Origin of the sequence: Clostridium algifaecis (genome assembly GCF_017874415.1) — a bacterium.
Classification (GTDB): domain Bacteria; phylum Bacillota; class Clostridia; order Clostridiales; family Clostridiaceae; genus Clostridium_B; species Clostridium_B algifaecis.
Genome location: NZ_JAGGLM010000009.1, coordinates 1 through 57,671, shown reverse-complemented (window position 1 = coordinate 57,671; position 57,671 = coordinate 1). Strand labels below are relative to the sequence as shown.

58 protein-coding genes, 2 tRNA genes, 1 other RNA gene and 1 pseudogene (1 of these 62 running past the window's edge) are annotated in these 57,671 nt (G+C 30.7%); 13 read left to right on the top strand and 49 right to left on the bottom strand.

Annotated elements, in window-relative coordinates:
- Window positions 1–1,447, bottom strand: partial view of a cation-translocating P-type ATPase gene (locus tag J2Z42_RS08250; protein WP_209702174.1) — the 5' portion only. It extends 1,154 nt beyond the left edge of the window; only the first 1,447 of its 2,601 coding nucleotides appear in the window; it begins with the start codon at window positions 1,445–1,447; its stop codon lies off the left edge, out of view.
- A 225-nt stretch (window positions 1,448–1,672) separates the two neighbouring features.
- Here J2Z42_RS08250 and J2Z42_RS08245 point away from each other — a divergent pair, with 225 nt between their 5' ends.
- From J2Z42_RS08245 to J2Z42_RS08225, 5 genes are read left to right on the top strand one after another with little or no spacing between them, the layout of a single operon-like run.
- Complete coding sequence (locus J2Z42_RS08245; RefSeq protein WP_209702173.1) at window positions 1,673–2,593, top strand: ABC transporter permease; 921 nt, start codon at window positions 1,673–1,675, stop codon at window positions 2,591–2,593.
- Between the two features lie 12 nt (window positions 2,594–2,605).
- Window positions 2,606–3,520, top strand: a complete 915-nt coding sequence (locus J2Z42_RS08240) for an ABC transporter permease (protein WP_209702172.1) — start codon at window positions 2,606–2,608, stop codon at window positions 3,518–3,520.
- A gap of 14 nt (window positions 3,521–3,534) precedes the next feature.
- Complete coding sequence (locus J2Z42_RS08235) at window positions 3,535–4,542, top strand: ABC transporter ATP-binding protein (RefSeq protein ID WP_209702171.1); 1,008 nt, start codon at window positions 3,535–3,537, stop codon at window positions 4,540–4,542.
- A gap of 3 nt (window positions 4,543–4,545) precedes the next feature.
- Window positions 4,546–5,529 (top strand): ABC transporter ATP-binding protein, encoded by a 984-nt coding sequence (locus J2Z42_RS08230; protein WP_209702170.1) that lies wholly within the window; start codon window positions 4,546–4,548, stop codon window positions 5,527–5,529.
- Between the two features lie 43 nt (window positions 5,530–5,572).
- On the top strand, window positions 5,573–7,222 hold the full coding sequence (locus tag J2Z42_RS08225) for a peptide ABC transporter substrate-binding protein (RefSeq protein WP_209702169.1): 1,650 nt from the start codon (window positions 5,573–5,575) through the stop codon (window positions 7,220–7,222).
- A gap of 97 nt (window positions 7,223–7,319) precedes the next feature.
- Here the strand turns inward: J2Z42_RS08225 and J2Z42_RS08220 are convergent, their stop codons facing one another.
- A complete protein-coding gene (locus J2Z42_RS08220) occupies window positions 7,320–7,880 on the bottom strand; it encodes a helix-hairpin-helix domain-containing protein (RefSeq protein ID WP_209702211.1) in 561 nt (186 codons plus the stop codon).
- Between the two features lie 212 nt (window positions 7,881–8,092).
- On the opposite strand from J2Z42_RS08220, the gene J2Z42_RS08215 reads away from it, so the two are divergent.
- Window positions 8,093–9,322 (top strand): D-alanyl-D-alanine carboxypeptidase family protein, encoded by a 1,230-nt coding sequence (locus J2Z42_RS08215; RefSeq protein ID WP_209702168.1) that lies wholly within the window; start codon window positions 8,093–8,095, stop codon window positions 9,320–9,322.
- A gap of 33 nt (window positions 9,323–9,355) precedes the next feature.
- On the opposite strand, the gene J2Z42_RS08210 is transcribed toward J2Z42_RS08215, so the two are convergent.
- The 30 genes from J2Z42_RS08210 to J2Z42_RS08065 form a co-directional block, all read right to left on the bottom strand.
- Entirely contained in the window at window positions 9,356–10,258 is a 903-nt protein-coding gene (locus J2Z42_RS08210) for an RluA family pseudouridine synthase (protein ID WP_209702167.1), read from the bottom strand.
- A gap of 110 nt (window positions 10,259–10,368) precedes the next feature.
- Complete coding sequence (locus tag J2Z42_RS08205; protein WP_209702166.1) at window positions 10,369–10,749, bottom strand: RidA family protein; 381 nt, start codon at window positions 10,747–10,749, stop codon at window positions 10,369–10,371.
- A gap of 29 nt (window positions 10,750–10,778) precedes the next feature.
- On the bottom strand, window positions 10,779–11,348 hold the full coding sequence (gene yqeK / locus J2Z42_RS08200) for a bis(5'-nucleosyl)-tetraphosphatase (symmetrical) YqeK (protein ID WP_209702165.1): 570 nt from the start codon (window positions 11,346–11,348) through the stop codon (window positions 10,779–10,781).
- A gap of 32 nt (window positions 11,349–11,380) precedes the next feature.
- The gene (nadD, locus tag J2Z42_RS08195; protein ID WP_209702164.1) at window positions 11,381–11,983 is read right to left on the bottom strand and encodes a nicotinate-nucleotide adenylyltransferase; all 603 of its coding nucleotides are present in this window, start codon (window positions 11,981–11,983) and stop codon (window positions 11,381–11,383) included.
- 20 nt (window positions 11,984–12,003) lie between these two features.
- Window positions 12,004–13,278 carry a GTPase ObgE gene (obgE, locus tag J2Z42_RS08190; RefSeq protein ID WP_209702163.1) on the bottom strand — a complete coding sequence of 425 codons (1,275 nt, stop codon included), beginning with the start codon at window positions 13,276–13,278 and terminating at the stop codon, window positions 12,004–12,006.
- A gap of 64 nt (window positions 13,279–13,342) precedes the next feature.
- Window positions 13,343–13,645, bottom strand: coding sequence for a 50S ribosomal protein L27 (gene rpmA, locus J2Z42_RS08185; protein ID WP_209702162.1), 303 nt, complete (start codon window positions 13,643–13,645; stop codon window positions 13,343–13,345).
- A gap of 2 nt (window positions 13,646–13,647) precedes the next feature.
- Complete coding sequence (locus J2Z42_RS08180; RefSeq protein WP_209702161.1) at window positions 13,648–13,974, bottom strand: ribosomal-processing cysteine protease Prp; 327 nt, start codon at window positions 13,972–13,974, stop codon at window positions 13,648–13,650.
- Window positions 13,975–13,976: 2 nt separating this feature from the next.
- Window positions 13,977–14,291, bottom strand: coding sequence for a 50S ribosomal protein L21 (rplU, locus tag J2Z42_RS08175; protein ID WP_209702160.1), 315 nt, complete (start codon window positions 14,289–14,291; stop codon window positions 13,977–13,979).
- Between the two features lie 128 nt (window positions 14,292–14,419).
- The gene (locus J2Z42_RS08170) at window positions 14,420–15,850 is read right to left on the bottom strand and encodes an Rne/Rng family ribonuclease (protein WP_209702159.1); all 1,431 of its coding nucleotides are present in this window, start codon (window positions 15,848–15,850) and stop codon (window positions 14,420–14,422) included.
- Between the two features lie 33 nt (window positions 15,851–15,883).
- Window positions 15,884–16,591 carry a TIGR03936 family radical SAM-associated protein gene (locus tag J2Z42_RS08165; protein ID WP_209702158.1) on the bottom strand — a complete coding sequence of 236 codons (708 nt, stop codon included), beginning with the start codon at window positions 16,589–16,591 and terminating at the stop codon, window positions 15,884–15,886.
- Window positions 16,566–18,431 carry a TIGR03960 family B12-binding radical SAM protein gene (locus J2Z42_RS08160; RefSeq protein ID WP_209702157.1) on the bottom strand — a complete coding sequence of 622 codons (1,866 nt, stop codon included), beginning with the start codon at window positions 18,429–18,431 and terminating at the stop codon, window positions 16,566–16,568. Before J2Z42_RS08160 ends, J2Z42_RS08165 begins: the two co-directional genes overlap by 26 nt.
- An 81-nt stretch (window positions 18,432–18,512) precedes the next feature.
- Window positions 18,513–19,364, bottom strand: coding sequence for a M50 family metallopeptidase (locus tag J2Z42_RS08155; RefSeq protein WP_209702156.1), 852 nt, complete (start codon window positions 19,362–19,364; stop codon window positions 18,513–18,515).
- A 16-nt stretch (window positions 19,365–19,380) separates the two neighbouring features.
- The gene (locus J2Z42_RS08150) at window positions 19,381–19,740 is read right to left on the bottom strand and encodes an endopeptidase (protein ID WP_209702155.1); all 360 of its coding nucleotides are present in this window, start codon (window positions 19,738–19,740) and stop codon (window positions 19,381–19,383) included.
- A 142-nt stretch (window positions 19,741–19,882) separates the two neighbouring features.
- Window positions 19,883–20,263: a methylglyoxal synthase gene (mgsA, locus tag J2Z42_RS08145; protein WP_209702154.1), complete on the bottom strand. Its 381-nt coding sequence runs from the start codon at window positions 20,261–20,263 to the stop codon at window positions 19,883–19,885.
- A 79-nt stretch (window positions 20,264–20,342) separates the two neighbouring features.
- Complete coding sequence (rodA, locus tag J2Z42_RS08140; RefSeq protein WP_209702153.1) at window positions 20,343–21,464, bottom strand: rod shape-determining protein RodA; 1,122 nt, start codon at window positions 21,462–21,464, stop codon at window positions 20,343–20,345.
- A 69-nt stretch (window positions 21,465–21,533) separates the two neighbouring features.
- Window positions 21,534–21,800: a cell division topological specificity factor MinE gene (gene minE, locus J2Z42_RS08135; RefSeq protein ID WP_209702152.1), complete on the bottom strand. Its 267-nt coding sequence runs from the start codon at window positions 21,798–21,800 to the stop codon at window positions 21,534–21,536.
- A gap of 4 nt (window positions 21,801–21,804) precedes the next feature.
- Complete coding sequence (gene minD / locus J2Z42_RS08130) at window positions 21,805–22,608, bottom strand: septum site-determining protein MinD (protein ID WP_209702151.1); 804 nt, start codon at window positions 22,606–22,608, stop codon at window positions 21,805–21,807.
- A gap of 261 nt (window positions 22,609–22,869) precedes the next feature.
- Window positions 22,870–23,502, bottom strand: coding sequence for a septum site-determining protein MinC (gene minC / locus J2Z42_RS08125; protein ID WP_209702150.1), 633 nt, complete (start codon window positions 23,500–23,502; stop codon window positions 22,870–22,872).
- Window positions 23,503–23,663: 161 nt separating this feature from the next.
- Window positions 23,664–26,333 carry a penicillin-binding transpeptidase domain-containing protein gene (locus tag J2Z42_RS08120; RefSeq protein WP_209702149.1) on the bottom strand — a complete coding sequence of 890 codons (2,670 nt, stop codon included), beginning with the start codon at window positions 26,331–26,333 and terminating at the stop codon, window positions 23,664–23,666.
- Between the two features lie 15 nt (window positions 26,334–26,348).
- Window positions 26,349–26,840 (bottom strand): rod shape-determining protein MreD, encoded by a 492-nt coding sequence (gene mreD / locus J2Z42_RS08115; protein WP_209702148.1) that lies wholly within the window; start codon window positions 26,838–26,840, stop codon window positions 26,349–26,351.
- Between the two features lie 10 nt (window positions 26,841–26,850).
- Entirely contained in the window at window positions 26,851–27,711 is an 861-nt protein-coding gene (mreC, locus tag J2Z42_RS08110) for a rod shape-determining protein MreC (RefSeq protein ID WP_209702147.1), read from the bottom strand.
- Window positions 27,712–27,722: 11 nt separating this feature from the next.
- The gene (locus J2Z42_RS08105; protein ID WP_209702146.1) at window positions 27,723–28,733 is read right to left on the bottom strand and encodes a rod shape-determining protein; all 1,011 of its coding nucleotides are present in this window, start codon (window positions 28,731–28,733) and stop codon (window positions 27,723–27,725) included.
- A 19-nt stretch (window positions 28,734–28,752) separates the two neighbouring features.
- Window positions 28,753–29,439: a RadC family protein gene (gene radC / locus J2Z42_RS08100; RefSeq protein WP_209702145.1), complete on the bottom strand. Its 687-nt coding sequence runs from the start codon at window positions 29,437–29,439 to the stop codon at window positions 28,753–28,755.
- Between the two features lie 14 nt (window positions 29,440–29,453).
- On the bottom strand, window positions 29,454–30,032 hold the full coding sequence (locus J2Z42_RS08095) for a Maf-like protein (protein ID WP_209702144.1): 579 nt from the start codon (window positions 30,030–30,032) through the stop codon (window positions 29,454–29,456).
- An 11-nt stretch (window positions 30,033–30,043) separates the two neighbouring features.
- Window positions 30,044–30,304 (bottom strand): DUF4321 domain-containing protein, encoded by a 261-nt coding sequence (locus J2Z42_RS08090; RefSeq protein WP_209702143.1) that lies wholly within the window; start codon window positions 30,302–30,304, stop codon window positions 30,044–30,046.
- A 173-nt stretch (window positions 30,305–30,477) separates the two neighbouring features.
- Window positions 30,478–31,182 carry a hypothetical protein gene (locus J2Z42_RS08085; protein ID WP_209702142.1) on the bottom strand — a complete coding sequence of 235 codons (705 nt, stop codon included), beginning with the start codon at window positions 31,180–31,182 and terminating at the stop codon, window positions 30,478–30,480.
- An 84-nt stretch (window positions 31,183–31,266) separates the two neighbouring features.
- Window positions 31,267–32,169, bottom strand: coding sequence for a homoserine kinase (thrB, locus tag J2Z42_RS08080; RefSeq protein WP_209702141.1), 903 nt, complete (start codon window positions 32,167–32,169; stop codon window positions 31,267–31,269).
- Between the two features lie 54 nt (window positions 32,170–32,223).
- Complete coding sequence (locus J2Z42_RS08075) at window positions 32,224–33,468, bottom strand: homoserine dehydrogenase (protein ID WP_209702140.1); 1,245 nt, start codon at window positions 33,466–33,468, stop codon at window positions 32,224–32,226.
- Window positions 33,469–33,537: 69 nt separating this feature from the next.
- Complete coding sequence (locus J2Z42_RS08070) at window positions 33,538–33,975, bottom strand: ACT domain-containing protein (RefSeq protein ID WP_209702139.1); 438 nt, start codon at window positions 33,973–33,975, stop codon at window positions 33,538–33,540.
- Window positions 33,976–34,270: 295 nt separating this feature from the next.
- A complete protein-coding gene (locus tag J2Z42_RS08065; RefSeq protein ID WP_209702138.1) occupies window positions 34,271–36,112 on the bottom strand; it encodes an APC family permease in 1,842 nt (613 codons plus the stop codon).
- Between the two features lie 330 nt (window positions 36,113–36,442).
- Between J2Z42_RS08065 and J2Z42_RS08060 the strand changes: the two genes are divergently transcribed.
- The 3 genes from J2Z42_RS08060 to ssrS all read left to right on the top strand — a co-directional run bounded on the left by J2Z42_RS08060 (window position 36,443) and on the right by ssrS (window position 38,228).
- On the top strand, window positions 36,443–37,807 hold the full coding sequence (locus J2Z42_RS08060) for a sigma-54 interaction domain-containing protein (protein WP_245331546.1): 1,365 nt from the start codon (window positions 36,443–36,445) through the stop codon (window positions 37,805–37,807).
- A gap of 65 nt (window positions 37,808–37,872) precedes the next feature.
- Window positions 37,873–37,957 (top strand) — tRNA-Leu (locus J2Z42_RS08055).
- Window positions 37,958–38,051: 94 nt separating this feature from the next.
- A non-coding RNA gene (gene ssrS, locus J2Z42_RS08050) (6S RNA) lies at window positions 38,052–38,228 on the top strand.
- 118 nt (window positions 38,229–38,346) lie between these two features.
- On the opposite strand, the gene J2Z42_RS08045 is transcribed toward ssrS, so the two are convergent.
- The 3 genes from J2Z42_RS08045 to polA are packed head-to-tail and all read right to left on the bottom strand — an operon-like array spanning window position 38,347 to window position 42,218.
- A complete protein-coding gene (locus J2Z42_RS08045; protein ID WP_209702136.1) occupies window positions 38,347–38,889 on the bottom strand; it encodes a lytic transglycosylase domain-containing protein in 543 nt (180 codons plus the stop codon).
- Window positions 38,886–39,533 carry a dephospho-CoA kinase gene (gene coaE / locus J2Z42_RS08040; RefSeq protein ID WP_209702135.1) on the bottom strand — a complete coding sequence of 216 codons (648 nt, stop codon included), beginning with the start codon at window positions 39,531–39,533 and terminating at the stop codon, window positions 38,886–38,888. The genes J2Z42_RS08045 and coaE overlap by 4 nt, the downstream gene beginning before the upstream one ends.
- Window positions 39,534–39,578: 45 nt before the next feature.
- Entirely contained in the window at window positions 39,579–42,218 is a 2,640-nt protein-coding gene (polA, locus tag J2Z42_RS08035; RefSeq protein ID WP_209702134.1) for a DNA polymerase I, read from the bottom strand.
- Window positions 42,219–42,400: 182 nt separating this feature from the next.
- Here polA and J2Z42_RS08030 point away from each other — a divergent pair, with 182 nt between their 5' ends.
- The 3 genes from J2Z42_RS08030 (at window position 42,401) to J2Z42_RS08020 (ending at window position 44,927) form a co-directional block, all read left to right on the top strand.
- Window positions 42,401–43,054 carry a hypothetical protein gene (locus J2Z42_RS08030; RefSeq protein ID WP_209702133.1) on the top strand — a complete coding sequence of 218 codons (654 nt, stop codon included), beginning with the start codon at window positions 42,401–42,403 and terminating at the stop codon, window positions 43,052–43,054.
- 156 nt (window positions 43,055–43,210) lie between these two features.
- Window positions 43,211–43,903 carry an iron-sulfur cluster assembly scaffold protein gene (locus J2Z42_RS08025; protein ID WP_209702132.1) on the top strand — a complete coding sequence of 231 codons (693 nt, stop codon included), beginning with the start codon at window positions 43,211–43,213 and terminating at the stop codon, window positions 43,901–43,903.
- Between the two features lie 22 nt (window positions 43,904–43,925).
- A complete protein-coding gene (locus tag J2Z42_RS08020; RefSeq protein ID WP_209702131.1) occupies window positions 43,926–44,927 on the top strand; it encodes a GGGtGRT protein in 1,002 nt (333 codons plus the stop codon).
- A 184-nt stretch (window positions 44,928–45,111) separates the two neighbouring features.
- Here the strand turns inward: J2Z42_RS08020 and J2Z42_RS08015 are convergent, their stop codons facing one another.
- From J2Z42_RS08015 to J2Z42_RS14475, 7 genes are all read right to left on the bottom strand, one after another.
- The gene (locus tag J2Z42_RS08015) at window positions 45,112–45,564 is read right to left on the bottom strand and encodes a zinc-ribbon domain-containing protein (RefSeq protein ID WP_209702130.1); all 453 of its coding nucleotides are present in this window, start codon (window positions 45,562–45,564) and stop codon (window positions 45,112–45,114) included.
- A gap of 254 nt (window positions 45,565–45,818) precedes the next feature.
- Complete coding sequence (locus tag J2Z42_RS08010; RefSeq protein ID WP_209702129.1) at window positions 45,819–46,373, bottom strand: MEDS domain-containing protein; 555 nt, start codon at window positions 46,371–46,373, stop codon at window positions 45,819–45,821.
- A gap of 232 nt (window positions 46,374–46,605) precedes the next feature.
- The gene (locus J2Z42_RS08005; RefSeq protein ID WP_209702128.1) at window positions 46,606–46,770 is read right to left on the bottom strand and encodes a YvrJ family protein; all 165 of its coding nucleotides are present in this window, start codon (window positions 46,768–46,770) and stop codon (window positions 46,606–46,608) included.
- A 674-nt stretch (window positions 46,771–47,444) separates the two neighbouring features.
- Entirely contained in the window at window positions 47,445–47,903 is a 459-nt protein-coding gene (locus tag J2Z42_RS08000; RefSeq protein WP_209702127.1) for a hypothetical protein, read from the bottom strand.
- A gap of 365 nt (window positions 47,904–48,268) precedes the next feature.
- Window positions 48,269–49,084, bottom strand: coding sequence for an MBL fold metallo-hydrolase (locus J2Z42_RS07995; RefSeq protein WP_209702126.1), 816 nt, complete (start codon window positions 49,082–49,084; stop codon window positions 48,269–48,271).
- A gap of 174 nt (window positions 49,085–49,258) precedes the next feature.
- On the bottom strand, window positions 49,259–49,534 hold the full coding sequence (locus J2Z42_RS14485; RefSeq protein WP_245331545.1) for a hypothetical protein: 276 nt from the start codon (window positions 49,532–49,534) through the stop codon (window positions 49,259–49,261).
- Between the two features lie 70 nt (window positions 49,535–49,604).
- Window positions 49,605–49,760: a hypothetical protein gene (locus tag J2Z42_RS14475; protein WP_245331544.1), complete on the bottom strand. Its 156-nt coding sequence runs from the start codon at window positions 49,758–49,760 to the stop codon at window positions 49,605–49,607.
- Between the two features lie 73 nt (window positions 49,761–49,833).
- On the opposite strand from J2Z42_RS14475, the pseudogene J2Z42_RS07985 reads away from it, so the two are divergent.
- Window positions 49,834–49,977: pseudogene (locus J2Z42_RS07985) on the top strand (tyrosine-type recombinase/integrase); the annotation flags it as partial.
- Between the two features lie 85 nt (window positions 49,978–50,062).
- On the opposite strand, the gene J2Z42_RS07980 reads toward J2Z42_RS07985, so the two are convergent.
- The 7 genes from J2Z42_RS07980 to J2Z42_RS07950 all read right to left on the bottom strand — a co-directional run bounded on the left by J2Z42_RS07980 (window position 50,063) and on the right by J2Z42_RS07950 (window position 57,591).
- Window positions 50,063–50,138 (bottom strand) — tRNA-Trp (locus tag J2Z42_RS07980).
- A gap of 87 nt (window positions 50,139–50,225) precedes the next feature.
- Window positions 50,226–51,464, bottom strand: coding sequence for a [FeFe] hydrogenase H-cluster maturation GTPase HydF (hydF, locus tag J2Z42_RS07975; RefSeq protein WP_209702125.1), 1,239 nt, complete (start codon window positions 51,462–51,464; stop codon window positions 50,226–50,228).
- A gap of 17 nt (window positions 51,465–51,481) precedes the next feature.
- Window positions 51,482–52,879, bottom strand: a complete 1,398-nt coding sequence (locus J2Z42_RS07970; RefSeq protein ID WP_209702124.1) for an aspartate ammonia-lyase — start codon at window positions 52,877–52,879, stop codon at window positions 51,482–51,484.
- 83 nt (window positions 52,880–52,962) lie between these two features.
- Entirely contained in the window at window positions 52,963–53,718 is a 756-nt protein-coding gene (gene map, locus J2Z42_RS07965; protein WP_209702123.1) for a type I methionyl aminopeptidase, read from the bottom strand.
- Between the two features lie 131 nt (window positions 53,719–53,849).
- On the bottom strand, window positions 53,850–54,965 hold the full coding sequence (locus J2Z42_RS07960) for a GerAB/ArcD/ProY family transporter (protein ID WP_209702122.1): 1,116 nt from the start codon (window positions 54,963–54,965) through the stop codon (window positions 53,850–53,852).
- Between the two features lie 19 nt (window positions 54,966–54,984).
- Window positions 54,985–56,148 (bottom strand): Ger(x)C family spore germination protein, encoded by a 1,164-nt coding sequence (locus J2Z42_RS07955; RefSeq protein ID WP_209702121.1) that lies wholly within the window; start codon window positions 56,146–56,148, stop codon window positions 54,985–54,987.
- Window positions 56,149–56,151: 3 nt separating this feature from the next.
- Window positions 56,152–57,591, bottom strand: a complete 1,440-nt coding sequence (locus J2Z42_RS07950; RefSeq protein WP_209702120.1) for a spore germination protein — start codon at window positions 57,589–57,591, stop codon at window positions 56,152–56,154.
- Window positions 57,592–57,671 lie beyond the last annotated feature (80 nt).

Here is a 57,671-nt window from a genome sequence, read left to right as displayed (position 1 = left end):
ACATAGATATATCTGCATCACGTATATCCTTTATATCATCTTCCGTTATCTTGACTTCTACTCCATTTTTCATTATATGAGTACATCTTTCAATAATGGAATCTACTGCTCCTTTTACATTAGCTCTATAGTTCTTGTCCTTTTTGTTTACAGTAGTCATTATATGTCTTTCAGTATCAAATGAGATTTGAAATATTCTTTCATGGTTTCTTTCAACTTCTTTTTTACTAATTCCAATCTGCTGTGCAAATTTAGTAATAGAAATCTCTACTAAATCATCTTTTGAATTCTCAATTTTACCATCAATAGATTTTGTATCATTACATAAAAGGCCAATATTTAACATTCTAAATAAACTGCTATCGATGCTTTCTTTTAAAGATTCCCCGTCTAATTTAATAAAGCCACTGTTTCCATAAGCTTTAGCTACATCCATTCTATCTGTGGAAAATCCACCAACTTTATCAGTACATACAACAGATACATTAGAGAACTTTTCAATACTTAATAAATTTTTAAAATTTACATTATTATTTTTTTTCAATTCTTTAATTATTATCATACTTATAAGCCATACTATGAAACAAAAGCCTACAGGAAATGCACTTGATCCTATAACAAAAATTTGTTTTATCAAATAAAATAAATCTTTATTCCATTGATAAATCAATACACTTACAACTAAAATTCCTACTAATGACATTCTGGCAAAATCGTTTAATATACTATTTAGAATGGATTTAAAGGAAATTCTCTTTTCATTATGCTCCAAAAGTAATTTCATTATATTTGCAATCTGCGTTTCCATACCTACTGCTACAACTATGCCTGTAACATCACCACTAATAACTGTAGAAGATTTGAATAATATATTTTTCATATCCGATAGAGAAATTTCTTTATCAGATATTTTAGGTTCATATTTATCAGATAAAAATTTTTCACCCGTAACTGAGCACTCATCCACCTTTAAATCGTTCGCTTCTATAACTCTTACATCAGCTAGTACTGACTCGCCTTCACCAATTATTACTATATCTCCAACCACCAGCTCATCAGCTGGAATTTTCATAGTTCTTCCATTTCTTATAACTCTGGCATAACCATAATTTAATCGCTGCAATTCTTTTATATTTTTTTCATTCTTATATTCCTCTAACGATATACATATATTATTTAAAAAAATTACAATAAAAACTATACCAGCTGCTAAAAGCAACTTAAAATATATTAACGCTATAAAACATAAAATCAAAAATAAAACCCATATTTCCTTAAATTGCATTAATATATGATATAAAAAACTCCTAGTACTTGGTATAATTATTCTATTTTCTCCATATTTTTTTCTATGAACTCCAACTTGCTCATCATAAAGCCCATAATAACTATCGCTATCTAATTCTTTTATAACTTCACTCCAGGATTTTTTGTACCATTCAAACATAAGTTCACCTCTCAAATATAAAAAAGGACATTATATACTACTTTAAAATATCGTATCCAATTATTTTAACTTTACAAATTATATTATAATACTTTATTAATATTTTTCTCAAATTCTAAATAATTTAATAGTTTTAAAATTTTATTAATTGTATTTTACCACATAAAATATCTAATAATTATGCATACTATATATTATTTTAAGATTTTAAATGGGGGCTAGAATATGTCAAAGTATATTTTAAAAAGACTAATTTATAGTGTCATCACAATATGGATTGTATTATCAGTAACATTTTTATTAATGCACTTGATTCCAGGTGGTCCTTTTGACGAAGAAAAAAAACTTCCACCTCAAATTAAGGCTAATCTGGAACAAAAATTTGGATTGGATAAACCACTTATTAATCAGTATACTACCTATTTAAACAGTATATTACATGGTGAACTCGGACCATCCATGAGATATGAGGGTAAAACAGTAAATGAAGTAATATCCTATTCTTTTCCGGTATCTGCCAGGGTAGGAGTATTAGCTGTAATATTTGCATTAATTCTAGGTTTGTTTATGGGCACAGTAGCTGCTCTTAATCAGGGTAAATGGCAGGACAGTACATCAATGATTATAGCTACCCTTGGAGTAACAGTTCCAAATTTCGTTATGGCAACTTTTTTCATTTACCTTTTTGCAGTAAAATTGCGCTGGTTTCCCGCTGTTGGGCTTGACAGTCCGTCAGGCTATGTGCTTCCATCTGTTGCCCTTGGAGCATATTCAATGTCATTTATAGCTAGATTATCTAGATCCAGCCTGTTAGAAGTAATAAGACAGGATTATATAAAAGTGGCAAAAGCCAAGGGTCTATCTGAAAGAAAAATCATATATAAACATGCCTTGAAAAATTCACTTATACCTATAATTACGTATATAGGTCCTCTTTTTGCAGCTATACTTACAGGAAGTTTTGTTATAGAAAATTTGTTTGGAATACCAGGTTTAGGTAGAGAATTCGTTCAGAGTATATACAACAGAGATTATACGACCATATTAGGTGTAACAATATTCTACAGTACATTTTTAATAATATGCAACCTTATCGTGGATATATTGTATGTAATTATTGATCCAAGAATAAAGCTGGAATCTTAGGAGGATAATAATATGGAACTACATGATGACTCATTTGAAAAAGTTTCAAATAAGGAAAAAAAATCAGAAATCATAGTAAGACCAAATATTTCTTACTGGCAAGATGTATGGAGAAGACTAAAAAGTAACAAACTAGCTATGACTGGTTTGATATTTGTAATCTTTATTACTTTGCTAGCTATATTTGGACCGTTAATGTCAAAATACAATTATTATAGTCAAAATTTAACCATGTCAAACTTGCCACCAAGTGCTTCACATTGGTTTGGAACAGATAAATTTGGAAGAGATGTGTTTATAAGAATACTTTATGGAGCTAGAATTTCTCTCACTGTAGGCTATTCAGCAAGTATTTTAAATATATTAATTGGTATATTATATGGAGGTATATCAGGATATTTTGGTGGAAAAATAGACAACATAATGATGAGGATTGTGGATATTCTATATTCAATACCAATGACAATTTATGTAATACTCTTTATGGTAGTATTTGGTGCAGGACTTAAAAGTATAATAATAGCTTTGGCTGTTGCTTTCTGGCTTACCATGGCCAGGATAGTAAGAGGAGAGATTATGTCGCTTAAACAGCAGGAATTTGTTTTAGCCGCAAAAACTCTTGGTGCATCATCATTCAGAATAATATTAAAACATTTAATTCCAAACTGCATGGGACCAATAATAGTAACTTTGACCCTTTCAGTTCCAGATGCCATATTCACAGAATCATTTTTAAGTTTCATAGGACTTGGCGTATCTGCTCCAATGGCGTCCTGGGGAACTCTTGCATCAGATGCGCTAGATGGATTTCAACTATATCCATTACAGCTGTTTTTTCCATCTCTGGCAATATGTCTAACTATGCTTGCATTTAATTTATTAGGTGATGGACTAAGGGATTCTCTAGATCCTAAAATGAAAAAATAATAGGAGGACTTATAATGGCGAAATTGCTTGAAATAAACAATCTGCGTACATCTTTTCATACCTATCTTGGCGATATAAAAGCAGTTCGTGGAGTGTCCCTATATCTTTATAAAGGTGAAGCTCTCGGAATAGTGGGAGAATCTGGAAGTGGAAAAAGTATTACCATGATGTCTATAATGAGACTTCTTCCAGAAAATGCAGAAATAAAAGCAGACAGTATAAAATTCAACAACAAAGATTTAAATAAATTAAGTGATAGAGATATGGAGAATATACGAGGTAACGAAATTGGAATGATATTTCAAGATCCTATGACATCTTTGAATCCTGTTTTCAAAATAGGATATCAATTGGCAGAGCCACTCATAAAACACAAACACATGAGTAAAAAAGAGGCTAATAAAAAAGTTATCGAAATTCTAAGACTGGTTGGAATACCAGGTGCTGAAAAGAGAATAAATCAATATCCACATGAGTTTTCTGGTGGAATGAGACAGAGAGCTCTTATTGCCATGGCACTTGTCTGCAATCCAAAGCTTTTAATTGCAGATGAGCCAACTACAGCTCTTGATGTAACTATACAGGCACAAATACTGGAACTCATGAAAAACTTAAAATCTAAAATAGATATGTCTATAATTTTAATAACACATGACCTTGGTGTAGTTGCCGATCTTTGCAACAGGATAAATGTAATGTACGGCGGAATGATTATTGAAAGCGGCAGCACAAGAGACATTTTTTATAATCCAAGACATCCTTATACATGGGGTCTTTTAAAAAGCATCCCTAATCCAAAAGAGAAAATAAAAGGAAAACTCACGCCAATAGAAGGTACTCCACCTGATTTACTTAAACCACCAACTGGATGTCCTTTTGCTCCTAGATGTGACTACACTATGAAAATATGTTTAAACAATATGCCTGAAGCATTTAAAATAGATAAAGGCCATTTTGCATCCTGCTGGCTAAATCATAAAAATGCACCAAATATAGAAAAAACTAACGCAGGAGGTAAATAAAAAATGGCAGATATTAATCCATTTATTGAAATTAAAAATCTTAAAAAATACTTTCCAGCAAAAAAAGATTTTTTTGGGAAAACAATCAGCAATGTTAAAGCTGTAGATAATGTATCTTTTACAATTAACAAAGGAGAAACTCTTGGATTAGTTGGAGAATCAGGCTGTGGAAAAACTACTACAGGTAGAACCATAATTAAGTTATATGAACCAACACAAGGACAAATCATATACAACGGTGTTAATATATCTAAATTTTCTCCAGCTAAAATGCTCCCCTACAGGAGAAAAATGCAAATGATATTTCAAGATCCATATGCATCTCTTGATTCAAGAATGACAGTAGGAGATATAATAGGTGAATCCATTGATATACACAATCTCATGAACAAAAAAGAAAAACAAAAAAGAATTCAATATCTCTTAAATAAAGTTGGCTTAAACAAGGATCATTCAAACAGATATCCTCATGAATTTTCCGGAGGTCAAAGGCAAAGGATAGGAATAGCGAGAGCTCTTGCAGTACAACCTGAGTTTATAGTTTGCGATGAACCTATATCTGCCCTTGATGTATCAATCCAGGCCCAGGTTGTAAATATGCTTGAGGATCTTCAAAATGACTTCGGCCTCACTTACTTATTTATAGCACACGATTTGTCAATGGTAAAACATATATCTACTAAAATTGGAGTGATGTATCTTGGTAAAATTGTAGAACTTGCTGAAAGTAATGAGCTTTATGATAATCCACTGCATCCTTATACTAAAGCACTATTATCTGCAATACCTATACCTGATCCTGACATGGCAGCTAAAAATAAGAGAATAACGCTGGAGGGTGAAACTCCTTCTCCAATAGACCCTGCACCAGGATGCAGATTTAAAGATAGATGCAAATATGCTAATAAAGTATGTTCCAGTCAGGAACCGAATTTAAAAGATATTGGTAACAATCATTATGTTGCCTGTCATTTATGCATTAAATAATATAAATTATTTAAATAAATTAAATTTTAATAGGAGGGACATTATGTTAAAGAACAAATTTAAAATTCTTGCAGTTACAATGTCACTTACACTTATGGGTTCATTGTTTACTGGATGCGGCACTTCCAAAACCGGCGGTAATACTACCGGTAAAAGTACAATAAAAGTAAATATTGCTGCCGATCCAAAAACTATTGATCCTGGTCTAAACAATTCAGTTGAAGGTGGTCATGTAATTACTAATGCCTTTGAAGGATTGACAAATCTAGATAAAAATGAAAAGTCTGTACCTGGTGTTGCTGAAAAATGGGACGTTTCAAGTGATGGTCTTACTTATACTTTCCATTTAAGAAAAAAAGCAAAATGGTCTGATGGAAAAACAGTTAAAGCATCAGATTTTGAATATGCATGGAAAAGAGCACTTGATCCAAAAACAGCTTCCCAATACGCTTACCAGTTATTCTATTTAAAAAATGGTGAAGCTTATAATACAGGAAAATCTACTGCAGCAAATGTAGGTGTTAAAGCAACAGATGATTACACATTAGTTGCTACACTTGAAAGTCCTACACCTTATTTTATATCTCTAACAGCTTTTCCTACCTATGCTCCTGTGAGAAAAGACATTGTTGAGAAAAATCCAACTACCTGGGCAACAAAGGCAGAAACATATATATCTAATGGTCCATTCAAAATGGTGGAATATAAGCAAAAAGACAGTTTAAACTTCGAAAAAAATTCCAACTACTGGAATGCTAAAAATGTAAAGATTGATAGAATCGAATTTAAAACTTTAGAGAATGAAAGCAGTTATTACTCAGCTTTTAAAACAGGACAGCTTGATTTAATAGATAAACCTCCTGCTGCTGAAATTCCTGGTTTATTAAAAGATGGAACTGCAAAGTCATACCCTTATTTAGGAACTTACTTTTATGATATAAATGTGTCACCTCAGGCAAAAGGCGTCAATTCACAGGCTGCTAAGGTTCTAAGTGATGCAAGAGTTCGAAAAGCTCTTAATCTTGCTATAGACAGAACCTCTATAGTAGAAAAGATTTCAAAAGGCGGTGAAAAACCTGCTACTTCATTCGTACCTTTAGGCACAAGTGATTCAAATGGGAATGAATTTACCAATAAAGAATACCTTCCCAAAACTGCTGATGTATCACAGGCCAAAAAACTTTTAGCTGAAGCTGGATATCCTGATGGTAAAGGTTTCCCTCAATTAGAAATTCTATACAATACAATGCAAAATCATCAGAATATAGCTCAAGCAGTTCAAGATATGTGGAAAAAGAACCTTGGAATAAATATTACTTTAAGAAATGTTGAAAGAAAAGTACATTTAACTGACCTGCAAAAACATAACTTCTTATTAGGAAGAGATGGATGGATAGCTGACTACAATGATGCCATGACTTTTCTTGATATGTTTACAACCGGTAATGGCAACAACAATACAGGATATTCAAATACTAAATACGATCAATTGATTGCTCAAGCAAAAGCTGAACCTGACAAAGCAAAAAGAGCAGTTTTACTTCACTCTGCAGAAGATCAATTAATGACAGATCTTCCTATCATACCTATTTATTACTATACTGAAGTTGTTTGTATGAATAAGAAACTTAAAAATGTTCACATATCAAACTTAGGTTTCTTTATATTCAGAGATGCCAGTCTCCAAAAATAACTTTTAATAAAAAGTTTATAAAATGAAAAACACATAAAAGCCATATTTAATTGAAAACTAAATATGGCTTTTATTTACATATTTCAAAAGAATATAATTATCTAACATCAATTTTATCCTTTATTTTTTCAAATGTCTTATCTCCTATTCTTCCTACTTTTTTTATATCTTCTATAGACGAAAACTCTCCATTCTTCTCCCTATAGTCTATTATTTTCTGTGCGGTCACATCTCCTACTCCAGGAATCTCCTTCAATTCTTCTTTAGACGCTTTATTTATATTTACCTTTCCATCCTGGCTTATGCCAGAACTAGAATTCTGAGGCACATTACTGCCGGAATTTTGTTTTTTATCTACGGATATATAATCTTCATCCTTCAATTTCTTTGCTAAATTTAATTTATAAGTATCTGCATCATCTAAAAATCCTCCAGAAGTTTTAACCAGATCTTCAATTCTGCTATCATTTTTCAAAACATATACTCCTGGTTTCTTAACCTCACCATTTATATAAACAGTTATGTTTCCTTCACTTTTACCGGAATTTTTATTATTTGATTTATTTTCTACATCATAACTTTTCTGTTTAAATACATCTTCACTATTCTTGCTGCTGACAGGTCTTGAATTGAAATACCCAACAATTAGAAATACCATGAATATGACCAGGATAATAATAGATCCTATTATCTTCTTATTATTTGACTTGCACTTCCTTATAATATAATCAGTTATTTTATTTATTATATTCAAAATTAAATCCTCCAGTAATTCTTAATATCTTTATTATTGACAAATATTAAAAATTATGTCGCACATATTGTATTTTTTTGATATAATGTTGTTGTATATAATTTAAGGAGGAAAATATGAAAAAATCAGTAATTTTTATTGTACTATGGTTATTTTTAATTAGCTGTAGCACATCTTTTAAAGCTTATGCAAAAGATCCGCCTCCTTCTGTTTCAGCCGACAGCGCTGTATTACTAGATGCTACTACTGGTGAAATTCTATTTTCAAAGAATCCGGATACAGCTTATCCTCCAGCTTCTACTACTAAAATAATGACTGCTCTATTGGTACTGGAAAAAACAAATTTAGATAATGAAGTTACAATAGGAAGTAATCCGCCAAAAATTGATGGAACCAGGCTTGGCCTTATTGAAGGTGAAAAATTAAAAGTAAGAGATTTATTATATGGTTTGTTGCTCGCTTCAGATAATGATTGTGCAATGGCACTTGCAGAATATGTTGGTAATGGTTCTGTAAATAAGTTTGTTGATGAAATGAATAAAAAAGCTTTAGAATTAGGTGCACTACATACTCATTTTGTTAATCCAAGTGGTTTATTTGATAAAAATCATAATATTTCTGCAAAGGATTTATCATTAATTATGAAGGAACTATCTAAAAATTCAAATTATTCCAAGATAGCAAGTACAGTTTCTTACACAATTAAACCTACTAATAAATCCAAGAATGAAAGAGTTGTTTGGAATGAAAATAGATTGATTCAAAAACAGTCTCATTATTACTATGAAGGCTGTATAGGTGGTAAAACAGGCTATACAATTCAATCTCTACATTCATATGTAGCAACAGCCATTAGAGGAAATCACCAATTAATTGTGGCTTTAGTCCATGATAAAAATAAAACTTTCTTTCCAGATGCTATATCATTATTCAACTATGGTTATAATAACTTCAAATTTGAAAAACTTTATTCTAAAGGAGATATTATAGCTAATTATAATAAAAATAATTTATCTGTGCCATTAATTGCTGCATCAGATTTTTACTATGATAGAGAAATTGGAGATAATTCTACTCCTACTTTTAAATTAAAAGACAATAATTTAAATTTAAAATCTTTTAAAAAGGGTGATACAGTTGATGAAGCAGAGTTTTCTTTAAATGGTAAAAACGTAGGAAATTTGCAGCTTTTAAGTGGTGTAAATAATTCATCCAGTAGTATTTATACTGGAAATCAAAATAAGATATCACATTTAAATATGCAGTATCTCGTTTTAGCTTCAATAATTATTTTGATAATAATATCCGCGTTTTTAATAAAAAAAAATAAAATTTCAAATGAATAGTATTAAGCTGAAGATTTATTATTAAGTACATCTTCAGCTTATTTTATCTATTAATCTTTTCATATCATCTGGTAAATCTGTTTCAAGTTCTACTACCTTACCTGTTCTTGGATGAGGAAATTTTAACCTATATGCATGAAGTGCCTGTCTATTTATGTATTTAGAATCATCATATTCACAATAAAGAGAATCTCCATAAATAGGATATCCAATACTGCTCAAATGGACTCTTATTTGATGTGTTCTACCTGTTTCCAGTGTAAGTTTGACAATATCTCCGCCCTTCATACTCTCTAAAACATTATAGTGGGTTATACTTTTTTGACCTCTGTCATCAATTATTCTCTTTATTCCCATAACATTTTCAGGTCTATATATAGGTAAATCTATAGTTCCTCTCTTATTTTCCATATTACCATGCACAATTGCAATATAACTTTTTTCAAAATCTTCACTTTTCATATCCCTAGCCAAACACATATGGGCAAATTGATTTTTACCAACTATAACGAGTCCTGAAGTATCCATATCCAATCTACTGACTAACCTTACTATACAGCTTTCTCCCTCTTCTCTGAAATGATATAATAATCCATTTGCCAGTGTGCCACTTTGATAACTCTTAGTAGGATGTACAACCATACCAGGCCTTTTATTTGCCACTAATACATCTTCGTCTTCATATACAATATCAATATCCATTTTTTCCGGTTCTACATTTTGAGTCTCTTCTTTAGCTAAATCTATAGAAACTATATCATGTAATTTCAATATATAATTCAATTTAGTTCTGTTATCATTCACTTCAATTCTTCCATCTAAAGCTGCGCCTTTTATTAGTCTCCCTGAAAATTTCTTGTTTTTTCTAAGATATTCCCTCAATTTGAGACCTTGTTCTCCTTCTTCTACATTAAAAAATATCTTATTACTGTGCATTATTATATTCTCCTGTACATTTATTTGTTAAAATAAATACCGTCAATTAATTAAAACAAAAATAATCAACGGTACCAATCAAAATTCATTAGAAGATTCAAAATTTAAAGCTAATCTGATATTGCTATAACTTCAATTTCTACTAAAGAATCTTTTGGAAGTTTAGCTTCCACACATGATCTTGCAGGCATATCACTTTTAAAATATCTAGCATAAACTTCATTTACCTTTGCAAAATCTGACATGTTTTTTACAAATACTGTAGTTTTAACAACTTTATCAAATGAACTGCCGCCTTCATTTAAAATTGCCCCTATATTTTCTAAAGATCTTTCAGCAGCTTTCTGTATATCATTTGAAATCAGTTCCCCTGTTTCTGGATCAATCGGAATTTGACCTGATACAAATAAAAAATCTCCTGCCTTAACTGCTTGTGAGTACGGTCCTACTGCACCTGGTGCTTTTTTAGTGCTTATTATTTGCTTTTTCATAAAAAAACCTCCATTTTTATTTATGTAAATTATTTATATTGAGAAATTAAATAATTTCTGCCCCTTATAGTATTTAAATGCAAAAGCTCTTTTTTATCAATAACATGTTTTATAGTACTGTTAAAAGAATCAAGTAATGCTGTATCTAAATTCTCCAATGCTTCCTTTCTTATTCTATCAACTCCAGGAAAATCTCTATTAGGTTCAATATAATCTGCTACATATATTATCTTTTCCATCAAACTCATATTCTCTTTTCCTGTAGTATGATATGTTATAGCACTTAATATATCATCATCGTATACTCCCATTTTATTTTTTGCAATAACAGCAGCTACTGCTCCATGTAAAAGCGACGGAGTTTCCATAAAGACATCGTCTATAGCGATATCATTTTCAGATGCAATAGATATAAGTTCATCACCCGGGACATATTTTGCACAATCATGAACAAGTCCTGCAATCCTTGCTTTTTTCTCATCTGCTCCATATATTTTTGCTAATTTTACAGCTGTGTCTCTAACCCCCAAACTATGTTCATATCTTGTAGCTTTAAGGTTAACCTTTAAATATTCTTGTATTTCTTCCTCATCCCACATTGTAATCACTCCAAAACAAAACTGTATAATCTTTATTTATAAAGGTTATATTCTTTTATAATTTTATATACACTTTCTGGCAAAAGATAGCCTACATTTCTATTAATTTTAATATTTTTACGTATATTAGTAGAAGATATATCCAAAAGATTGGCATCCAGAAATATAATATCCGCTGAATACTTTTTCTCCATTTTTTTCTTTTGGCATATTATATTATCAATATCAAAACCCGGTCTATTAAACACTACGAATTTACATAATTTAAATATTTCTCTCGTATTACTCCATTCCTCTATATCCATCAGGCAATCTGTCCCCGTTAGAAAATACCACTCTACATTTGTTTCTAAATCATTAAAATGTCTAAGCGTCTTATAAGTATAACTTAAGTCTGGACTATTAATTTCATAATCACTTACTACAAATTTTTTCTCATTCTTTACAGCGGCCTTTACCATATTATATCTTATAAATGGATCTGTTATTTTTTTATCTAATTTATGAGGCGGAATACCCGATGGCATAAATATAACTTCACTTAAATCAAGTTTATAAAATGCTTCATAAGCTATATGTATGTGACCATTATGTATAGGATCAAAAGTACCGCCAAAAATAGCTTTTCTAATCATACATCTTCTCCTAAAATAAATTATAGCAAATATTCAAACTGAAAATCATTTAATTTTATTGTATCCCCATCTTTGATTCCCATTTTTATTAAGTCTTCCATAACGCCCTTGTTTCTAAGTACCTTATAAAAATATCTCAGCTCATTATAGTCATTTACATTAACACTAGCAAGCAATCTATCCACAAAGCTTCCTTCAACTATATAAGTATTTTCTTCTTTTCTTATAGTATAAGTAAACTTTTTATCTTCAGGCACAAACTTATCTGCCTCATCTATTTCCATATCAGTAATAGGAATCTCACTCAATCTTCTTGCTACTTCCTTCATAAGATCATCGACCCCACGTTTTGTAGCTGCTGATATTTTAAATACCTTTCCATACCCAAGTTCTGATACTTTTTTCTGGAAATCATCGAATATTTTATCATCATATAGCATATCGGCCTTGTTGGCTGCAATTATCTGAGGCCTATTCCAGAGCTTTACATCATAATTTTTAAGTTCCTCATTTATCTTTACAAAATCTGAAAAAGCATCTCTGCCTTCTATCTGCGATATATCAACTACATGTATGAGAAGTCTGGTTCTTTCAATATGTCTCAGAAATTTGATTCCAAGACCAACCCCACTTGATGCCCCTTCAATTATTCCTGGTATATCTGCAATCACAAAGCTATTTATTCCCGGAATATTTACCACGCCTAAATTAGGATTTAATGTAGTAAAATGATAGTTTGCAATCTTAGGGGTAGCCTTTGTAACAACTGAAAGGAGCGTTGATTTTCCAACGTTAGGAAAGCCAATAAGTCCTACATCTGCCAGTACCTTGAGTTCCAATAAAATATATCTTTCTTCACCAGGCATACCTGGCTCAGCAAATTCTGGTGCCTGCCTTGTAGGAGTTGTAAACCTGACATTACCTTTTCCACCCTTTCCGCCTTTGCAGACTATATATTTATCTCCTGGATGTGATAAGTCAGCCATAATTTTATCTGTATTAACATCCTTAACAACGGTACCCATTGGAACTTTTATATAAAGATCATTTCCTTTTCTACCAAAACATTTAGAACCTGCCCCGTTTTCTCCATTATCAGCCTTATATTTTTTTCTGTATGTAAAATCCATCAATGTAGTACTATTCTCATCGGATACTAATATTACATCTCCGCCATTTCCTCCATCTCCACCGTCAGGTCCGCCAAGTGGAACATATTTTTCTCTCCTAAATGATATTGCACCATCTCCACCGTCACCTGATTTTACAAATATCCTAGCCGTATCTACAAACATTTATATTCCTCCATTTTTAACCATAGTTTAAAAAAAGCACCCATAAGGGTGCTATTATACAGTATTATTCAACTACTAACTCTTCTTCAGGTAAAGGATAAACACTGGCTTTCTTCTTGTCTCTTCCTACTCTTTCAAATTTAACTATTCCGTCAACTTTAGCAAAAAGAGTATCATCTGATCCTATTCCTACATTATTTCCTGGATGAATCTTTGTTCCTCTTTGTCTAACAAGTATGTTTCCAGCTAATACAAACTGTCCTGCTGCTGCCTTGGTTCCAAGTCTCTTAGCTTCACTGTCTCTACCGTTTCTTGTACTACCCATTCCTTTTTTATGGGCAAATAATTGAAGATCCATGTTAATCATAATTACACCTCCTCTAAGAATATATTTATATATTCACCATAACTTATCTCTATCTTTTTTAAACCAAGTAACATAGTTTCCATAAGCACCTGACTTTTTTTTATATCATTTGCCGACATATTCTCCAATGAAAAACTTAAAAATCCGTCATCTATTGAATAATTGGCTTTAAGCTTCAGCACTTCTGTAATTCCAATGAGAATACTCTGCGAAAGTACAGAAACGGCACAACATACCAAATCATAACCTTCGCTTACAGAATCTGCATGACCTTTTAATTTAACAGAAACTAAATTGCCTGATTTTCTTTTAAAATTAACTTTAATCATAATTAAGCATTAATTTTTTCTATTTGTAATTTAGTATATGGTTGTCTGTGTCCCTGTTTCTTTCTGTAGTCAATCTTTCTCTTATACTTAAATACAACAACTTTTTTGTTTTTACCCTGAGCTAAAACCTTAGCACTTACCTTAGCTCCATCAACATTAGGTTTTCCAACAACTAATTCGCCATCTTCCTTGCTTACTGCAAGTACATTGTCGATTTCAACTGTTGAATCAACATCAGCATTGATCTTTTCAACATATATAACGTCTCCTTCTGAAACCTTATACTGTTTTCCTCCTGTAACTACAACTGCGTACATAAAAACACCTCCTCAATCCAGTCTCGCCTAAAAGGTATGTAATGAATATTGATTACATTTTTAACCTATTTCGTGCGGTCTACACATGGTATTTTAGCATATATGACTTTCTTTGTAAAGTTTTTGCCTCAAATTTTATATTTTTTCAATTTCTCTATTTGGTTTGAAAATACAAGTGGTTCTACATGAAAGCACATACTTTCTTTATAGGTTAAATATATATTTTTTTTCAATGCTCCTATACTTTTTAAAAATTCATATGTATCTTTTTCTATATCGCTTCTATAAGCATTACCTATTTCTACATGAATATGTTCTATATTGCCATCTGTTTTCATTTTTTCTATTTCGTTTTTTATATTCATGCTGATATAAGAAAATTTTATTCTGCTTCCTCTTCCCTGACAGCAGCTGCAATCCTCATCTATATAATAATCTATGGATTTTCCCGATCTTCTTCTGGCTATTTGAATTAAATTAAGTTCTGTAAAAGGATAAACTACAGTTTTGTTTTTGTCATCTAAAAATCCTTTTTTAAGTACATCCATTATACTGTTTTTATTCTGAATACTATCCATATCTATAAAATCTATTAAAATAATACCACTTAAATTTCTGAGTCTTATCTGTCTTACAATTTCTTCCGACGCCTCATAATTTGTGGTAAACACAGTATTTTTCATGGATTTGTTTTTTATATTTTTCCCTGAATTTACATCTATAACATACATTGCCTCAGTTCTATCTATTACTATGTATCCACCACATTTTAAATAAACTCTTTTATTTCTAAGCTTTAATATTTCCTTTTCAATATCATAATAACTAAAAATATTCCTGCTGCCTCTATAAAATTCAACATTGTCTTTATTATAATCATACAGACTAAGCATTTTAATTATTTTATCATAATCATCACTTTGATTTACATATATTTTAAAGTTATCTTCATCAAGCTTATCTCTTAAGGTTTTTTCTATAATTCCACCATCATCAAACACGAGACCCGGCTTTGAAGAATATCTACTTTTTTTTAAAATTTCTTCATATGTTTGATACAATCTATTAAATTCAGATTGTATAATTTCAGGCGAAACATTTTGTCCGGAAGTCCTAATCATAATACCAGTATCTTCAGGTATCTTCAATTTGCTGCAAATTAGCTCTTTAAAGTCACAATCATGAATTTTTCTTGAAAACTGTATGCTTTTATTGAAACCGTCCAGAACGCAATACTTCCCCGACACAGTTATAGAACTAACTACCTTGGCACCTTTTCTGTCAATATCATCTTTTGAAATTTGAACTAAAACTTCATCGCCCTTTTTCAATCTATTATTTTTAAATCTGCCGTCGATGTACATATATGCATTTTTATCTTTACCTATATCTACAAAAGCACATTTAATTGCAGGGACAATGTTTTTTACAACTCCTTTATATATTTCTCCTGGATAGACTTCTCCTGCTTCTTTAAAAAATAATTCCCTTAACAAATCATCCTTTTTTATGACAATTCTTAAAAGTTCACTGCTTCTATCTATATAAATATACTGCAAAAATTGACACCACACTTTCCAGATAAGAATTAACTAACAGTCAATAACATATTTATACAAAGGTACCAGCTTGTTTTTCAGATTTCCATACATTTCTTCTCTTCTTATATCTATAAAAGCATCTTTATCTGTATTTTCAGTATTTTCCTGTATATACCTTGATAAAAGTTCCGCCGATAAATTTTCCCTGCTTCCACAGCTTATGATAGTATCTATAACAAGTACATTGCCGTCTATTTTATACTTAATCATCTTCACAAGTTTTTTTATATCAACTTCTGCTTCTCCTCTTTTAGTCTTTTTAATTGTATTCCAACACTCTTCATTCATTAAATCATTCATACTTTGAGAAATAGCCTGTGAATTTAGATATTTTATCTTGATTATATATTTGGCTGCATAAACTTCAGCCATAGACTTAAATATTTTTTTATTTTCAGCATCTTTTATTTTCTCAACTTCAAATATCCTTATTCCCATAGGTGCATTTTTATTTAACTTTTCTTTTATTTCATCTTCATCTGTTTCTTCTTCAAAATTAAGATCCATGTACTCACCACAAGAATAAATTCCAACTGCAAGAGGTTGTGCAATAGACATATTTATATGTGGATTAAATCCTTTAGAATATTCTACTTTAAGTTTTGATCTTCTTATCATTCTCTGTATTGTCCTCATAAGGTCTAGATGTCCTATAAATTTTATACTGCTTTCCTTACTGAACTTTATTAAATACCGCACCGCTAAAGCACTTCCCCTCTAAATTAACATTTACTCCACAATTTTCGCAGCCCATTCTACAATCTTGAGTGATTTCCGCCTTCTTAGCTTTCTCATTTTCTCTTATCAAATATTCTTTATCAACACCTATATCTATGAAATCCCAGGGAAGTATCTCCTCATAACCTCTCTCTCTATAAGCATAGAAATCCCCATCAATACCACATTTCTCAAAGGCTGACTTCCATTTGTCAAAATCAAAGTACTCAGACCATCCGTCAAACTTAATCCCCATCTTGAATGCTTCTACAAGTACATCACAAAGCTTCCTGTCGCCTCTTGCAAATACTGCCTCTAAATAGCTTACAGGACTCTCATGCCAATTATAATTTATCTGTTTTCTCTTTATAGACCTTCTGAGTTCTCCTATTTCATTTTTTACATCTTCCATTTTTATTTGAGGTGACCATTGAAAAGGTGTAAAAGGCTTTGGAACAAATATTGAGGTACTTACAGTTACCTTCAATCCTTTCTTCCTTTTTTCCTTTGGAACAGCAAAGTATTCATCTACAACTTTTTCAGCCAGACTTGAAATTCCAATTATATCGTCCATGGTTTCATATGGAAGACCTATCATAAAATACAATTTTATAGTAGACCACCCTGATTCAAAAGCACTTTTAACAGAGTCCATGAGATTTTTCTCGGTAACTCCTTTATTTATTACATCACGCATTCTCTGGCTTCCAGCCTCAGGTGCAAAAGTAAGCCCAGTTTTTCTTACCTTCTGTATTTCATTTATAAGTCCTACAGAAAAAGAATCAACCCTTAAAGATGGAAGTGAAACTCCAACCTTGTCACTTTTGTGTTCTTCTATAAAGCCATATACAAGATTTTTTAAATCTGAGTAATCGCAAATACTCAGTGATGTTAAAGATACTTCTGAATATCCGGTACTTTTTATAAGCTCATCTGCTTGCTTCAATAAAGTATCTACTTTTTTCTCTCTAACAGGTCTATACACCATACCTGCCTGACAGAACCTGCATCCCCTAGTACATCCCCTAAAAGTTTCAAGCATTATCCTATCATGAACTATATCAGTATATGGAACTATTAATTTATCAGGATAAACAACTTCGTTCATGTCCTTAACTATTCTCTTTTTAACTTTTGATGGTATATAATCATATAAAGGTTTAAATTCTTTTATAGTTCCATCCTCATTATAACTAACGTCATACATAGAAGGTACATAGACTCCTCCTATACTGGCAGCCTTTCTTAAAAATTCTTTTTTCTTTCCCTTTCCCTTTCCCTTAAACTTATTGTAAAGCTCAACTACATCCTGGAGCTGCTGTTCACCTTCTCCAAGACAGAATAAATCAGCTATATCATATAACGGTTCTGGATTATAAGCACATGGTCCACCACATAAAACTACAGGATCATTTTCTCCCCTTTCAGAAGCTCTTACAGGCACTCCCGCTAAATCAAGCATATTAAGTATATTTGTGTAACTCATCTCATATTGAAGTGTAAATCCTATAAAATCAAAGTCCTTAATAGGGTCCTTGCTTTCTAAAGCATACAATGGGATATTATTTTCCCTCATAAGCTCTTCAAGATCTGGCCATGGTGCAAAAACTCTCTCACAGTAGGTATCTTCCCTTTCATTTAAAACATAGTAAAGTATTTTCATTCCAAGATGTGACATACCAACTTCATATACATCCGGAAAACAAAATGCAAATCTAATATCTATTTTATCCTTATCCTTTATATAAGAGTTCATTTCTCCTCCTATATATCTGGCTGGTTTTTCAACTTTAAACAATATATCATCATTAATTCTGTTCATTAAATTCCTCCTCTTAAGTACCATTTCTATATTCTAACATAACAAATAAACTTTTTAAATAATTTGCCATAAAAACTAAGGTTATGGACTATTCTTATATTTCATAAATTTCTCCAAACTCATATTTCCATATACCTTAAGTCCTTCTATTATCTGTTCTTCGTATATAATGTCCAAAATATTCATAGTATCATCCAATACCATAAACACATTATATTTGTTCTTGTCAAATAAGCCCATAGCTGTAAGAAGATCCTGTTTATAATGTATAGACACGTTTCTATTTTCTATATAACCTCTTTTTATAAATTTATACTTTTTTTTAATAATATCACCCATAATTATATATGATGCCCTTTCTTTTTCTCTAAGTGACGAGACAACTATAAATAATCCTATAATTCCAATATTAAAAACACTTTTTTCTTTTAAAAAATTTATCATATAAATAAGCATTAATATACTTCCTATAATAATGCTTATCACAATCATTATTCTATTGGCCTTTCTATAATCAACTTTAAAATTAAGAATATCTCTGAATATTCTTCCGCCATCCAGCGGGAAAGCAGGTATTAAATTAAAAATACCTATAATCAAATTTATAGAAAAAAGCATATAGAAAATATCCATATTTAATTTTCTATATAATGCATAAGATATTATTGAAAAAATTATATTGAACAAAGGTGCAGAGGAAGATATTATAATGTCTTCCATTTTATCAGCTTCATCTAAATCTTTTAATTTTATAACTGTTCCTACAGCTATAAATTCTATATCAAATCCTGAAATTTTATAATATCTGGCAAATAAATAATGAATCAATTCATGGCAGAAAACTATTATAAAAGTAATTGCAATCTGCCCTCTATAGCCTATGATAACTAAAAATATTACATAAGGAATAAAATATCTACTTATTTTTATCAAAAGATTACCTCAAATTCTATTGTGATATGTTGATTTGAAGTCTATTAATCATACTTTTTGCTTCACTTTCCATCTCTTTTAAATCAATGTTTCTTAAATTATGTTTTAAATTGTTGTAATCATAGGTCTCGCTTACTACTTTTTTAGAATAATTGTATACAGTCTTAGTTTGAGGAGTTTGTATAATTTTACACACTCCTATAATTATAGATAAAATTAAAACTCCGCTTAAATCCCTTATAATCCTTTTGGTAATAAAGTTTATTTTATCAAATCTGTTATTTTTATTTGAAATTTTATCATAACGTGGAGAATATTTAACACCCCTCTTTAATTGATTATAATAATCTTCATACTGCGAATTGTAATATCCCAAAGCTTATCACCTTTCCATATCATTGTATATAGTCTATATATATTTTTATATATTTTAAATTATGACAATTAAGTTATGAGCTGTAATCAGACATAAAAAAAAGACTTCATAAATGAAGTCTCTTTGTCAAAATAAATTAAGTTTATTTCTGTACACAGTGCATTCCAATAACTTTTGCAAAAATTTCTGCTGCTGCCAAATTAGTAGCAAGCGGTACACTATGAACATCGCATATTCTAAGAAGTGCTGATACATCAGGTTCATGAGGTTGTGCAGTAAGTGGATCTCTCAAGAAAAATACAAGATCTACCTTGCCTTCTGCCACTTTTCCTCCTATTTCCTGATCGCCGCCGAGAGGTCCTGAAAGAAATCCGTGAACCTTTAATCCTGTAGCTTCACTTATAAGTTTTGCTGTAGTGCCTGTCCCAAATAACTCATGTCCTTCAAAAATGTTTTTATATCTTTTTACAAAGTCTATAATGTCATCTTTCTTTTTATCATGTGCTATAAATGCAATTTTCATTATGTTTCCTCCCCCTAAGTTTTATTAATACTACTTAACCCTATTAAAATTATAGAACAAAATTCTACAATATGGAACACTAAAAATTGATTTTTTTCCTTCTCATACCTATATTTAGAACCAAAGCTACAGTTATAAATGCTGTAAGAAGTGAACTACCACCATAACTCATAAACGGAAGTGTTATTCCCGTTATAGGAAGTAATCCTATAGTCATTCCTATATTCTGAAATATTGAAAATAGCATAGTTGAAACTAAACCTACACATACTACAGAACCAAATATATCTTTGGCTTCTTTAGCTATCTTTATTATTCTGTATAGTATAATTCCATAAAATGTTACAAGCATAGCAGCACCTATAAATCCCCATTCTTCTCCCACTACTGCAAATATAAAATCTGTAGATGCAAATGGTACATATCCACCAGATATTTGAGTTCCTTTTAAAAACCCTTTTCCAAGTATCCCACCTGATCCAATTCCTATTTGAGATTGTTTAAGCTGCAGCCCATAATTCAGTTGATATTTGTCCGGATTAAATAGTGCTAGTATTCTCATTTTTTGATAGTATTCTATAAGTGAAGAATTCCACGCTATGGCTACCACTACAGCCACAGTTAGTATCCCTATAATTATAGTCTTTGAATTTAAGCCTGAAGCAAAATATATTCCAAGTACGGTAAAAAAGCAAACCATAGTCATTCCTAAATCTGGCTGAACTACTATAAGTACCATTGGAATAGCAGCATAAAGTGTAAGTTTGCAGAAATTTTTTAAATTGTTTATGTTTCCTTCCATATCATCCAATTGCTTTGCAATCATAATTATTATACCTATCTTTGCAATTTCAGATGGTTGAAAAGATACAGGTCCAAGTTTTATCCAGGATGAAGCTCCATTAACTGTAGATTTAATTCCTGGAATTGTATTTAAAACAAGCAAAAATACGCCAAACCAATATATTACACTGGCATAATTTTCTATTATATTATAATCCAGAATAAGTATAAGATATGTTAATAAAATACCGCCAGCTATCCATATAAGTTGACTTTTCAAATAATACCTTCCAGATGTCATGTGCGTAGCACTATATATGTTTAAGACTCCAAATATAGAGATAATTAATACAGTTATTATTATTGTAAAATCCAGTTCCCTTAAATACCTTCTACTAATAGCAAATTTTTCTAGCATAATATCTCCTACCTCCATTAAAACTATATATGATTATAACACATATAGTTTAAAAAGCTATCTACCATTTTACTTTTTATGTTTAACATTTTTTATAGGTATACTTGCAATAAGTGCTGGTGATGAGCCTTCTATATCTTCTGTACTTGTCATTTTTACATCAACATCCCCACAATCTATCTCCACATACTTTGAAAGTACTTTTAAAATGTCTTCTTTTATATTTTCAAGCAAATCAGGAGACATATTAGATCTATCATGTATAAGTATCAATCTCAATCTTTCCTTGGCTACATTTTTGGAAGACGTTCTTGAAAAAATTTTAAATAAATCCATATACTTACCTCCTATTTATTCCAAATAATTTTTTTATAGAAGAAATAAAACCAGCTTGAGTTACATTTAAATTCATAAGTGGAATCTTTTCTCCAGTCACTCTCCTAGATATATTCCTAAATGCCTGGCCTGCCATAGAGTTATTATCTAAGACTGCCGGTTCACCCTTATTTGTAGATATAGTTATTTCCTTGTCATTTGGAACTACACCAATTAATTCTATAGCAAGACTGTCAAGTATATCGCTTACATCAAGCATTTCTCCATTTTTAGTCATTTCATAATCTATTCTATTTACTATAAGTTGATGATTTTCTAGTCCCCTGGCATCTAATTTTCCAATAACTCTATCAGAATCCCTTACAGATGTAACTTCAGGATTAACTACAATTAATGCCCTGTCTGCACCAACTATGGCATTCTCAAATCCCTGTTCAATTCCTGCAGGACAATCAATTATTACATAATCAAATTCTTTTTTTAATTCAGATACAAGCTTGGACATATCTTCACTTTTCACATCTTCCTTATCTCTTGTTTGTGCTGTAGGCAAAAGACACAAATTAGGAAATCTTTTGTCCTTTATAAGTGCCTGTTTTAATTTACATTTTTCTTCTATTACATCTATTAGTGTAAACACAATTCTATTTTCAAGTCCCATAAGAACATCAAGATTCCTAAGTCCTGTATCTCCATCGACTACAACTACTTTTTTATCTAAAGCTGCAAGTCCCGTACCTATATTAGCTGTAGTAGTAGTCTTACCTACTCCACCTTTACCTGATGTTACTACAATTGCTTCTCCCATTTACAAAAACCTCCATTAAATAAATTTATTTGGTAAATATGAATCTATATAAATACATACAGGTACTTATAACCAATTAAGTACTAACGCTATCTGTATAATATTATACTAAATATAACAAACTTAATCTATAATATTTGAATAACCTGATTTATTTTAACAATTTAATAAAAAATAAAGGTTTATTCAATTTATATTTTCCACAAAATGCTTAAAAATTCCTCTGTAAAAATAAAAAATCCCTCAAATAAGAAAGATTTTTTAAATAAATTTATTTGGAAGGTACGGTTCTACAATTATTGTATTTCCTCTAACTTTTGCCACCTCTGGATATTCAGGTTTAATATTATCTTCAGGTGACCTTGTAACTATATTGGCAATTTGAAGCATTTCTGGCTGAAGACAAAATGCAGCAACTATCGCCCTGCCATTACCGCCATATCCTGCATGCACATATCCTTTAAGCGAACCAAATACAATTACATTACCACCCGCATATATTTCTGATCCAGAATTTACATCTCCTATTATAACTATATTTCCAGAATAATCTACAATCTGTCCACTTCTTACAGTCTTTCTTAAAAATTTAGTCCTTCCTTCATAAATTCCTGAAAATATTTTATTTGATTTCTCTTTTCTATCTTCAAGTATGCAGTCCCTAACTAAAAATTCATCAAATAATATATCTTTTAATTTTATATATTGTTTTTCATTTATATATTTCAAATCTGTAGTTATTTTTAAGGTAGAACCTCTATAAAAAGTTTTACCCGGTGAAAGTCTTTCACTTAAAGCTTCAACCATTTCGTCAAAATCTTTAAACTTATTCATGTTTATAATTATATTTATTCCATCTCTATTTCCCTTTATCTTTATACTATCTTCCAACATATCAGACCTCCATAATACCTACATTATATTATTTCAACACAATATTTGTAAATCCTCCTTAATTTAAAATTTTTCTCTTTAAATACATTAAATTTGCGAATAGAAAGCCACCTATCCGCAAATTTAATATTATAATATTCTCTATGCTGAGAATTAAAAATTCAATTTTGTGATGCAGTAGTACTTTGAGTGCTCGTGCTATTGTTTAATTTAAAATACGCAGAATAAATAGCTTTTGCAACTTCAGCAGAACCTGCTCCCTGACCACCATCAAATACTACAACACAGACAGCTATTTGTGGTTTATCAAGAGGTGCATATCCAACATATTCAGCATAGTCAGTTCTTCCTATCTGCTCCTGATTTCCCATACTTGCAGTACCTGTTTTTCCTGCTGTAGGTATAGGGAAATTGGCAAATGTCTGGGATGCAGTACCTTTTTCATTAACAGCTTCCATACCAGCCTTGACAGCAGCTATATTAGAAGCCTTGACTCCAGTATTTTCTATAACACTAGGATTTACATTCTCTATAACTTTTCCGTTTGAATCCAATATTTTATTTACAAGATGTACTTTATATCTTGTTCCACCATTTGCAATAGTTGCAATATAATTTGCCATCTGCAGTGGTGTAAACTGGTCAATTCCCTGTCCAATAGATGCATCTTCTATATTTGCAGGAACGTTCAACTGAGCATTTGCATCAGATACTGTTATATAATAAATTGCCTGAATTATTGAATTTAATTTGCTGTCGCTGATTTCTTTTCCATTATATGCAGGATCTTCACTTATAAGTTGTGAAATCAAATCTTTATATTTTGCCTTGTCAAAAGCTTTATCACCATTTTTTATAGAGTCTTGTATTAAATTTTTGATATTTGTCTTTATACTCTTAACTTTACTTGAATCACTATCATTATCATATAAGTTTATCTGAGTAAATTTATGTCCATAATCATCCTGTCCGTTTTTTAGTGAAGACATAGTTTTCCAAAGATACGTGCTTGCAAATGTATTTTTGTTTGTTACAGTATTGTACACCTGACCGAATTTTTCTGGAATTTCTATACCGGTAGATGCTTTAACATTTCCACTTGTAGATACTCCAAGCCCAAATTTCCATGCATATTTAGCTAAAGTATCATCTCCAAAATACTCTCTAATTCTCTTGCCAACTGTCATAAAATAAGGGTTACTGGATTTTTGTATTGCTGAAGCTAAATCAACATAACCATTTGCGCCATCCAATTCAAATTTTACAATTTTTCCACCTTTATCAAATATACCTTCATCATCGACACCAAAATCAGGGGTTATTGCTCCACTTTCAAGTCCTGCAATAGCTGTCATTGGTTTAAATGTTGATCCTGGTGGTATAAGTGATTGTGTTGCATAATTATAAAATGGTTTTGGATATATATCGTAAGCATCCTGTCTTATAGTTGTATTATTTTTTATACTTTTATCTATAGGGAAGAGTTTATTGAGTGCATCCTCTTCAGTTCCGCCTAATCTGCTTGCAATTCCCCTCTGTTCAATATATTGTTTCCCGAATTTTTCTAAATCAGGACTGAAATATTGATTATATAAATCTGTTGATAGTCTCCCTGGTACTGCAAAAAGATTAGGGTCATATCCCGGCCTGCTGGCTAGTGCAATTACGCCTCCTGTATTGACATCAATTACAACTGCTGCTGCCCTGGTTGCATTGGTTGTATCTGACCTTTGCTGTCCATACGGATTTGATCTAAGTTCTTGCATCCTGGTATCAAGTGCTGTCTCAGCTGCTTTCTGTACATCCTTATCTATAGTAAGCTGTACTGTCTGGCCCGGATAAGGATCTTTTTTGCCAAGCTCCTCGGTTATCTTTCCATTTTTATCAAGCTTTACTATTCTTCCGCCCTTTGATCCTTTAAGTCTATCTTCAAGCGCAGCTTCAATACCAGCCTGACCTATATAGTCACTATTTGAATCATATCCTTTTTCAGTGTATTTATCATAGTCAGTACTTATTTTTGATATATATCCAATTACCGCTGATGCTAAATCATTGTTAGGATAATATCTTATTGGCTGTGTATTTACATCTACTCCCGGCAGGTCACTAAGCATCTGAGAAAATTTTAATGCAGTCTCTTTGTTCATATTGCTGGCTATAGTCACAGGATTGTAGCCTGAGAAACTGTGCATCTTTATAGTATCTTTAATAATCATAAATCTTCTCTGTTCTTCAATTGGATATGCACTGCTTATTTTGTACTGCTTAAGAAGCTTATTAAAGGTATCCTGCGGTGATATCTTCATTAATTCATCATTAACCTGTTTCTTTAAGTCATCATCTGAAATATTTTTATTATTTGCTTTTATCTTTTTTTCTATGTCCGTATTAAGTCCTCTATCCCTTTTAAACTTTATCTCAAGAGCCCTTCTTGTATTTGCATCATCGCTTCTAAATTCAAATTTAAAAGGATTTATTTTAAGTTCAAAATCATCCTGCTGGGTCTCACCATTAGCATCAAGTATCTTGAACACTTTGTCCATAGTTTTGAAAAAGTATTTATCACTCTCATCTGTCTGATTGTAAACCAGAGTATAACTCTGTTTGCTTGTGGCAAGAACTGCTCCATTTTTGTCCAATATATTTCCTCTCGGCGCCGGATCTGATATTTCCTTAATAGATTTATTGTTTGCTTGCTCCTTGTAGTCATCACCTTTTACAATCTGCAACAAAAAAAGCTGTACTCCAATACAACCAAAAATAATAGCCATGATTACAATAAGAGCAGTATATCTAGACATTCTTTTTTTCCCTTTTTTTAATCTCATAAAATCACCGTTCCTCTAAAATTTCCACTTGCTTTCCATGTAATTTTTTTTAGAAAATTTATATACTGTCTTATACATAAAGATGCAAATAATCATGTCATATATACTGATAAAGAACATATTAGTTATATCTGAATATATTCCACTCAAATTCAATGTAAAAAATAATAGCAGTCCCTTCAAATTCGCAAGTAAAAAGCAGAAAATAATAGGAATAAATTTTTTTTCTTTAAATATACTGTTGCCTAAAATTCCAGCTATCACACATATTATCATATTTAAGAAAGTATTTATCCAGAATCCGTCTATAAAATAAATGTCCTGAAGTATTCCTGCAAAAACTCCAAGCCACAGCCCTTCCCAACTTCCACTGGCAATAGAATAACATACTATAAATACAAAAAGTAAACTTGGATATATATTTCTTATAGGGAAAAAAGGAACAAATACATTGTCAAGTATAAAGAGCAAAATCGATATAAGAATTAGCATTAATATTTTTTTCATATACATCACCTTAATACTTTATGTCTATTTGATTTTTTGGAATTACTATTAGCATTTCCTCAATCTTATCAAAATTGACATATGGCTTTATTATAGCATTTTTCATTACTTTTCCCTTATCTAATTCTACACTTACAACAGTTCCTATTCTTATTCCTTTAGGATAGGAATTATCAATTCCAGAAGTTAAAATCGAATCTCCCTTTTTAATTTTAGATTCACTTGGGAGATAATATATTTTTCCAAGGTAACTATTTGTTCCTTCTTTATATCCTTTCAAAATTCCCTCTTCTGAAATTTCATTTTTTTGATCCGTATTTTCAAGTTCTGCTCCAACAGCAGAATTTTCGTTAGATAATGCTTGAACTATGGCCCAACCTTTTTCAACATGTGTTACTGTACCAACAAGACCTTTGTCTGTAACAGCGACCATGCCCTTCTTTATTCCATCATTACTTCCTCTGTTTATTGTAAATTGATCCAAAGCATCATTTCCGCCTCTGCCTATTATGTCACATCCTATATAATTATATTCTGATCTCTGCTTTTTAAAATTAAGCATTTCTCTCAAGTTAGTATTTTCGTTTTTTAAATCTTTGTACTCCACAAGCTTGTTTTCCAGTTCACTATTTTTTTTATCAAGCTGCTGATTTTCACTTTTAATACTTGAAATATTTATTATAAATCCTAAAGACTGTTTTATGCTGTTGTTAAATTTATATACTCCACCCTGTATTGTGTTTAATGCACTGCCCATACCATTTCTCATAAAAAATGTGCCGCCATTTTTTATGCTAAAAGAAATTAAGATTAAAAATGTAACTGACAGTATTATTATAACTACTGCCAGTTTATTCTTAAAAAATCGCATAATCCACCACTCTATTTTCTACTAGCTACTATTTTATCTATAGTATCTAGTGCTTTTCCTGCACCGAGCGCTACACAATCCAGTGGAGTTTCTGCTATATGAACTGGAATATGGGTTTCCAAATTTACAAGCTGATCTAATCCTCTGAGCATTGCACCGCCGCCTGCCAGCATAATCCCTTTGTCCATTATATCAGCTGCAAGCTCTGGTGGAGTTTTTTCAAGAGTTGTCTTTATTGAATCTATTATTGCAGCTACAGGTTCCTTCAATGCACCTCTTATTTCTTCTTCATTTATAGTTATAACTTTAGGCAATCCAGTTACAAGATCTCGTCCTCTTATTTCCATTTCATTATTTTCACCTATATCATAAGCTGAACCTAATTCTATTTTTACATTTTCTGCAGTTCTCTCACCTATCATTAAATTGTATTCTTTCTTTATATAATTTACTATAGCTTCATCTAATTCGTCTCCTGCAATTCTAAGTGATTTACTTGTAACTATTCCTCCAAGTGATATTATAGCAACCTCTGTAGTACCACCACCTATGTCCACAATCATACTTCCTGTTGGCTCATTTACAGGTAATCCTGCTCCTATAGCAGCTGCCATAGGTTCTTCCATCAATAATACATCCCTTGCGCCTGCATGCTTTGTTGCTTCTTCTATTGCTCTTTTTTCAACTTCTGTAACTCCAGATGGAAAGCACACAAATATTCTAGGACTTGTAAATGCAGATTTAGGACTAACTTTTTCAATAAACTTTCTAAGCATTGTATGAGTTACATCAAAATCAGCAATAACCCCATCTTTAAGCGGACGTATTGCCACAATATTTCCCGGTGTCCTACCTATCATGTCCTTTGCTTCATTTCCAACAGCCATAACTCTTTTAACATCACTATTTATAGCAACAACAGAGGGTTCCCTAAGCACTATACCTTTTCCTTTTACATATATTAAGGTATTAGCTGTACCTAAATCAATTCCCATGTCTCTTGATATTCCAAAAAATCCCATTTATATTTCTCCTTTCAGTTTACACTATTCCTTTTTCTTTTAAGCTAATATATATTCCATTTCCTATTATTAAATGATCAATAAGCTGTATTCCCAAAATTTCTCCACATTCTTTTATCCTAATAGTTACCTTTATGTCCTCATCACTTGGCGTTGGATCACCTGACGGATGATTATGGCATATTATTATAGATGCACTGCTTTTCTTAATAGCATCATTAAAAACTTCTCTTGGATGTACTATAGATGAATTTAAACTTCCTACAAAAACTTTTTTTACATTTATAACAATATTCTTTGTATTTAACATTATAACCTTAAGCTGTTCTTGTTTAAGCAACTTCATCTCTTCCATAACTAAAAAAGCAGCATCTTTAGGACTGGATATTTTATAATTATCACCATCTTTAAAAGATTTAAACCTCTTTGACAATTCTATCATGGCCAGGAGTTTGGAAGCTTTTGCTTTTCCTATACCATTAATTTTGGTAAAATCTTCTAGACTTGAATTAAAAACTCCATTCAGCCCTCCATTATCTCTTATAATTTTACTACTTAATGATATTATATTCTCATTTTTAGTCCCTGAGCCAAGAAGTATTGCTAAAAGTTCTACATTTGATAATGCCTCTGACCCATATCTAAAAAGTCTTTCCCTTGGTCTTTCATTTTCAGGTAAATCTTTGATTTTTAATGTTCTATTCATTTAAAAACTCCTTATTATAGATTTACCCCCATTCCAGTTAAAATTTGATAAAGTCTATTAAGAGGAAGGCCAACAACATTATAATAGCATCCATGAATTTCAGATACAAATACTCCTGCATAACCTTGAATGCCATATGCTCCTGCCTTATCTTTATATTCTCCTCTTTTTAGATATTTCTTTATTTGATCATCCGATATATCTGAAAACTTAACTACAGTTTTGACAAAATCACTTTTCACAGTTCCTGAAGTTTTGTCAATAACTGCTATTCCTGAATATACCTGGTGTTCATTTCCACTCAAAGCTTTTAACATATTAAAAGCATCATTCTCATTCTCCGGTTTTCCAAGTATTTTTCCATTTAAATATACAACAGTATCACATCCTATTATTATAGCCTGCTCATTTTTTAATTTGCTGCATACATTTTTAGCTTTACCTAAAGCAAGTTCCATAACATACTTGCCACAGTCACCTTCAAATCTGACGCTGTCTTCTTTAAAATCACTTACAAATACGTCAAAATTTTCTAAAAGTCTTCCTAAGAGTTGACGCCTTCTTATGGATGATGAAGCTAATACAATTTTCAATAAACCACTTCCTAATATCTTCTATATAATATTATAGCCACAATTACACCTATTATAGTCATAATATTAATATTAAAATTTATACCAATAGTAATAGTTAAAATTTTAAGACTTAATGCTAAAGGTGCGTTTGTGCCTATAGCATATGAATTCTTTAAAAATTTAAACATATCAAAGCTGCTGCCTATAGTATCGCCTATAAGGCTTCCGGCCACAGCTCCTAAAAATATCAGAAACCATAAAAGAACTGTACTTTTTCCTGCCCCTTTCACCTAAATCCCCCTAATTAACAATATATCTAATATAGTTTATCATTTAATAAAAGCATAAACAAGTACATATACCATTGTTCAAAAAAATTTTTAAATTAAGTATGAAAATGGCAAGTACTGTAAAATATATACATATACTTGCCAATTATTAAAATTATATATAATCAATATTTTTAATTCATATTTTTTAATTTACCATAAATATATATATAATTCTCATCAATTTTATCTTTAGGTAATTTGTCTGGAAATTTATTTATATAATCCCTTAAATCTTTAAATACATAATAGTTCTTATCACTTTTATTAACATCTTTTAATGAAGCACACCATTTTTTTAATTCATCAGTTTTTATTGATTCTACGTCTTTTTCAGAAAATTTATTCAATATCTGCAAATTTGCATTTATTATTTCTATTATTTCTGCATTACATAGACTGTCCTTTTTTATGCTAAAATTCATATTTGAATTATCCACTTTCTGCTTTGTTAGAGAAGATACAATGTCCTTTGCGCCTGCTTCTGTATATATTCCTAAAAAAACTCTTACTTTATCGCCGTCTTTTATTTCAAAAGGTACACCATAGCTTGAAAGTAATTTTTTTTCTTCATCCACATTGTTGTTATCCTTATATATACCGCCCTGAACAGCTATAAATTTAGTTTCACTTCCATCAATTGCAGATTTCTTATTATATGAATCTTCTGTTTTGTCTGCAGACATATCAGTTTTAATTGCATTTCCCCCATAATTGCTCATTAATATTTTGAATGCAAAAGTACCTATAATGAATGCTGTTATAAATATTAAGGTTATTATAATTACAAAACTCTTTGTCCCAGTTTTCTTTTTTAAGTCATATCGTGTGTATTTCATTTTCTCACCTCAATCTTCTTATTGTTAATATCTATATATTAAATATAAGTATGAGATGAAAAAAATATTACTTTTTGAAAAAGTTTATTTTAAAATCTTAACGCCTTCCAAATCAGGTTCAAGTAAAATTATGTTCCATTTATCTTCAAGCCCATCAAGAAATTTTTTCATACAATATGTAAATTCATCTGCATTTTCGTTTGAAATAACAGCCATTAATGTAGATCCTGATCCACTTATAAATTCACCTAAAGATTTAAGTTTGTTAGACTCTTTGAAAATAGCATCTAAATTTTTTATTAATTTTTTTCTATAAGGCTGATGAATTTTATCATCAAAACATAAGCTCAACTTGTTAAACTCATTATTATTTAATGCATTTACAAGCATTGCAGCTCTTGACATATTAAATATACAGTCCTCTTTTGAATAGGATTCTGGAAGAACTTTTCTAGAAAGAGCTGTACTCACTTCGAATTCAGGTATCATTGCTGCAAATCTTAACTGTGAAGGCAATTTAACTTTTGAATAAGTTATTTTATCTCCAACTTTTAAAGATATGACCATTCCTCCTAAAGCTGCAGGAACTACATTATCTGGATGTCCCTCTATTTCAGTTGCCAGAGAGATTATATCTTCCTGAGTCATTTTTACACCTGTAATCGAATTGGCAGCTTTTATGCCGCCAACTATACATGCTGAACTGCTGCCAAGTCCCCTTGACATTGGTATATCACATTTTGTTACATTTATTTTAAGTCCTTTACATGAATACCCCTGTTTACCAATAGTTTTCATTATAGTTTTGTATATTAAATTATCTTTAAAATCTTCTTCTTCTCTAACTCCATTATTATATATTTCAGTTCCACCATTTGTTTCTTGAACTTCAATTTCATTATATAATTTAAGTGCCATACCCAAAGTATCAAATCCAGGTCCCATATTTGCAGTGGTGGCCGGTATTCTAACTTTTACTTTAGACATATTATGTCCTCCCTTGCCAATCTAGTTTATGACTTTATAAATTAATTCGAGAAATTATTTTTCAAATATCAATAATTTCTTTGATGATTTAACATAGCCGTCTTTCTTCAAATTATAAATACAATCATCTATAATAGTTTCACTGTCTGCATTTATAAAGGCTACTACTTCATCTTTGTCCATAGATATGGCATTTGATAAAATATATGAACTTGTAAAATTAGCCGTTATATTCTCAATAACCTTTATTCTATCGTCAGTCTTTATTCTGATTAGCCATTTGCCATCCGTATTCCATTTTTTATTTATTTTAGCTTCTTCTTCATTAAAAGTAATCGCTTCTTCTTCTTTATGGATAACTATATCTGCAATATCTGCAAACACTGAGCTAGCTGTTGGGAACATGCCTGCACCTTTACCTGTAAATAATACATCTCCTACTGCATCCCCTTCAACTAAAATTGCATTGTATTCATCTTCAATTTTTCCAAGCACAGAATTCTCTTTTACCATAACCGGTCTTACTGATGCATATATATTGTCAGCATCTTTTTGGCTTACCCCAAGAAGTTTTATGCTGCATCCTCTCATTTTTGCATATTTGAAATCATTTATGTCTATATCCGTAATTCCCTCTATATTTATATCTTTCCAATAAACTTTTTTATTATATGCAATAGTAGATAGTATAGAAAGTTTCCTTGCTGCATCATAACCCATTACATCAGATTCAGGGTTTGCTTCTGCAAAACCAAGCTTTTGAGCAAGCTTTAAGGCATCTTCATAGCTCATATTATCATGATTCATTTTTGAAAGTATAAAATTAGTAGTACCATTCAATATTGATCTGATACTTTTTATTTCATTTCCAACCAAGCATTCATTCATTGATTTCAATATTGGTATTCCGCCGCCAACACTAGCTTCAAAGTGAATACTTACTCCATTTTTATTTGCAAGTTCCAGAAGTTCAGTACCATATTCTGCAATTAAATCCTTATTGGATGTAACCACATGTTTTTTCATTTCTAATGCCCTTTTTACATATTCATATGATGGATTAAGACCGCCCATTGCTTCTACTACTATATCAACCTTTTTTTTAAAAATATCTTCTATATTGTTAGTTAGCAAAGCCTTATTTTTGTTGTCCTTATACTTATCCATATCTCTAACCAAAATATTTGATATTACAAGTTCCTCATTCAATCTGTTTTTAAACTTATTCTTATTTTTTAATATAAGCTCGGCTACCCCACTGCCAACAACTCCATATCCAAGCATAGCTATAACTGCCATGTTTATTGCCTCCTTTTTATTTATCTTTTTATTTATATAAAAAAACAACCTCTCAAATTTTAAATTAATCTATTCAACTGCTAACAATCTGACATTTACAATGCTGTCCATAGACTTTATCTCATCAACCAACTCATTGGTATCAATTATAAGCTTTGAAGCATCAAAAGTTATTGTAACACTAGCCACATTATTTATAGGTATATCCTGATTTATTGTGAGTATATTTCCCTTCATCTGTGCTATTTTGTCAATTATTTTAGATAAAGTTCCTGCTTTATGCAAAACCATAAAACCCAAAGTAACTTTATGACCGGCTACACCCTCCGACATTGTAAAAACAGAATCTTTGTATTTATAATAAGTGCTCCTGCTTATCCCAATTTTTTTTACACCTTCGGATATATCTTTTACACTACCAGTTCTAAGAAGTTCCTTGACTTTTACAACCTTCAGAAAAACATCAGGAAGAATTTCTGAATCAATTATTAAAAACTTATTATTCATAATCCTCTCCTTGTCCGTATATAGCGTACAAATGTACGTATGTAAAATTTATATTTCCTATAGTAACACATATTAATTAATAATTCAACAAAATTTAAAAATTGCTCACCGCATTTATTAACATATGTTTAAAAAAAGCATTGTTTTTTAATTAATTGTTAAATGTCAACGTTTCATTTAAATTATATTTCATAAAATATCATCAATAAATCCAATTTAAATAAAAAAACATCTCACAATAATGAATAACTATTATTGTGAGATGTTTTCTTTCGTTCTAATATATATAATAAATTTATTTTTCAAATATTATATAAGGAACTGTTACTATAGCAATATTTCTTCTTTTTAGAAGCATAGTCTTGATAAGGAGTGCAGTCTGATTATGGAGTATGTTCCCCCACCACTTTGTAACTACAAACTGTGGAAGAACTACGGTTACAGTATCTTTTGATCCAGCTGCATATTCTTCTGACTCTATAAACTTTACAAGAGGTCCTACAATACTCCTATATGGTGATTTCTTTACTATTATTGGTATTCCTACATCATATTCATTCCATTTTTTCAGCAGTTTTCCTGTAGCTTCGTCATCTACAGATACATGAAATACTATTATATTATCAGATATTGTCCTAGCATAATTCAACGCCTTTAAGAATGACTTGTTAAGTGTATCTATTGGAACTATAACGTATCTCTTCTGTTTCTCAAAATCTATATCCTTAGGCTTTTCATTTAATGGCAGTTTAAGCTGTCTTGCAACCTCTGAATAATGTCTTTTTATAGCTAACATAAGATAAACCATTGCAGGTATAAGTATAATAACAATCCATGCTCCGTGTTTAAATCTAGTAATTCCTATAATAATAGTTGTTATAAAAGTTAGAACTGCTCCAGTACCATTTATAAGAGACTTATGAACCCATCCTGATTTTTTATTTTTAACCCATCTCACAAACATTCCTGATTGAGATAGCGTAAAAGATATAAATACACCTACAGCATAAAGCGCCAATAACAAATGAGTATCTCCTTTAAATACTATAACAAGCAGACCAGATAAAACTCCAAGTATTATTATTCCATTGGAATATCCAAGCCTTTTTCCCCTTTTTGCAAACTGTCTTGGTACAAATCCATCTTTGGCCATAAATGCCATTAAAAGTGGCAAACCTGCAAAAGCAGTATTACCAGCCATAACAAGTATAATAGCTGTAGTTGCCTGAATTTCATAGAACATAACATTTCCACCAAATACCTCATTTGCAATTTGTGCAAGTACAGTTATCTGGTCATTAGGTACTGAATGATAGATTGTAGATAAATATGAAATTCCACCAAACATCAAAAGTATTGTAAGTGAAAGAAGTTCTAGAACTCTTTTTGCATTTTTCTGTGATGGCTCTTTAAAACTAGGTACACCATTACTTACAGCTTCTATACCAGTTAAAGCTGTACATCCAGCTGCAAAAGCCCTTAAAAACAAAAATAAAGTTATATCTCCTGAAATTTGAGGTATTTTGTATATTGATTTAGGCACATATCCTAAAAAGTGTACCTTGAATATTCCCCATATAATCATAAATAATACAGAAACTATAAATAAATAAGTTGGAATTCCAAACATCTTTGAAGATTCTCTTATACCTCTTAAATTTCCAATAGTCAAAAATACTATAAGTACCAGAGTTATGACTACTTTATGCGGCAGCAGCGAAGGTGCCGCAGAAGTTATAGCAGCCGTGCCCGCAGAAGTACTTACTGCTACCGTCAATATATAATCAATGGTTAGAGAGGCACCTGCTACAAGTCCAGGAATTGTTCCTAAATTATCCTTTGCTACTATATAAGAGCCTCCACCTGTAGGATATGCATCTATAGTTTGTCTATAAGAAAATGTAAGCATGAACATTAAAAACACAATGCAAAGCGATGCATACAACATATACTTATATGACAACATTCCCAGTACAGGAACAAGCACCAAAAGTATTTCCTGTCCGGCATAAGCTACTGATGAAATTGCGTCGCTGGACATTATTGGTAGTCCCCAAAATATATTGAATTTCTCTCCCTTTAGCTGTTCAGTTTTCAAGCTGTTTCCTATTAAAAACTTTTCTAATTTAGATCCCATTTTCGCACCTCTAAAAACAAATTTTGCTTTAATTTTTTAGTTTTAGTATGAGATTGATTATATATTATTATTAATTTTTATCATAATTCATTTTTTTACATTTAAAGCTGATTTAAAACCGAATTAGTTAATTTTAGCAAAGATATATATTATTCTTTTTGTTTTTCATTACAATTCTTAAATTTATATAAAATATATTTCTTAGTATAAATTAGTTTGTTCAATTAATTTATATATATTCATACAAATTTTTTTCTAAAATAAATATATAAATGTTATACTTAATCTAAAGTAATATAAATATACAAATTTATAGTAAGGATGATATCAATGTGTCAATCAAATAGCAACTCATTATTGAAAAATGCTTTACTATCCTCCACAATTCAGTCCATCTGTGATTCTACATATGATGGTATTATAATTGCAGATAAAAATCTAATTGTAAAAAAAGCAAATGCTGCTGCTATTAAAATATTGGGGATGGATGATAAATTTCTTTACAAAATTAATTTAAATAAAATTTTAAGAAATGATATACTTGATAAAATAATGATTACAGGAGAAAAAGTACTTGATGAAGACTGTACTTTTTATGTAAACAATAGCAAAATAAGGTGTGTAGTAAATATAATACCTGTAAAAATAGATATTAAAATATTAGGGATAGTGCTTTCTATAAGGAATACTAAAAAATTACACAAAATAGTAAATAATGTAGTTGGATATAAAGCTTCCTTTACTTTTGACGACATCATAACCAAATCAGAAAGCATGAAAAATATTATAAAACTTGCAAAAAAAGCTGCAAAAACAAATTGCAATATACTTATAGAAGGTAAAAGCGGTACGGGTAAAGAAGTATTTGCCCAATCCATACACAACTATAGTGCAAGGCATATGGCGCCTTTTGTTGCTGTTAACTGTGCTGCAATACCAAGAGAATTAGTTGAGAGTGAATTGTTTGGATACGAAAAAGGTGCTTTTACAGGAGCTCTGACAGGTGGTTATCCGGGAAAGTTTGAACTTGCAGATGGAGGTACTATATTTTTAGATGAAATAGGTGAGCTTCCGCTTGATATTCAATCAAAGCTTTTGAGAGTACTTGACAATTTAAAAATAGTAAGAGTAGGTTCTACCCACGAAAAATCTATCAATGTTAGAATTATTGCCGCTACAAACAAGCTTCTGGAGGAAGAAGTTAAAAACAATAATTTCAGAAAAGATTTATTTTATAGACTCAATGTCATGAATCTGCACCTTATACCATTAAGTCAGAGAACTGAAGACATAGATCTCTTTGCTCAATATTTTGTAAATAAATTAAATATGAAAAACCCAAGTTCTCCTAAATATTTGGATTCTTCATATATAAACAACCTAAAGCTTCATAACTTTGATGGAAATATAAGAGAACTTAGAAATATAGTTGAAAGATCTTATTATTTATGTGAAGATACTACAATAACTTCCAAATATGAGTCTTTCAGCCCTACTAAAAGTGCTCCAAATTTTTTACCTGACAACTTTAAAGATATACTGCCACTAAATAAAGTAGAAAAAATTTGTATAGAAAATGCACTTAATCACTTTCATGGAAATGCAGCAAGTGCAGCTCAAATATTAAAAATAAGCAAAGCAACCATATATAGAAAAATAAACAAGTTCAACATAAATTTAAAATCGTTCGATTAAAAAAAATTATAGTTGACAACATAAAAAAATGTGTTTATAATACTAATATGTTGAGTTAAGTTAATGCGAGAGTGGCGGAATAGGCAGACGCGCACGTTTGAGGGGCGTGTGAGTAACATCGTACGGGTTCAACTCCCGTCTTTCGCACCAAATAATCTTTTTGAAAATGATTTCAAAAAGATATTGACTTTATATAAAACAAGATTTATAATAATTTTGTAATATGAGTTTTGAAAATTGAATTTAATTTCTAGGGTATTCGTCAGGCTTTAATTTGAACCTACATTATAAAAAAGGGAGTTCAATATTTAGATGTGTATATGTAACCTTTGAGTCATAGGAAGTGATAGAATCATCTGTGAGGACACCCACCTATCGGGAGATAGGTGTCAAATGAAGTCAGCGGTATTTTGGATTATAAAAAAGCTTTAAAGAGAGATGTTTTATTATGTCTCTCTTTTTATTTTAATGTTTTATCAAACTTACAAATATAAGGGTAAATGCCATATTACACTTTACCCTTATATTTATAATCAATCTCATTTGTATATATATTTATATAGTTTATAGCTAACATTTACTTTCTTTACATACTTATCAGTCTCTTTAAAAGGTATATAATGAAGATTTTTTCCATCAGAGGAATGCTCCGACTCCTTAAGCCATTTTTGAACATTTCCCCTGCCGCCATTATATGCCGCCAGCACTAAATCCATATTACCATTAAATTCAGTTTTTAAATTATTTATATACCAGCACCCCATATTTATATTAAACTTAGGGTCTTCAAGCATATCCTGCCTAAAATTATATATACCCATTTTTTGTGCCGCCCAACTGGCAGTATCAGGTGTTATCTGCATAAGCCCTATGGCATCTTTATTTGATTTTACATTTTCTTTAAATCCACTTTCCGTCTTTATTATAGCCATTATAAAATATGGATCTAAATTATATTCTTGCGAATATTCTTTTATATATTCTGAATACTTTAGAGGATAAAAATGTTTTACAATATTCTTTGCATTTAAAACTATAAATAAAATAAGTATAAAAGTTAATAACCTTTTTGCAAACTTCAATGCTGAGTATGCCCTAAATATACTTCTTTAAGGCACTTCACCCCCCTATGTTTAGTAATTATTTTTTCAAATATAATTTTCAAGTTATCTTTGGTACTAGCTATATCATTTGAATTGTCTAAAATAAAATCTGCATATTTCTTTTTTTCATCTAACAACATCTGAGAATTAATTCTCATTATTACCTGTTCTGAAGTCAGATTGTCTCTCTTTTTTACTCTTTCTATTTGTATATTTTTATTAACCCATACAAGTATAACATCATCTACATATTTCTGAAAATTATTTTCTATAAGTGTTGCCGCATCTAATACACATAATTCATTTCCCTGCATACTAAACTTTTTCATTTCAGAAAGTATATCATTTTTTATATAAGGCATTATTATTTCTTCATATTTACATTTTCTATCTTTATCTTGAAATATAAAATTTCCAAGCTCTCTCCTTTTAATATTTCCATACTCATCAAAGAACTTTTTGCCAAAATTCAATTTAATACCGTTCATTATTTCAGGATACTTGTTTAAAACTGTCCTGCTTATAATATCCGCATCTATTACTGGAATCTTGTTATTTTTTATTATATTGGAAATAGTACTCTTTCCACTTCCAATTCCTCCAGTAAGTCCTATTTTTATCATAAACACACTAACCTCCATTAATTATAACTTTAAAGGCTTTTATTTTTATTTAATTTCATACCAATTATTGCCTAAATTAATATCCGTTTCAAGTGGAACTTTAAGAGAAACTGCATTTTCCATTTCAGTTTTCACTATGCTCTTAACCTTTTCTATTTCATTTTTATGTACATTCAAAATAAGTTCATCATGAACTTGAAGTATAACTTTACTTTTTAAATTTTCACTTTTTAATTTGCTATATACATTTATCATAGCCACTTTAATGATATCAGCAGCACTTCCCTGTATAGGAGTATTCATAGCTAATCTTTCACCTAATGACCTAACTATTTTATTGGATGACTTTATTTCTTTTATAAATCTTATTCTATTCATTATAGTAGTAACATAGCCTTGTTTTTTTGCACTATCCACAATATCATCCATATATTTTTTTACATTTGGATATCTTTCCAGATATTTATCTATATACTCTTTAGCCTCAGCTCTCGATATATTCAGATCTTTTGCCAGACTAAAATCACCTATACCATATATTATTCCAAAATTTACTGCCTTAGCATTATTTCTTTGAGCTTTAGTAACTTCATTTATTGGAACATTAAATACCTCAGATGCAGTTTTTGTGTGAATATCACTGTGATTCTTAAAGGCATCTATTAAATTTTTATCATCTGCAATATGTGCAAGTACTCTGAGTTCTATCTGTGAATAATCAGCGGATAGTATAACAGAATCATCATCATCCGGAACAAATATTTTCCTTATTTCTTTTCCCATTTCATATTTTACAGGTATATTTTGAAGATTAGGTTCTGTACTCGAAAGCCTGCCTGTAGCAGTTACAGTCTGATTGAAATTAGAATGAATTTTGCTATCTGCATCTATAACAGAACTTAAGCCCTCAATATATGTAGAGTAAATTTTAGAAAGCTGCCTGTAATACACTATTTTTTGTATTATAGGATGTTTATCCATAAGTTTTTCAAGTACTGAAGCATTTGTGGAATATCCAGTTTTAGTCTTCTTTATAACAGGAAGATCCAATTTTTCAAATAATATTTTTCCAAGCTGTTTTGGTGAATTTATATTAAACTCTTCTTCTGAAAGATCATATATATCCTTTTCGACTTTATCTATTTCAAGTTTAAATTTTTTTCTCAATTCATCTAATTTGTCTCTGTCTACTCTAAACCCTTCACATTCCATAGCTGAGAGAACCTTGCACAGTGGAAGCTCAACTTTATATAAAAGATTTTCCATATCTTTTTCATGTATTTTTTTCTCTAAACATTCATATGTATTCTTTAAAAGTAAAGTTTCCTCCACCATAAATGTATCATCATCACATGATATATCAATTCCAGTACATTCTCTTATAATATCATTTAGATTATACTCTCCCCTGGATGGATTTAAAAGATATGCCGCTATTTTTATATCAAATTTTACGTTAATTAAATCTATGCCTTTCTTGCTTAATATGTTATATGCAGTCTTGACATCATAGGAAACTGTCGCCATACCCATATGATTAAATAACTGTTTTAGAATATTAACTGTTTTCTCCTCATTTTCTTCGAAAATATCCTTTATGTAAACTACATAATTGCTGTTATAAAAATTTATAAAAATTTTGTCTATAAAACTTTTCGAATATACTTCATTATTTAAAGTATTAAAATTTACATATAGTATTTCATTTTTTTTATTTGAAACTTTATTTTCTATAAAATCATTAAACTTATCCACATTGTTTATAACTTCAAAATTCAAATTTAATTTTGCCTTTTCTTTTTCTTCACTTTCCTTAAGTCCCGGTATCTTATTTATTAAGGACTTAAATTGAAGTTTTTCAAATAAATTTTTCAAAGATACTATATCATAATTTTCTTTTGATTTTATTGATTCAAGGTCTATATCAACAGGCACATTCTTCATAATTGTAGCAAGTTTTTTACTGAATATTGCCTGTTCTGAATACTTTTCAAGATTCTCTTTTAATTTTTTACCACTTATATTATTTATATTTTCAAGAACATTCTCAATATTTTTATATTCCTTGATAAGTTTAAATGCAGTTTTTTCACCTATACCTGGAACACCGGGTATATTATCCGAATTATCACCCATAAGACCCTTTACATCTATAAATTCTTCTGGAGTAACCCCATAATCTTCTATCATTCTATTTTTGTTGTATATTTCTTTTTCAGTAATTCCTTTTTTAGTTATAACTATATTTATTTTATCAGAGGCAAGCTGAAGAAGGTCTCTATCACCTGTTACTATATATACTTCTATTCCTTTGCTTTCTGCAAATGTAGATAAAGTTCCCATAAGGTCATCTGCTTCGAATCCATCTATTTCGAATTCATCTATAGATAAATACTTTAAAATATCCTTTAAAATTGGAAATTGCTCTGCAAGTTCAGGTGGCATCTTTTTCCTTCCAGCTTTATACTCTTCATATTCTTTATGTCTAAAAGTAGGTGCACTTCTATCAAAAGTACATACTATATAATCAGGAGTTATCTCATCTCTCATTTTTAAAAGCATATTTACAAAGCCCAAAATTGCATTGGTATGAATTCCTTCATTATTTGTAAGATCAGGCAGTGCATAAAATGCTCTATTCATTAAACTATGTCCATCCAATATTAATAATCTTTCATTAGTCATTTAATTGCTCCTTTTTTACCGCTTTTATTAATATTTTATCACAAATATTTTTTCATTGTTATTTATAAAAAATAATTTTATATTGTTTAATATTATTGTAAATATAAATAAAATATACTATATTAAACTAACTATTTAAAAACTTAGCAAAAAGTATTAAAATTATATTAGAAGGTGTTTTTATGATTTTAAATTATAATTTTATGAATAATATTCCAGTATTCAGATGTACTTTATGTGGAAAGTGCTCTAATATTCTTGAATCTACATCTTATACTTCTATCAAAAATAGAGGTTGCTGCTGGTATTTTCCTGAATACAGACTAATAGACATCAAAAATATTATAGATAATGGTAAAAGTAATTTTATATATTATCTAGTATCGCTTAAAAATTCTTTATTAAAAAGTTATTCAATAAAAATTAACGGAACTTTTCTAAAAAATAAATATGCAGACTTTATAAATTCTAATAAAAAGTATGAAAATTTTGATACATCTCTCTTTTTTAAATTATGTCCATTTTTAAGTAAAAATGGATGCAGTTTGAATTTTATATTGAGACCACATCCCTGTAACTTATATCTATGCAGACGGGTAATAAAATTATGTAGGAAAGAATACAGAACTTATTTTGAAGAAAGACAGGATTACTTTGCCTACTGCAATTATTCAAATGAATGTATAAAAGAAGATTTAATAGAAAACAATGTAGATTTAATTAAAGATATACATAAATCCATGGATATAATAAAAAAATGTTCCATAGGGAAATTCAGCCCCAGAACCTTAATTTCTATACATTTTAATTACTCTCAATACAATCACAGTGCTTAATTTTTATATATAACTATTGAGATAGTATGATATATTTGATAAAATTATATTGTTTGCAAAACGATTATACACACATTGGGATTATTTCAGTCCCAGTGGGATAATTATAAAACCATATGCAAATATAATATTTATAAATCAGGAAGGAGATAAAATATGATTTATTCAACAGAAGTAGATAGAATGTGCTGCGTAGCTAAAGGTCCAAATCATGGGCCAGCTCCAATTCCAGAAGAAGGGAAATGGGTACAAGCTAAGGAAATTAAAGATATATCAGGATTAACTCACGGTATAGGTTGGTGTGCTCCACAACAAGGTGGCTGCAAATTAACTTTAAATGTTAAAAATGGCATCATAGAGGAAGCTTTAGTTGAAACTATAGGATGTTCAGGAATGACTCATTCAGCTGCTATGGCATCAGAAATTCTACCTGGAAAAACTATACTTGAAGCATTAAACACAGACCTTGTTTGTGATGCTATAAATGTAGCAATGAGACAATTATTTTTACAGATAGTTTATGGAAGATCTCAAACTGCATTCTCTGAAGGCGGACTTCCAATAGGAGCAGGCCTTGAGGATTTAGGAAAAGGTCTAAGAAGCCAAGTTGGTACTATGTACGGAACTAAAGCTAAGGGAACTAGATACCTTGAAATGACTGAAGGTTACGTTAATCATATAGCTCTTGATAAAAATAATCAGGTTATAGGATATGAATTTATAAGTCTTGGGAAAATGATGGAAGCCATTAAAAAAGGCATGGAACCTGCTGAAGCTTTAAAGAAAGCTACTGGTACATACGGAAGATATGACGAAGCTGCAAAAATCATCGATCCAAGAGAAGAATAAGGAATAGGAGGAAAAGATTGTTATGGCATTATTTGAAAGTTATGAAAGAAGAATAGATCAAATTATACCTGTATTAAAAAAATATGGTATGAATTCATTAGAAGACGCTAAAGCTGTATGCGACGAAAAAGGAGTAGACGCTTATAACATAGTTAAAGGCGTTCAGCCAATTTGTTTTGAAAATGCATGTTGGGCTTACACTGTAGGTGCTGCAATAGCAATTAAAAAAGGCTGCAAAAAAGCTGCTGAAGCTGCTGAAGCTATAGGAGAAGGCTTACAATCATTCTGTATTCCTGGTTCTGTTGCAGACGATAGAAAAGTTGGACTTGGACATGGAAACTTAGCTGCAATGCTTTTAAGAGAAGAAACTGAGTGCTTTGCGTTCTTAGCTGGACATGAATCATTTGCAGCTGCTGAAGGTGCAATTGGACTTGCTAATTCAGCTAACAAAGCAAGAAAAAAGCCATTAAGAGTTATATTAAACGGTCTTGGAAAAGATGCTGCTTTTATAATCTCAAGAATTAATGGATTTACTTATGTTCAAACTAAATTTGACTATTATACAGGAAAACTTAACATAGTTAAAGAAACTGCATATTCAGATGGAGAAAGAGCACAAGTTAGATGCTACGGAGCAGATGACGTTAGAGAAGGTGTTGCTATAATGCACCATGAAGGCGTCGACGTATCAATAACTGGAAACTCAACTAACCCAACAAGATTCCAGCATCCAGTTGCAGGAACTTACAAGAAAGAATGTATTGCACAAGGAAAGAAATACTTCTCAGTTGCATCAGGTGGTGGTACTGGAAGAACTCTTCATCCAGATAATATGGGTGCAGGTCCTGCTTCATATGGCATGACTGATACTATGGGAAGAATGCATTCAGATGCTCAATTCGCAGGTTCATCATCAGTTCCAGCTCACGTTGAAATGATGGGACTAATCGGAATGGGTAACAACCCAATGGTTGGTGCATCTGTTGCTGTAGCAGTTGCAGTTGAAGAAGCTATGAATAAATAAAAACTAATTTAAAAGGCTGTTCACATTATTTTAAGTAAAATTTTAATGATGTGTGCAGTCTTTTTCTGTGCATTTTAGTAGGCTTATATGAAAATAAAAAAGAATTACCAGTTATGACACCAGTAATTCTACTTGACTATTGCTAGAGTTATTTTATGAATAATAATTCTGTGTGACTGCTTTATTATAGCTGAGTCCAATTCTTTGTGTACACTTTACCATTAAAAAATGTTATAGTGATGGCTTTTGTATCAAATGTTTTTTGATAATGATAAAGTTCCATTTTTCCAACTCCAGGTGTTTCACTTTCACTAACAGATGTTGGTTCACCTAATAACTTTTTAACTTCTTCTTTCGTCATATTATTTTGAATTTTATCATAAGTTTCTTTTGTAATTTCTGACTTTTTATCCTTCTTGGTGCTGCTATTTGCTGATGTTGACTTTTGTGATGCATTGTTTGAATTTGTTTTTGAACCATTTGAAGCAGCACTTACAATAATAAATAATGCTATAATACCGATAACAATACATAATCCTATTTTCTTTTTCTTCACTTTTGCACCGCAATGTGGACAAGTTTTTGCTTTTTTACTAATTTCTTTTCCGCAATCTTTGCAATTAATCAAATTACCCATTTTAACCCTCCCATTTCTATTTCATGGTCAGATTATATCATAATAAATCATGAAAAATAAGCGTAAATTGTATCATTATATGTCATAAAATGGGGCATTGTAAAGTGGGTCTGTAGATAAAGTTTTTGATATGGCAGAAACAGCAGTTGCAGTTGAACATGCTATTAATAAATAATCAATTTATTACTTGGAAAACTCTATATAAAAAGTATAAATATATATAGAACTTCTTTTGATATAAGTGTATAAAATACCTAAATTTTAATAAGTTTTCTTGAATCTATCAACTTACTATTATACAACCTGTGTAAATGGTTTTTATATGATTCATCCATAATTTCATCATCTATAGTTTTTTTATCAACAATATAATCTTCAAAATCATATATGCACATTACAGATGATCTAGTCTTAGAAATAATTTTTGTAACATCAGAATCTATTTTTAAGAACTCCTCTTTCGATGTATTATCTATTAAATGTTTGGAATCTATGATAAATCTAATTCCAGAATAACCCTTGTCTGTGACTGTCTTCTCATACTTCAATAATTCATTTTTTATATCCTTTAATTCTAAAGATTTATACATATTAAGTATCCTTGATACATCCTGAACATATAAAATTTTATTTTCATCTATTTTCGGAGAATGTCTTATGAAATCGTATAAATCATAATTTGTAAATAAACATATAAATTCATTTCTTTTTAAACCCAACTTTATATACTGATACATATTTATATATAAATGTTGTAACCCAAAATAGTAAAATGAAGAATGTAACCCAAAAATTTTATTATCATCCATAATCTTATATCCTCTATATCCTCACAATTAATTTGTTATTTCTATATTCTACATAATATGTAGATACTCCTCTTAATATTAATATTAAATAACTAAATCTTTTAATTATTTATCCCTATATTATATTAATATTATATTGTTTTTTTCAAAGTTAGATGTGTTTAGACATCTTTATATTAAAAATCGCCAATAAAAGCAGTACTTGAAGCAAAAAAAGAAACAGGCCTAATGCCTATTTCTTTTTCTGTTCTTTTATAACGGCCAATATATCTGCCCTCAAGTCCTGGATAGATTTAGCAATAGCATCAATCTTATTTTCAAACCTTACGAGGAGATATATACTAACTGCTATTGGGAACCCTACGGTACTGATTAAACTAATCAGCTGGTCATACATAAATATCACCCTCCCTCTGCCATTATAAATATTTCTCTTACAAATAATATATATGATATCTCAGGTATTGTTTCAGTATATTTTAACACTATTCTTTTCATAATTTGCATCAAAATCCTTCATAATGCCAGTGCAGCTCATAATAATATTATTACTTTATGTGAACTGCCACCATCTATAGATGTGGATGGCTTCGTGGTAAATACTATCATTGTATCAAGTTTTCAGCATTTATATTGTGTGCTATAATCTAAAATCTACAATTCAATAAAGTTGCATAATTCTGAAAGCAGTAAACCAAAACCTTTAGCCAGGAGAACGTTAAAGAAACTAAATCCACGTTAATTTCAGTATTGAGGTTTACTGTAAGTAGGAATTTTATAAATAAAATGGTCAAGGATAGCTACTCCTTGACATCCCACGTTTTTATGGGAAAACCAGCATTGTTTTCTTTTGTAATATAATACATTTATTGGCTTATATAAGTCAATAGAATTAATTTACTTCTAAATTTTTTTAGTTTAAAAAGCTCTCTCTAGTACTTAGCTTGTAGAGAATACCTCTATACTCAGATAAAAAACTTGACCATATCTTCATAAATTTTTTGAAATGCGACGAAAAAACACTGTAAAATTCAAAATTGAATAATGCAGTGTTTATAAAAAATGTTTAATTTATGGACCAGTTCCTATGCTAGTAATCTTATATTCATTGTTTACTTTATTTACATATATAAATTCATCTTTATCTATAACCCAATCACCTTTTAGTACTCCATCACCTGTCCCTGCTAACCAACCTGAATTCTCATCGGATGGTTTTTCTGATGGTTTTACAGAATAGTCAACGGAAAAACTAAATTTGTCGGTATTCCCCTTTATATTATAGATACCATTTATGGTATAATCTGTGATTTTAACTTTTTTTGATACTGTATCTTTCTTATATTCATTAAGATATTCTTTCATAATTTGATAGGAAATTTCTTTTACTTTTGTAGAATCTGTTTTCAAGCCAATATTTTTAAATGTTGGTTCGTAATTTGCTGTTTTATTACTACAGCCTACTCCTACCAAAATGCTAATTATACAAAGGATACAAGTTGCAATAAAGTTTTTCTTTATAATACTCACCTTCCTTTATTGTAGAATTTTATTTAGACGTATTAATTTACTATTATTCATTAATCTCAAATTTACAATTAATAAGCCTTGTAAGAATATTGTGATGTAGCTATTTCTTATCTTTATTATAAATCTATAGAAAGTCGTTTATTGCTTTTTATACCTGTATAAATTACATAAGACCTGCCTGCCCATATACTAATCTCCATAAAATTTTAGATGTTTTTTAATATTTGGAGTAATATAAGCAAGCTTGTCATTATAGCAAAGTAGCTAAACTATGCCAATTAATATAAAAACAAAAGACGTATCAGCAATTGATATGTCTTTTGTTCAATATTGTTTAATTATACAAAGTCTGCTTCATGTTATGTTTATAATTTTTCCAACATTTCGTAACTCAATGTACGAAATACCTGACAATAATTTTGGAATCCATCCTGCCCGATAATATAAATATTTGGCATATAGTCTAATCTTTTTTTTGAATACATAATACGTTCCAATCCATTATCTATAGCTGTATGATTACTTAAAGCTACATCTACCTTTTTAAGAATTGCTTCACTTATAAAGTAATCCAATGACTTGAGATATTGTTTTACTTCATTCTTTGTCCATGGTGGTGTCGTGCCTCCCCATAATGCTGCCATGTGTATTTTCCCATCTTCTTTTACAGGGAATATGTAACTCAATCCTCCCGGAGTATGACCAGGAGTGCCATAAACATATATTGTTTTATCACCCAATGTTATGGTATCACCATTTTGAATATAAACATCAATTTTATAATCTTTCCACGTTTCCGGTCTATTAGGTTTTGTTGGATGTTCTTTCCAGAAAATATCATCTACTTTAGAAAGATATGTCTCAACATGATATTTTTCAACAAACCATCTCCCACATCCTGTATGATCAACGTGTCCATGTGTCAAAACCAGTTTTTTTATTGTATCAGAATTCCAGCCAATATCTTTAATTGAATCTATTATTGCCTCAAAAGCTTCTTTTGCTGGCCAAATAGCATCTATTACTATCAGCCCATCACTTGTTTTCAATACAAAACAGTTTGTTTGCTTTTGTGCAACAATTAGCAAATCATCAAAAATCTTAGCATGTATGAAAGATGACATATCTTCCATTTCTCTTATTGTTTCTTTTGTAAAAACTGGTTTATTTAATCTATTCATTTAATATACACTCCTCTGTACAGTAATAATTTTATAGTTGTACAGAGGATAAGCGATTTCTTGGATGCATACGTAAAAATATCTTCATGACTTCACCTTCTCTACAAATTACTATTTTATTTGTATGCTGTACAAATGATTTTTAATTAACAATAAAAGAATATTGTGTCAAAACTATTTTAAACATTTTCTAATATATATTGCAAGTGTACCAAAAATAACTACTAAAATAATTGGAAGAAACCATATACCTAAACCACTAACTTTTTCTAAAGCAACTTTTATACTGTTCCATCCAACATAGGTAAAAATTATTGCAAATTCTGCTTTAATTATAATAATCAATTGTCTAGCACATTTGTACTGATATTCTGCATTTTCTTTAGTTATTGGTTTCAGATAATTATATATACGTGGAAATCTACTTAAAGTAGTTAAAAAAATATACATTATAAAATTTATACCAGCAAGTATGAGTATAGAGTTTTTACTACCATATCCATCAGGTGCACCTGCACCACTAAAATGTGTTGGTATAACATTTGGAAGTGCTTTGAAGTGCTTTATAGTATTTTAATAATAAATAAACATTTATTATTATTGCCGCAATACTAATAAGATCTATTATTATTTCGTAAATCGAATAACGAATTTTAATTTTAGGTCTTTTTTCCACTCTTTGTCCTCCTAATTTTCCGTTTATTATTATGCCATAAAAATTTACAACTGTTAACTAAATTACATCATTACTATTTGAAAGAAGTGTTCCGTTAAAAACAGTTCAGTTACTTTTAGGTCATGCAGATATTTCTACTACGGCTAATATTTACACTCATGTTATGCCTGAACAAAAAATAAAAGCAGTAGATAAATTAAATGATCTATTCAATTAAAATAAAGGCTTATTAAAAACTATGGATGGAAAAACAAAATAAAAAAGGATCTGCATTTTTGCAAACCCTTTAGTTTCAACATTTTTGGCAGGGGTAGAAGGCTTCGAACCCTCAACCAATGGTTTTGGAGACCACTACTCTACCAATTGAGCTATACCCCTATATTATCAAGCTTTAACTATTAACAATAGCCATTGCCGACAAGAGATATTATAATACAGAAAATAGCACTAGTCAAGCTAAAAATTTTATAAATTTTCTTCTTTCCATATCATCCTGGCAAGTGGAAATGGTTCAAGAGCTCTATCAAGTATTCCATGCACATATGCAATAAGTATTCCATAGTTTACTATAGGTACATTGAACTTTTTTGCAGAATCAATTCTGTACAGCATAGCTTTCCTATTCAGCATACATGCGCCACAGTGAACTATAAGCGAGTATTTTTTTACATCATCTGTAAATGATACACCCGATGAATATTCAAAATCTATCTTTTTGCCTGTTATCTGCCTTATCCACCTAGGTATTTTTACTTTTCCTATGTCATCAGATTGTCTATGATGTGTACATCCTTCTGCTATCAATACCTTGTCTCCATCCTTTAACCTTTCTACAGCCTTGACACCTTTTATAAGTTCCAATAAATCACCTTTGCATCTTGCAAATAATATAGAAAATGATGTCATTAAAACATCCTTAGGTGTGTCTGCGGCAACCTTTAAAAATGCCTGAGAATCAGTAATCACTATTCTAGGCTTCTTCTTAAGATTATCCAAAGTTTCTCTAAGTTCATATTCCTTGGTTACAACAGCAACAGCATCACTTTCGAGAGTATCTCTTATTGTCTGCTGCTGTGGAAGTATAAGTCTTCCTTTAGGAGCTGCCTTGTCTATAGGTGTAACAAGCACTACAAAATCACCTGGATTTATTAAATCTCCAATTATTTTAAATTTGTCTTCACTTTTGGGCATTATATTTATAATCTCATTTTTTAATTCGTTTATTCCCTTTCCCGTAACCGCTGAAACTTTCACAAAATTTATATTAAACTCATTCTGTAATTTTTTTGCATCATCATCGCTTACATCTGATTCATCAATTTTGTTCAATACACCTATAATAGGAATTTTCTTATCTTTTATTTGTTTTATTATATATCTATCGTATTCTGTAATCCCAATAGACGCATCTATCACAATTATCGATATATCCGTTTCATTTAAAACCTTTAAGGTCTTCTCTTTCCTAAGTTCTCCTAACTTGCCCTCATCATCAAGTCCTGCAGTATCTATTATGACACAGGGCCCTATAGGAAGAATTTCTATAGATTTATAAACAGGATCTGTCGTAGTACCTTCTACATCAGATACAATAGCTATCTCCTGACCTGTCATTGTATTTATGATACTTGATTTTCCAGCATTTCTTCTGCCAAATAAAGCTATATGTATTCTAACAGAACGCGGTGTTTCATTTAAACTCATGAGTAATCCCTCCAATATCATTTGCCAGGTATTCCCGGTTTAGTAAGCTCATATGGATTTATTATCTTATCTATTTTCTCCTCTGACAATATCTTTTCTTTGTATAAAACTTCTTTTATTGTCTTATTTTCTTTTAATGCCATTTTTGCAACTTTTCCCGCCCTGTCATATCCTATATAATGAACCAAAGCTGCCGCTGCAGCAGTAGATCTTTCAAGGTTTTTTCTGCAATTTTCCTCATTTACTTTAATATCTTTAATGCATTTCTCTTTAAATATTATAACAGCTCCATCCAAAAGTTCCAGTGATTCGAGCAAACAATCAGCAATAAGCGGAGTAAAAGCATTTAATTCAAGCTGTCCTGCACTGCATGCCATTGTAATAGCTGTATCATTTGCAATCACTTTCATGCTCACCTGTCCAACCATTTCAGCTATAACCGGGTTAACCTTTCCTGGCATAATAGTAGATCCCGCCTGGACTTCCGGAAGAATGATTTCTCCAATTCCTCCCTTTGGTCCGGAATTTAGAAGTCTTAAATCATTGGATATCTTCAGAAGATTACAAGCTAAAGACTTTAAAAGTCCTGAAACTTCTACAAATACATCACAGTTTTCCGTACCATCCATAGGATAATCAGATCTTGCCATGCCAAGCCCGGTTAAATTTTGAATTATGTCGGTTATTTCATATGCAAATCTATTCGTAGCATTGAGGCCTGTTCCAATAGCTGTGCCACCTATATTAATCTCTCTAAGTCTTTCCTCTGATTTATAGATTCTCCACCTATCTCTTGATATCGCCTTTGCATAAGCTCCAAAACCCTGACCTGCCATCATAGGAAGTGCATCCATAAGTTCAGTTCTTCCAAGCTTTATTATGTCTGAAAATTCATTTTCCTTTATCTGAAGTTCATCCTGCAAATCAGCTAGACTCGTACTTAACCTTCTTATAAGATGTATAGCTGCAATTCTAAGAGCTGTAGGATATACATCATTAGTTGACTGTGACATATTTACATCATTTAATGGATGTACTAAATTATAATCTCCCTTTTCTCCTCCAAGTATTTCTATAGCCCTATTAGCTATAACCTCATTTACGTTCATATTTGTAGATGTGCCAGCCCCACCCTGAAATGCACTCAATTTAAACTCATCATCAAATTTTCCATCTATAATTTCATCGCTGGCTTTAATTATTGCATCAGCCTTATCTTTATTCAGCTCTTTTAAATTTTTGTTAACCATGGCAGCAGCTTTCTTTATAAGTGCAATTTCTCTAATCAAATTTAAGTTTACAATTTTTCCCGGGAGTTCAAAGTTCTCTAAAGCCCTTTTTGTATTAATTCCAAAATAAGCTGATTTGTCTATTTCCTTTTCTCCAAGTAAATCTTTCTCTATCCTAAAATCCAATTTTTACCTCACCTTCTATTTCTAATCTAATTCATCAATGTTTATATAAAACAAAAGCACCCAAAATTGAGTGCCTAATTGATCTATTCATCACCCTGATCTGTAAGTATAATAGGGCCATCTTCTGTTATAGCAAGAGTATGCTCATATTGAGCTGAAAGACTTCCATCTACAGTACGTGCTGTCCAGTTATTGCTGTCCACTTTAGTTTTATAGTCTCCTATATTTATCATCGGCTCTATTGTAATTACCATTCCATCTCTAAGCTTTAATCCTCTGCCTGGCTTTCCATAATGCGGTACAGCTATATCATCATGCATTTCTTTGCCTATTCCATGTCCTGTATAATCCCTTACCACTGAATATCCAAGTGGTTCTGCATAGCTTTGAATTTCATGGCCTATATCACCTATTCTATTTCCTATAACAGCCTTTTTTATACCTCTATAAAGGCATTCCTTAGTTACTTTCATAAGATTCTCTGCCTCTTTTGATATTTTTCCAACTGCATATGACCATGCAGAATCTGCAAGCCATCCATTTAAATTTACAACCATATCAATAGTTACAATATCGCCTTCTTTTAAAGGCTTTTTGTTTGGAAATCCATGACATATTTCATCATTCACAGAAGCACAAGTAGCATATGGAAAACCTTCATATCCTTTCTGTTCTGGCGTTGCTCCACATTCTCTCATGTGTTTTTCTACAGCACTATCTATTTCCATAGTGCTTATACCAGGTTCTATAAGTTCTCTAACTTTCTTGTGACATGAAACCAGTATTTTACCTGCTTCTGCCATATATCCTATCTCTTTCTTAGTTTTTATATCTATCAAGTTTATCGCCTCTATCTTAAAATTTATTATATAAGTCTTCTCTTAGTTATGATATTTTTAAAATCATAATATACAAAATTTATAAAGTATAACAAATTTAATGATAACATTGCACTCTAATTTTGTCCATATCACAGATTTTTTTCACAACTCTTTTTATTTTTAACTAAATCTTTTATCCATTGAAGTAATAACGCAATAATAGGTATAAAAATTGCTAATGGAAGATGAACATATAATAGTGTTATTACCTGACCTATGTATATATGTTGTGTATAATTTTTAGCTATAAGCAGTGATGTTATTAAAATTACTACACTGAAAGGTACAGCTAAATGTTTTGTATCTTTTAATTTTAAAAGCTGTGCAGTACCCAGCATTCCACCATAGGTAAACAGACTTATTTTGATAAAACCACCCACTACCATAATAAGTATTAAAAATACATCTACCCTATCGAAGGATTCACCTATATGCATTAAACGTACGGTTCGCAGCAGTGGAAAAAGTGAAGTGCCCGCAAAGTCTGCACCAAGTACGGATATAAACATTATAGAGGTTAGAGTTAGGATTATTCCTTGAAAAATAACAGCTAGTATTGCAGCTTTTCTTACCTTTGACTTTTCAACTACAGATGGATATAACATAGTTAGTAATATAGTCTCACCATATGGAAAAGTTATGAGCTTCCAGCCTTCTTTTATAACAGGTAGTATTCCGTTTTCAAGGACAGGTTTTAAATTATAAAATTTTAAAGCATTAGGTGTTGTAAATAAAAATATCCATTCTAATATAAAGAAAAATACTAGAATAGGTAATATTACCTGTGCTGCCCTGCAAAGATTTTCTATACCTGTATGGACACTGCATACAACTGTTGATACTATAAGTACTGTAGTTAGACTAAGTGGCATTTTAGGCATTGTATTAATTGTTATAAGAGAAGCAATATCTCTCAGTACTCTTGCCGCTTCATATGTAAAAAAAATTGTATACAATATACTTAAAATAGTTCCAATGATTTTTCCAAAAATCTTAGGCATATATGTAACGATAGTATCATCAGGATATTTACTCCAGAGATAGGTATATACAATCTGTAGTATAATTGCAGGAAACATATAAATAAGCATTGATAACCATGCATCTTGTTTTGCATTTGGAATTATAAAAAAAAGCAATGCGCTGCCATAAGGTACTAAAACAATACTAGAAAATAGTTGATAAGCTGATATTTTTGTTTTCATAATACTACCTCTTGTAAAATTATTTTATGCTGCTATCTATGGACTTAGAAATTGTACCTGGATTTTTTAAATTAGAGGTCACAGTAACTTCTACTTTTATATGTGGAAAAATGTTATTCCAATTGCCTTCTAATGATTTCCATTCTTTAGGGTAATCTCTATGTATTAAGCTGCCAAAGTCAAATATATCTGCATCAAATTTTTTCTGTGATGCATTTAAAGCTAGATTAACTTCTCTTTCTATAGCTTCACTCTGTAACTTGCCTAGATCATCCATTATTTTTGGATGTTTCATAGTGTCTAGTTTATCATCAAGCTCTAATATACTTGATTGTGATTTTATATTTACTTTAATTATTATATTATTATTTTCTATTATAGATTTTACTTTACTAGTTGCACCTAGTATATAAAACGTTATCTTCTTGCCATTTGGCAAAGATGTTGTTATAGTTCCATTTTTAACCTTGCCTTTTATCCACTGCATCCCCCGTGTTTCCTTAATATTTAAATGTCCAATAAGTTTATCCTTTCTAAACACTCCGGTACCATCCAGTTTCAATGTTGGACTTATGTTACTGCTTTGATTTATATCAATTACACCCATAATAGGAGATGATGTCTTGCTGTACAGGGCATTAGCAAAATCTAATCTGGAAATTATAGGAGAATATCCTTTAAATGATTGGAGCTTTGTTAAATTCTTTACTGAATTAGAAGGAATTGTTTCGTCAATAGGTTTAAATGCTACTACTTCTGAAGCTTTATCTTTTGCCAGGAGCAAAATATCGCCTGCTCTTGTTTGATGGCTTCTTAATGCAGAATCAATAAACAAGGACAAACCAGATTCAGCCAGGTGCTTGCCTATAACAATATATTGACTGTGACCAAAATATAGATCTCTGCCGTACTTTGTAGATAGATTGCTTATGGCATCATAAGGAGTGTACCCCTCAGAACTAAAAATCATAACCTGTGGTGAAGAACTTCCCTGGTCACCTTTTGATGATTCCTTCTGGGCGTTAAGTATTTGTACTGTTACTAAATATTTATTTTCAGGTGTAAGATCAAAACCAATTGCCATTACTACTGCTAATTTTTCGACCTCCTGTTTTGAACCTCTGCAGCCTGTAAAGGAAAGTGAAATTATAATTGAAATTAAAATGCAAATAATTTTTTTCATAAGCTACTCCTTGTTTTCCTTTTCCTTAATAGCTTTTGATTGTTCTTCTTTTATTGACTTTATATGTGACTTTGGCTTTCTTTTAAAAGAAGGTTTTCCTGTTATAAAATGAGGTCTCTTAAATTTAAACCAAATGGGACGCCTTATGATCAAATCTGGAAAATCTTCTCCTATAAATGGTGCAAGAGGTGCCATATATGGAACTCCAAAAGAACGCTTGGATATAAGACTCATAAATAGTATTATTATGCCGCAGATTAAACCTAACAATCCGAAGAATCCTCCAAGTAATGTAAATATAAATCTAGGTAATATGACTGCTTCATACATTTCTATGGAGGGTATGGCAAAGGAACTTATAGCAGTTACAGATATTACAATTACCATAGGAACGCTTACAATACCTGCTTCCACGGCAGCCTGGCCTAATACTAAAGCACCTACTACACTCATTGCCTGACCTACAGTTCTTGGCATTCTAATACCTGCCTCCCTTAATATTTCATACATTAATAACATTAGAATACATTCAAACAATGCTGAATATGGTACTCTAGAACGTGCTTTTATAAAAGTAATAAGTAATGGGGTTGGAATAACTTCCTGATGGAATGTTGTTATTGCCAAATAAAATCCTGGTAAAGTAAGTGTGAATACAAAAGATAAATATCTAATCCAGCGATTAATAGTACCTGGAATAAATCTTAGATAATAATCTTCATTACTTATTAAAAATTCTGGAAAAAGAGATGGTACGGTTATAGCCAAAGGCGTTCCATCTACAAGAATGCAAATACGACCGTCTAATATTTTAGAGGCCGCTACATCCGGCCTTTCTGTAGAAAACATGGTGGGAAAGCTGCTTATAGGATCATCAATCAAATATTCTTTTATATAGTTAGCACCAATTACTGCATCTATATCAATTTTATTTAATCTTTCTTTTACTTCATTTATTATTTTAGGATTTGCTATATTAGAAAGATAAGTAATGACAATATCTGTTCTTGTTTCCCTTCCTATTTTGAAGGATTCCATTTTAAGATTTGTACTTTTGATTTTTTTCCTTATGAGAGTCATGTTGACACCTATAGATTCTGTAAATCCCTCTCTTGGTCCACGAATTATGGTCTCTACTTTGGGTTCTTCTATATTTCTAGCTGGAGGCTTATTAATATTAATTACCATTGCTTCATTTAATCCATCTATAAATAGAATAAGTTTTCCACTTAATATTGAATCAACAATATTACCCATACTTCTATATATGTCCTCATCCCTTATTCCAAATAAATATTTAGAATATTTCTTAGTTCCAGGATAATAGGTATATTCTTCACATTTATTTGTCAATTTTTGAATAACGGATGTTTCAATAAGGTTTGTTTCTATCATATTATTTAAATATACAAGCATTGCACTAAATTCACAGAGATTTCGCATCTAAATTCCAGTAAAAATTGTATTTTTACTGGAATTGTATCCAATTACACTTATTTAAAGGGCTGGTAAGCCCGAAGACC

Bases quoted from the DNA above. Each gene is read 5' to 3' on its own strand.
- mgsA (WP_209702154.1), bottom strand. From the start codon at position 20,263: ATGAAAATTGCATTTATAGCACATGATAAAAAGAAAGATGACATTATA.
- J2Z42_RS08180 (WP_209702161.1), bottom strand. From the start codon at position 13,974: ATGATTAAAGTTAATTTTAAAAGAAAATCAGGCAATTTAGTTTCTGTT.
- J2Z42_RS08085 (WP_209702142.1), bottom strand. From the start codon at position 31,182: ATGAAATACACACGATATGACTTAAAAAAGAAAACTGGGACAAAGAGT.
- J2Z42_RS08160 (WP_209702157.1), bottom strand. From the start codon at position 18,431: ATGAACAGAATTAATGATGATATATTGTTTAAAGTTGAAAAACCAGCC.
- J2Z42_RS08105 (WP_209702146.1), bottom strand. From the start codon at position 28,733: ATGGGATTTTTTGGAATATCAAGAGACATGGGAATTGATTTAGGTACA.
- J2Z42_RS14485 (WP_245331545.1), bottom strand. From the start codon at position 49,534: ATGTATATTTTTTTAACTACTTTAAGTAGATTTCCACGTATATATAAT.
- radC (WP_209702145.1), bottom strand. From the start codon at position 29,439: ATGAATAGAACATTAAAAATCAAAGATTTACCTGAAAATGAAAGACCA.
- J2Z42_RS07955 (WP_209702121.1), bottom strand. From the start codon at position 56,148: ATGAAAAAAATTATTTGCATTTTAATTTCAATTATAATTTCACTTTCC.
- thrB (WP_209702141.1), bottom strand. From the start codon at position 32,169: ATGTCTAAAGTAAAAGTTAGAATACCGGCCACCACTGCAAATATGGGA.
- J2Z42_RS08025 (WP_209702132.1), top strand. From the start codon at position 43,211: ATGATTTATTCAACAGAAGTAGATAGAATGTGCTGCGTAGCTAAAGGT.
- J2Z42_RS08205 (WP_209702166.1), bottom strand. From the start codon at position 10,749: ATGAAAAAGCAAATAATAAGCACTAAAAAAGCACCAGGTGCAGTAGGA.
- J2Z42_RS08240 (WP_209702172.1), top strand. From the start codon at position 2,606: ATGGAACTACATGATGACTCATTTGAAAAAGTTTCAAATAAGGAAAAA.
- J2Z42_RS08020 (WP_209702131.1), top strand. From the start codon at position 43,926: ATGGCATTATTTGAAAGTTATGAAAGAAGAATAGATCAAATTATACCT.
- J2Z42_RS08210 (WP_209702167.1), bottom strand. From the start codon at position 10,258: ATGCACAGTAATAAGATATTTTTTAATGTAGAAGAAGGAGAACAAGGT.
- J2Z42_RS08010 (WP_209702129.1), bottom strand. From the start codon at position 46,373: ATGGATGATAATAAAATTTTTGGGTTACATTCTTCATTTTACTATTTT.
- J2Z42_RS08005 (WP_209702128.1), bottom strand. From the start codon at position 46,770: ATGTATGACCAGCTGATTAGTTTAATCAGTACCGTAGGGTTCCCAATA.
- J2Z42_RS07950 (WP_209702120.1), bottom strand. From the start codon at position 57,591: ATGCGAAATCTCTGTGAATTTAGTGCAATGCTTGTATATTTAAATAAT.
- rplU (WP_209702160.1), bottom strand. From the start codon at position 14,291: ATGTACGCAGTTGTAGTTACAGGAGGAAAACAGTATAAGGTTTCAGAA.
- J2Z42_RS08220 (WP_209702211.1), bottom strand. From the start codon at position 7,880: ATGGTATTTCTAATTGTTGGGTATTTCAATTCAAGACCTGTCAGCAGC.
- J2Z42_RS08070 (WP_209702139.1), bottom strand. From the start codon at position 33,975: ATGAATAATAAGTTTTTAATAATTGATTCAGAAATTCTTCCTGATGTT.
- minC (WP_209702150.1), bottom strand. From the start codon at position 23,502: ATGTTGGAAGATAGTATAAAGATAAAGGGAAATAGAGATGGAATAAAT.
- J2Z42_RS07960 (WP_209702122.1), bottom strand. From the start codon at position 54,965: ATGAAAACAAAAATATCAGCTTATCAACTATTTTCTAGTATTGTTTTA.
- coaE (WP_209702135.1), bottom strand. From the start codon at position 39,533: ATGATAAAAATAGGACTTACTGGAGGAATTGGAAGTGGAAAGAGTACT.
- rodA (WP_209702153.1), bottom strand. From the start codon at position 21,464: ATGCTAGAAAAATTTGCTATTAGTAGAAGGTATTTAAGGGAACTGGAT.
- J2Z42_RS08065 (WP_209702138.1), bottom strand. From the start codon at position 36,112: ATGGGATCTAAATTAGAAAAGTTTTTAATAGGAAACAGCTTGAAAACT.
- polA (WP_209702134.1), bottom strand. From the start codon at position 42,218: ATGACTAATGAAAGATTATTAATATTGGATGGACATAGTTTAATGAAT.
- J2Z42_RS08060 (WP_245331546.1), top strand. From the start codon at position 36,443: ATGTGTCAATCAAATAGCAACTCATTATTGAAAAATGCTTTACTATCC.
- minE (WP_209702152.1), bottom strand. From the start codon at position 21,800: ATGGATTTATTTAAAATTTTTTCAAGAACGTCTTCCAAAAATGTAGCC.
- rpmA (WP_209702162.1), bottom strand. From the start codon at position 13,645: ATGATTAACATGGATCTTCAATTATTTGCCCATAAAAAAGGAATGGGT.
- J2Z42_RS08120 (WP_209702149.1), bottom strand. From the start codon at position 26,333: ATGAGATTAAAAAAAGGGAAAAAAAGAATGTCTAGATATACTGCTCTT.
- hydF (WP_209702125.1), bottom strand. From the start codon at position 51,464: ATGAGTTTAAATGAAACACCGCGTTCTGTTAGAATACATATAGCTTTA.
- J2Z42_RS08245 (WP_209702173.1), top strand. From the start codon at position 1,673: ATGTCAAAGTATATTTTAAAAAGACTAATTTATAGTGTCATCACAATA.
- nadD (WP_209702164.1), bottom strand. From the start codon at position 11,983: ATGATTAGAAAAGCTATTTTTGGCGGTACTTTTGATCCTATACATAAT.
- mreD (WP_209702148.1), bottom strand. From the start codon at position 26,840: ATGAAAAAAATATTAATGCTAATTCTTATATCGATTTTGCTCTTTATA.
- obgE (WP_209702163.1), bottom strand. From the start codon at position 13,278: ATGTTTGTAGATACGGCTAGGATATTTGTAAAATCAGGTGACGGTGGA.
- J2Z42_RS08030 (WP_209702133.1), top strand. From the start codon at position 42,401: ATGATTTTAAATTATAATTTTATGAATAATATTCCAGTATTCAGATGT.
- yqeK (WP_209702165.1), bottom strand. From the start codon at position 11,348: ATGTGGGATGAGGAAGAAATACAAGAATATTTAAAGGTTAACCTTAAA.
- J2Z42_RS08230 (WP_209702170.1), top strand. From the start codon at position 4,546: ATGGCAGATATTAATCCATTTATTGAAATTAAAAATCTTAAAAAATAC.
- J2Z42_RS08235 (WP_209702171.1), top strand. From the start codon at position 3,535: ATGGCGAAATTGCTTGAAATAAACAATCTGCGTACATCTTTTCATACC.
- mreC (WP_209702147.1), bottom strand. From the start codon at position 27,711: ATGCGATTTTTTAAGAATAAACTGGCAGTAGTTATAATAATACTGTCA.
- J2Z42_RS08215 (WP_209702168.1), top strand. From the start codon at position 8,093: ATGAAAAAATCAGTAATTTTTATTGTACTATGGTTATTTTTAATTAGC.
- J2Z42_RS08075 (WP_209702140.1), bottom strand. From the start codon at position 33,468: ATGGCAGTTATAGCTATGCTTGGATATGGAGTTGTTGGCAGTGGGGTA.
- J2Z42_RS08225 (WP_209702169.1), top strand. From the start codon at position 5,573: ATGTTAAAGAACAAATTTAAAATTCTTGCAGTTACAATGTCACTTACA.
- J2Z42_RS08015 (WP_209702130.1), bottom strand. From the start codon at position 45,564: ATGGGTAATTTGATTAATTGCAAAGATTGCGGAAAAGAAATTAGTAAA.
- J2Z42_RS07995 (WP_209702126.1), bottom strand. From the start codon at position 49,084: ATGAATAGATTAAATAAACCAGTTTTTACAAAAGAAACAATAAGAGAA.
- minD (WP_209702151.1), bottom strand. From the start codon at position 22,608: ATGGGAGAAGCAATTGTAGTAACATCAGGTAAAGGTGGAGTAGGTAAG.